General features: G+C 68.5%; 51 protein-coding genes (1 of these 51 running past the window's edge). 5 read left to right on the top strand and 46 right to left on the bottom strand.

The window, feature by feature from the left end:
• On the bottom strand, positions 1-459 hold the 5' end (the start) of the coding sequence (locus MicroSTF_RS02455; RefSeq protein ID WP_322953344.1) for an MBL fold metallo-hydrolase RNA specificity domain-containing protein. It extends 2,511 nt beyond the left edge of the window; the window shows 459 of its 2,970 coding nt (coding positions 1-459); its start codon is at positions 457-459; its stop codon lies beyond the left edge, outside the window.
• Between the two features lie 257 nt (positions 460-716).
• On the opposite strand from MicroSTF_RS02455, the gene mgtA reads away from it, so the two are divergent.
• The 3 genes from mgtA to MicroSTF_RS02440 all read left to right on the top strand — a co-directional run bounded on the left by mgtA (position 717) and on the right by MicroSTF_RS02440 (position 4,237).
• Positions 717-3,365 (top strand): magnesium-translocating P-type ATPase, encoded by a 2,649-nt coding sequence (gene mgtA, locus MicroSTF_RS02450; protein ID WP_322953342.1) that lies wholly within the window; start codon positions 717-719, stop codon positions 3,363-3,365.
• Between the two features lie 117 nt (positions 3,366-3,482).
• Positions 3,483-3,944, top strand: a complete 462-nt coding sequence (locus MicroSTF_RS02445) for a universal stress protein (protein ID WP_297553892.1) — start codon at positions 3,483-3,485, stop codon at positions 3,942-3,944.
• Between the two features lie 113 nt (positions 3,945-4,057).
• Entirely contained in the window at positions 4,058-4,237 is a 180-nt protein-coding gene (locus tag MicroSTF_RS02440) for a hypothetical protein (RefSeq protein WP_322953340.1), read from the top strand.
• Between the two features lie 3 nt (positions 4,238-4,240).
• Here the strand turns inward: MicroSTF_RS02440 and MicroSTF_RS02435 are convergent, their stop codons facing one another.
• The 43 genes from MicroSTF_RS02435 to MicroSTF_RS02225 all read right to left on the bottom strand — a co-directional run bounded on the left by MicroSTF_RS02435 (position 4,241) and on the right by MicroSTF_RS02225 (position 52,990).
• A complete protein-coding gene (locus MicroSTF_RS02435) occupies positions 4,241-4,927 on the bottom strand; it encodes an alpha/beta hydrolase (protein WP_322953338.1) in 687 nt (228 codons plus the stop codon).
• Between the two features lie 79 nt (positions 4,928-5,006).
• Positions 5,007-6,455, bottom strand: coding sequence for a pyruvate kinase (gene pyk, locus MicroSTF_RS02430; RefSeq protein ID WP_021200591.1), 1,449 nt, complete (start codon positions 6,453-6,455; stop codon positions 5,007-5,009).
• Between the two features lie 58 nt (positions 6,456-6,513).
• Positions 6,514-7,980 (bottom strand): glutamate synthase subunit beta, encoded by a 1,467-nt coding sequence (locus MicroSTF_RS02425; RefSeq protein WP_021200592.1) that lies wholly within the window; start codon positions 7,978-7,980, stop codon positions 6,514-6,516.
• The gene (gene gltB / locus MicroSTF_RS02420; protein ID WP_322956314.1) at positions 7,973-12,496 is read right to left on the bottom strand and encodes a glutamate synthase large subunit; all 4,524 of its coding nucleotides are present in this window, start codon (positions 12,494-12,496) and stop codon (positions 7,973-7,975) included. Before gltB ends, MicroSTF_RS02425 begins: the two co-directional genes overlap by 8 nt.
• A gap of 143 nt (positions 12,497-12,639) precedes the next feature.
• Entirely contained in the window at positions 12,640-13,665 is a 1,026-nt protein-coding gene (lgt, locus tag MicroSTF_RS02415) for a prolipoprotein diacylglyceryl transferase (protein WP_021200594.1), read from the bottom strand.
• 10 nt (positions 13,666-13,675) lie between these two features.
• Positions 13,676-14,479: a tryptophan synthase subunit alpha gene (gene trpA / locus MicroSTF_RS02410; RefSeq protein ID WP_029259243.1), complete on the bottom strand. Its 804-nt coding sequence runs from the start codon at positions 14,477-14,479 to the stop codon at positions 13,676-13,678.
• Positions 14,476-15,744 (bottom strand): tryptophan synthase subunit beta, encoded by a 1,269-nt coding sequence (trpB, locus tag MicroSTF_RS02405; protein ID WP_021200596.1) that lies wholly within the window; start codon positions 15,742-15,744, stop codon positions 14,476-14,478. Before trpB ends, trpA begins: the two co-directional genes overlap by 4 nt.
• A complete protein-coding gene (gene trpC / locus MicroSTF_RS02400) occupies positions 15,744-16,514 on the bottom strand; it encodes an indole-3-glycerol phosphate synthase TrpC (protein WP_029259244.1) in 771 nt (256 codons plus the stop codon). Before trpC ends, trpB begins: the two co-directional genes overlap by 1 nt.
• A gap of 2 nt (positions 16,515-16,516) precedes the next feature.
• Positions 16,517-16,747: an HGxxPAAW family protein gene (locus tag MicroSTF_RS02395; RefSeq protein ID WP_021200598.1), complete on the bottom strand. Its 231-nt coding sequence runs from the start codon at positions 16,745-16,747 to the stop codon at positions 16,517-16,519.
• A gap of 48 nt (positions 16,748-16,795) precedes the next feature.
• Positions 16,796-17,383 carry a Trp biosynthesis-associated membrane protein gene (locus tag MicroSTF_RS02390; RefSeq protein ID WP_322953333.1) on the bottom strand — a complete coding sequence of 196 codons (588 nt, stop codon included), beginning with the start codon at positions 17,381-17,383 and terminating at the stop codon, positions 16,796-16,798.
• Positions 17,380-17,760, bottom strand: a complete 381-nt coding sequence (gene hisI / locus MicroSTF_RS02385; protein WP_029259246.1) for a phosphoribosyl-AMP cyclohydrolase — start codon at positions 17,758-17,760, stop codon at positions 17,380-17,382. The genes MicroSTF_RS02390 and hisI overlap by 4 nt, the downstream gene beginning before the upstream one ends.
• Positions 17,757-18,518, bottom strand: a complete 762-nt coding sequence (gene hisF / locus MicroSTF_RS02380; RefSeq protein ID WP_021200601.1) for an imidazole glycerol phosphate synthase subunit HisF — start codon at positions 18,516-18,518, stop codon at positions 17,757-17,759. The genes hisI and hisF overlap by 4 nt, the downstream gene beginning before the upstream one ends.
• Positions 18,518-19,360 (bottom strand): ATP phosphoribosyltransferase, encoded by an 843-nt coding sequence (hisG, locus tag MicroSTF_RS02375; protein ID WP_021200602.1) that lies wholly within the window; start codon positions 19,358-19,360, stop codon positions 18,518-18,520. The genes hisF and hisG overlap by 1 nt, the downstream gene beginning before the upstream one ends.
• A 38-nt stretch (positions 19,361-19,398) precedes the next feature.
• Positions 19,399-19,662, bottom strand: coding sequence for a phosphoribosyl-ATP diphosphatase (locus MicroSTF_RS02370; RefSeq protein WP_017202142.1), 264 nt, complete (start codon positions 19,660-19,662; stop codon positions 19,399-19,401).
• Positions 19,659-20,339: a ribulose-phosphate 3-epimerase gene (gene rpe / locus MicroSTF_RS02365; protein WP_021200603.1), complete on the bottom strand. Its 681-nt coding sequence runs from the start codon at positions 20,337-20,339 to the stop codon at positions 19,659-19,661. The genes MicroSTF_RS02370 and rpe overlap by 4 nt, the downstream gene beginning before the upstream one ends.
• A 4-nt stretch (positions 20,340-20,343) precedes the next feature.
• Positions 20,344-21,843 (bottom strand): RsmB/NOP family class I SAM-dependent RNA methyltransferase, encoded by a 1,500-nt coding sequence (locus tag MicroSTF_RS02360; protein ID WP_322953322.1) that lies wholly within the window; start codon positions 21,841-21,843, stop codon positions 20,344-20,346.
• Positions 21,840-22,760, bottom strand: a complete 921-nt coding sequence (locus MicroSTF_RS02355; protein ID WP_315067794.1) for a methionyl-tRNA formyltransferase — start codon at positions 22,758-22,760, stop codon at positions 21,840-21,842. The genes MicroSTF_RS02360 and MicroSTF_RS02355 overlap by 4 nt, the downstream gene beginning before the upstream one ends.
• Before the next feature lie 18 nt (positions 22,761-22,778).
• The gene (locus MicroSTF_RS02350; protein WP_322953320.1) at positions 22,779-24,737 is read right to left on the bottom strand and encodes a primosomal protein N'; all 1,959 of its coding nucleotides are present in this window, start codon (positions 24,735-24,737) and stop codon (positions 22,779-22,781) included.
• A gap of 16 nt (positions 24,738-24,753) precedes the next feature.
• Entirely contained in the window at positions 24,754-25,947 is a 1,194-nt protein-coding gene (metK, locus tag MicroSTF_RS02345; protein WP_029265353.1) for a methionine adenosyltransferase, read from the bottom strand.
• A gap of 88 nt (positions 25,948-26,035) precedes the next feature.
• The gene (gene rpoZ, locus MicroSTF_RS02340) at positions 26,036-26,290 is read right to left on the bottom strand and encodes a DNA-directed RNA polymerase subunit omega (protein ID WP_017204385.1); all 255 of its coding nucleotides are present in this window, start codon (positions 26,288-26,290) and stop codon (positions 26,036-26,038) included.
• Positions 26,291-26,355: 65 nt separating this feature from the next.
• Complete coding sequence (gene gmk / locus MicroSTF_RS02335) at positions 26,356-27,267, bottom strand: guanylate kinase (protein WP_029265352.1); 912 nt, start codon at positions 27,265-27,267, stop codon at positions 26,356-26,358.
• Positions 27,260-28,105 carry an orotidine-5'-phosphate decarboxylase gene (pyrF, locus tag MicroSTF_RS02330; protein ID WP_021200609.1) on the bottom strand — a complete coding sequence of 282 codons (846 nt, stop codon included), beginning with the start codon at positions 28,103-28,105 and terminating at the stop codon, positions 27,260-27,262. Before pyrF ends, gmk begins: the two co-directional genes overlap by 8 nt.
• On the bottom strand, positions 28,102-31,389 hold the full coding sequence (carB, locus tag MicroSTF_RS02325) for a carbamoyl-phosphate synthase large subunit (RefSeq protein WP_021200610.1): 3,288 nt from the start codon (positions 31,387-31,389) through the stop codon (positions 28,102-28,104). Before carB ends, pyrF begins: the two co-directional genes overlap by 4 nt.
• Positions 31,389-32,567, bottom strand: a complete 1,179-nt coding sequence (gene carA / locus MicroSTF_RS02320) for a glutamine-hydrolyzing carbamoyl-phosphate synthase small subunit (RefSeq protein WP_029259253.1) — start codon at positions 32,565-32,567, stop codon at positions 31,389-31,391. The genes carB and carA overlap by 1 nt, the downstream gene beginning before the upstream one ends.
• Positions 32,564-33,076, bottom strand: a complete 513-nt coding sequence (locus tag MicroSTF_RS02315; protein ID WP_136024902.1) for a hypothetical protein — start codon at positions 33,074-33,076, stop codon at positions 32,564-32,566. The genes carA and MicroSTF_RS02315 overlap by 4 nt, the downstream gene beginning before the upstream one ends.
• Positions 33,073-34,377, bottom strand: coding sequence for a dihydroorotase (locus MicroSTF_RS02310; RefSeq protein ID WP_029259254.1), 1,305 nt, complete (start codon positions 34,375-34,377; stop codon positions 33,073-33,075). The genes MicroSTF_RS02315 and MicroSTF_RS02310 overlap by 4 nt, the downstream gene beginning before the upstream one ends.
• On the bottom strand, positions 34,374-35,339 hold the full coding sequence (locus MicroSTF_RS02305; RefSeq protein WP_021200614.1) for an aspartate carbamoyltransferase catalytic subunit: 966 nt from the start codon (positions 35,337-35,339) through the stop codon (positions 34,374-34,376). The genes MicroSTF_RS02310 and MicroSTF_RS02305 overlap by 4 nt, the downstream gene beginning before the upstream one ends.
• Complete coding sequence (gene pyrR, locus MicroSTF_RS02300) at positions 35,336-35,866, bottom strand: bifunctional pyr operon transcriptional regulator/uracil phosphoribosyltransferase PyrR (RefSeq protein ID WP_021200615.1); 531 nt, start codon at positions 35,864-35,866, stop codon at positions 35,336-35,338. The genes MicroSTF_RS02305 and pyrR overlap by 4 nt, the downstream gene beginning before the upstream one ends.
• An 84-nt stretch (positions 35,867-35,950) precedes the next feature.
• Positions 35,951-37,528 (bottom strand): Rieske 2Fe-2S domain-containing protein, encoded by a 1,578-nt coding sequence (locus tag MicroSTF_RS02295; protein ID WP_021200616.1) that lies wholly within the window; start codon positions 37,526-37,528, stop codon positions 35,951-35,953.
• An 81-nt stretch (positions 37,529-37,609) separates the two neighbouring features.
• Positions 37,610-40,570 (bottom strand): DEAD/DEAH box helicase, encoded by a 2,961-nt coding sequence (locus MicroSTF_RS02290; RefSeq protein WP_322953302.1) that lies wholly within the window; start codon positions 40,568-40,570, stop codon positions 37,610-37,612.
• A 48-nt stretch (positions 40,571-40,618) separates the two neighbouring features.
• Complete coding sequence (gene nusB / locus MicroSTF_RS02285; protein WP_021200618.1) at positions 40,619-41,029, bottom strand: transcription antitermination factor NusB; 411 nt, start codon at positions 41,027-41,029, stop codon at positions 40,619-40,621.
• Positions 41,030-41,032: 3 nt separating this feature from the next.
• A complete protein-coding gene (gene efp, locus MicroSTF_RS02280; RefSeq protein ID WP_021200619.1) occupies positions 41,033-41,593 on the bottom strand; it encodes an elongation factor P in 561 nt (186 codons plus the stop codon).
• A gap of 55 nt (positions 41,594-41,648) precedes the next feature.
• Entirely contained in the window at positions 41,649-42,086 is a 438-nt protein-coding gene (gene aroQ, locus MicroSTF_RS02275; protein ID WP_029259258.1) for a type II 3-dehydroquinate dehydratase, read from the bottom strand.
• Positions 42,083-43,171 carry a 3-dehydroquinate synthase gene (aroB, locus tag MicroSTF_RS02270; RefSeq protein ID WP_322953299.1) on the bottom strand — a complete coding sequence of 363 codons (1,089 nt, stop codon included), beginning with the start codon at positions 43,169-43,171 and terminating at the stop codon, positions 42,083-42,085. The genes aroQ and aroB overlap by 4 nt, the downstream gene beginning before the upstream one ends.
• Positions 43,168-43,686, bottom strand: a complete 519-nt coding sequence (locus MicroSTF_RS02265) for a shikimate kinase (protein ID WP_136024908.1) — start codon at positions 43,684-43,686, stop codon at positions 43,168-43,170. Before MicroSTF_RS02265 ends, aroB begins: the two co-directional genes overlap by 4 nt.
• Positions 43,670-44,899 (bottom strand): chorismate synthase, encoded by a 1,230-nt coding sequence (gene aroC, locus MicroSTF_RS02260; protein ID WP_021200623.1) that lies wholly within the window; start codon positions 44,897-44,899, stop codon positions 43,670-43,672. Before aroC ends, MicroSTF_RS02265 begins: the two co-directional genes overlap by 17 nt.
• Before the next feature lie 64 nt (positions 44,900-44,963).
• A complete protein-coding gene (locus tag MicroSTF_RS02255) occupies positions 44,964-45,806 on the bottom strand; it encodes a shikimate dehydrogenase (protein WP_322953297.1) in 843 nt (280 codons plus the stop codon).
• The gene (gene mltG, locus MicroSTF_RS02250) at positions 45,781-47,301 is read right to left on the bottom strand and encodes an endolytic transglycosylase MltG (protein ID WP_322953295.1); all 1,521 of its coding nucleotides are present in this window, start codon (positions 47,299-47,301) and stop codon (positions 45,781-45,783) included. The genes MicroSTF_RS02255 and mltG overlap by 26 nt, the downstream gene beginning before the upstream one ends.
• A 2-nt stretch (positions 47,302-47,303) precedes the next feature.
• A complete protein-coding gene (gene ruvX / locus MicroSTF_RS02245; RefSeq protein WP_021200626.1) occupies positions 47,304-47,777 on the bottom strand; it encodes a Holliday junction resolvase RuvX in 474 nt (157 codons plus the stop codon).
• Positions 47,774-50,434: an alanine--tRNA ligase gene (gene alaS, locus MicroSTF_RS02240; RefSeq protein ID WP_322953293.1), complete on the bottom strand. Its 2,661-nt coding sequence runs from the start codon at positions 50,432-50,434 to the stop codon at positions 47,774-47,776. Before alaS ends, ruvX begins: the two co-directional genes overlap by 4 nt.
• A gap of 55 nt (positions 50,435-50,489) precedes the next feature.
• The gene (locus tag MicroSTF_RS02235) at positions 50,490-50,678 is read right to left on the bottom strand and encodes a hypothetical protein (RefSeq protein ID WP_021200628.1); all 189 of its coding nucleotides are present in this window, start codon (positions 50,676-50,678) and stop codon (positions 50,490-50,492) included.
• A 111-nt stretch (positions 50,679-50,789) separates the two neighbouring features.
• A complete protein-coding gene (rpsD, locus tag MicroSTF_RS02230) occupies positions 50,790-51,419 on the bottom strand; it encodes a 30S ribosomal protein S4 (protein WP_017830546.1) in 630 nt (209 codons plus the stop codon).
• A 182-nt stretch (positions 51,420-51,601) separates the two neighbouring features.
• Positions 51,602-52,990 (bottom strand): replication-associated recombination protein A, encoded by a 1,389-nt coding sequence (locus tag MicroSTF_RS02225; RefSeq protein WP_322953288.1) that lies wholly within the window; start codon positions 52,988-52,990, stop codon positions 51,602-51,604.
• Positions 52,991-53,092: 102 nt separating this feature from the next.
• Between MicroSTF_RS02225 and MicroSTF_RS02220 the strand changes: the two genes are divergently transcribed.
• The gene (locus MicroSTF_RS02220) at positions 53,093-53,395 is read left to right on the top strand and encodes a hypothetical protein (protein ID WP_029259264.1); all 303 of its coding nucleotides are present in this window, start codon (positions 53,093-53,095) and stop codon (positions 53,393-53,395) included.
• A 42-nt stretch (positions 53,396-53,437) separates the two neighbouring features.
• Here MicroSTF_RS02220 and MicroSTF_RS02215 read toward each other — a convergent pair whose 3' ends face one another.
• Together MicroSTF_RS02215 and MicroSTF_RS02210 are read right to left on the bottom strand one after the other, a co-directional pair.
• On the bottom strand, positions 53,438-54,196 hold the full coding sequence (locus MicroSTF_RS02215) for a winged helix-turn-helix domain-containing protein (protein WP_297553832.1): 759 nt from the start codon (positions 54,194-54,196) through the stop codon (positions 53,438-53,440).
• Positions 54,196-56,088 (bottom strand): NAD(P)/FAD-dependent oxidoreductase, encoded by a 1,893-nt coding sequence (locus tag MicroSTF_RS02210; RefSeq protein WP_322953284.1) that lies wholly within the window; start codon positions 56,086-56,088, stop codon positions 54,196-54,198. The genes MicroSTF_RS02215 and MicroSTF_RS02210 overlap by 1 nt, the downstream gene beginning before the upstream one ends.
• 213 nt (positions 56,089-56,301) lie before the next feature.
• Between MicroSTF_RS02210 and MicroSTF_RS02205 the strand changes: the two genes are divergently transcribed.
• Positions 56,302-57,654, top strand: a complete 1,353-nt coding sequence (locus MicroSTF_RS02205; protein ID WP_021200632.1) for a DUF349 domain-containing protein — start codon at positions 56,302-56,304, stop codon at positions 57,652-57,654.
• Positions 57,655-57,671 lie beyond the last annotated feature (17 nt).

Raw genomic sequence — 57,671 nt, 5'->3', positions numbered from 1 at the left:
CTCGTGGATCGACCCCGGGGTCTCCGGCGCTACGTGGCTCGGAATCCCCCCGGGGAAGGAGAACTGGCGAAACAGCGCGCGGACGCCGTTCTCGCTGCGCGGGATCGCGTCGTACACCTCGCTGTATGTGCCGTCCAGGTACGCGTTGGCGACCATCCCGGGCCCGCCGTGACCCGGCCCCGCGACGAAGAGGACGCCGAGCGCACGCTCTCGGATGACGCGGTTCAGGTGGGCGTAGATGAAGTTGAGGCCGGGCGTGGTCCCCCAGTGGCCGAGCAGTCGCGGCTTGATGTGGTCGCGGGTGAGCGGTTCGCGCAGCAGAGGGTTGTCGAGCAGGTAGATCTGCCCCACCGACAGGTAGTTCGCTGCACGCCACCACGCGTTCAGAGCCTCCAGCGTCGGGGGTGACGGTTCTGTCAGCTCGATGCTCGGCCAGCTGAGGGCTTCGGACGCACTCATCGCTTTTCTTCTCGGAAGGGGGTTCGCGTCATGAGCACGAGTACATCTCCGTTCGCTCATGAGCTCCAGTGCCGAAGGTCCCGAGCCTGTTGGTCCGCCGAGCCGATACCTCACCGCGACGGGGGCCGAAAGTCCCGTCTCATCCACTCGGACTGCGTTGGAATGGAGAGGTCGACGCCAGGGCCGCGTCGACGGAATCTTCGACGACCGTATATGGCGGAGCGACAGCGGCGGATGGCGCCGTATGGGGAGCAAGCATGGACCGTGGCACTCGAGTCGAGAGATCGACGACACCGCCCCGACTCTCCCTGCGCGCAGCGGCGGCGCAGACGAGCGATGCTGTGCTCTCCGGTGTGAGGTCGAGCTCGGAAGGACTGTCCGTGGGAGACGCCGGCGAGCGACTGGCAGCTGACGGGCCGAACGCTCTGCGCGCACGGCGGGCGAAGCCCTGGATCGTCTTGGGACGTCAGCTGCGCAGCCCGATCCTGATTCTCCTGTGCGTCACAGCCAGCCTGTCGGTGTTTCTCGGAGAGGCCACGAATGCCGTCATCATCGCCGTGATCCTGGCTGCGAGCATCGGGCTCGGTTTCGTGAACGAGTTCCGTGCGGAACGCGCGGCGGACCAGCTCCACGATCAGCTGAGGCACACGGTTGTGGTGGTGCGCGGGAACGCAGGGAGCGAGGTGGACGTCACCGATCTCGTCGTCGGCGACCTCGTCGACCTCAGCATGGGCAGCGTCGTCCCCGCGGACATGCGACTGCTCACCACCAGCAACCTGTCCTGTGACGAGAGCATCGTGACCGGCGAGTCCCTCCCCGCTGAGAAGATCGTGGAGCCGGTGGCTGACGACGCCGCGATCGGAGACCTCGCCTGCTGCGTGTTGATGGGCACTGTCGTGCAGTCCGGCAGCGGGACAGGAGTCGTGATCGCGACCGGACCGCGGACGGAGTTCGGACAGATCGCTGCCGGCCTGTCGACCCCGCAGCCGCAGACCGACTTCCAGCGCGGACTCGGCAGATTCTCTGCGCTGCTGCTCAGCGTCGCGCTGATCCTGACGGCGGCGATCTTCATCGCGAACGTGCTGTTGAGGCGTCCTCCGCTGGATGCGTTGCTCTTCTCCCTCGCGATCGCCGTGGGCATCACTCCGCAGCTCCTCCCTGCCGTGATCAGCGCCAGTCTCGCCGCCGGATCGCGGGCGCTGGCCGCACGCCGGGTCCTGGTGAAGAGACTCGTCTGCATCGAAGACCTCGGAGACATGGACATACTCCTCACCGACAAGACCGGGACCCTCACGGAAGGAACGGTCCGCTTCGATGAGGCCCTGAGCGTGGATGGATCGATCCCACCGGACCAGGTCTTGCTGTGGGGGTTGCTGTCCACTGAGGCCGACGGCGCCCTCGGCGACCAGGGAAAACACCGCCTGAATGCGCTGGACGCCGCACTCTGGGCAGCTGCGCGTCCGGCCCGTACCCATCCGGAGACCTTTCAGCGGATCGACCTGCTTCCCTTCGACCACGAAAGGCGGATGACCTCGGCACTGGTCGATGCGCCGGATGGCGTGCGCACGCTCGTCACGAAAGGGTCGCCGGAGGATGTCATGGGCGCGTGCGCGCACATACCGTCCGCTGCCGAGAGCATCCTGGCCGCCCAGTACAGTGTCGGCGCGCGGGTGATCGCGGTGGCACGGCGTCCCGCCCCCGAGCTTCGGCAGCTCACACCCGGCGACGAGCAGGGGTTGACCCTGATCGGGTTCCTCACGTTCGTCGACCGACCCAAACCCGACGCTCGCGCCTCGCTGGAACGGCTGACGACGCTGGGGATCACCGTGAAGATCGCCACCGGTGACAGCGCCGAGGTGGCCGAAAAGGTCCTCGACGACCTCGGGTTCACCTCCGGCGGCACTCTCACAGGATCTGGGATCGATGCCGTGAGCGACGCCGACCTGCGGGCCGCCGCCGCGAGGGCGTCTGTCTTCGCCCGTGTCTCCCCCGAGCAGAAAGCCCGGATCGTGGGGCTGCTGCGCCACGAAGGGCGAGCGGTCGGATTCCTCGGCGACGGCGTCAACGATGCGCTCGCGCTTCACCAGGCCGACATCGGCGTGTCCGTCGAGACGGCCGCGGACGTCGCCAAGGATGCGGCAGACGTGCTGCTGCTGGACAAAGACCTGGGTGTGCTGGCCGACGGGGTCACCGAGGGGCGGCGGATCTTCGCGAACACGATCAAGTACGTGCTGATGGGCACGTCCAGCAACTTCGGGAACATGTTCAGCGCCTCCGTCGCCTCTGTGGTGCTCCCGTTTCTGCCGATGCTTCCGGGACAGATCCTGCTGAACAATCTGCTCTACGACACCGGGCAGCTCGCGATCCCCGGCGATCGCGTGGACCCCGAGCAGCTCAAGGCCCCCGCGCATTGGGACATCGGCTTCATCCGACGGTTCATGCTGGTCTTCGGGCCCATCAGCTCGCTGTTCGACTTCGCGACATTCGCGTTGATGATCTTCGCCTTGCACGCGCGCGAGGGCGAGTTCCAAGCGGGCTGGTTCATCGAGTCCATCGCGACCCAGTCACTGATCATCTTCGCGATCCGCACCCGCCGCATCCCCTTCTTCCGCAGCACGCCCTCCCTCGCTCTCATCCTTACCTCCGTCGGAGTCGTCGCCGTGGGCGTGTGGTTGCCGTATTCACCGCTCTCCGAGGTGCTCGGCTTCCTGCCACTGCCCGCTCCGTTCTTCCTCGCGCTCGTCGGCATGATCGTCAGCTATCTGGTGTGCGTCGAGGTCGCCAAGGGCTGGTTCTTCCACACTCTCGCCGATCACCATCGCGCATCGCCACCCGTTCGGACTCGCGGATATCCGCACCGCGTGCACCGTCGCTCCGCCCGGTTCACCCCGCGACAAGGCAGCTGACCGCATCCGCATCGGGAGCGCAAGGCGGCACCGTCCGGCTCCTCGGGCACCGCCGCTGTGATCATCGGTGTGACCTTCGTCCCGGGGATCGCGCACCGGATCCACGATCGTGGGGGCATGGAGATCACACGGACCGACCGCATCATCGTGGGCGTCGATGGCTCGGCGTCATCGGTCGAAGCGCTGCGCTACGCCGCTCCCCTGGCGGACGCCCTGAACAGAACTCTGCACGTCGTCACCACATGGACCGCACCACCTGTCGATCCCTATGCGGCCCTCGAGTGGTCGCCCGAACAGGACGCCGAGGAGATTCTCAGCGAGAGCATCCGGAAGGCCTTCGGTGGACGACCACCAGCCGGACTGACCCAGCGGGCGCTGCTCGGTACTCCCGCACGAACGCTCATCGGACTGAGCGAGAACTGCTACATGCTCGTGCTGGGCAGTCGCGGTCACGGAGGGTTCGCCGGATTGCTCCTGGGCTCGGTCAGCGCCGCTTGCGCAGAACACGCGCACTGTCCCGTCCTGATCGTCCACACGCCGAAGACCGCAGGCGCTGACGGCGACGACGCTCTTCTCTGATCCCGAGGAACTCTCTCGACGCGAGGACGACGAAGCCGTCCTCGCCCGTCGGTGCCGACGGACATCCCCTCAGGGTGCCGGTCTTCGTCGGGCCGGGAAGAGCAGACGAGCTGGTGCTCCCGAGCGCGACCGAGGGCTACGTGAAGCTGCTGTGCACGCAGAACGCCGAGGTGACGTTCCACCGCTACCCGGGCGTCACCCACGGCCTCGCCGATGACGTCGCGCTGCCGGACCTGCTCCGGTGGCTCCCGACGCTCGGCGGAAACCGCGCGGCTGCCGAGGGCTGGGGCTGAGCGCTAGTCCGCCAGAATCGCGAGCTCTGCCAGAACGCGCGGGTGGGCGAGGATCCGGAAGTGCCCGCCCGTGTCGAGGCGGACGTTCTTGGCTCCGGCGAGTTCGCTCCCCTCCGGGATATGGGGGTCGAACGCCGCATAGACCGACACGATCCGCTCGTTCACCGTGAGCTGCTGCGCGAGGCTCACGATCGACGGGTCTTCCGGTGAGAACTCCCGCAGAGTCCGCGACAGCATGAGCCGGGCATAGCGCGAACCCCCGAACGGGGTCGCGATCGCGAGCATCGAACGCACTCGCTCGCCCGCGGGACCCGTCATCACGACCTTTCCCGCGAGACCCCCTTTGCTGTGGGCGACGAGGATCACATCGTCGAGCCCGTTCTCCGTCAGGAACGCCTCCACAGCCCGCGCCATGTCCGCCACCGGTCGCTGATTCCGGTGAAGCGTATCGACGATATGAACCGGATGCCCGCGGTCGTGCATGGCGGCGACGAGCGGCTGCAGGAACCGCCACGTCTCATAGACGCCCGGGAGGACGACGATGTGCGCCGCACTCCCGGATGCGAAGGATGCCGGATCGGTGCGGTCGAACATCGCGCGCACCTGCCAGTACCCGGCGTACACGTAGTCGGCGATCCACCACCCCGCGTTCTTCAGCACGCCGATGACGCGCTCCTCCGACGACACCACGGCTCCATGAGTGAAAACTACCCGATGCGCATGACAGAGGGGGCGGGACCGAAGTCCCGCCCCCTCTGGATGCTGTGCGTCAGACGCCGGCCTTATAGATCGGAGCTGCACCGCGGATCGCATCGCCGACCTTGTGCACACGAAGGTCGTTCGTCGATCCGACGATTCCGGGAGGGGAGCCGGAGATCACGACGACCTTGTCCCCTTCCTCGGCGAGACCGTTGCCGAGCAGATACTCGTCGACCTGGTGATACATCAGGTCGGTGTGCTGCACCATGTCGACCAAGGTCGAACGGATGCCCCAGGTCAGCGCCATTCGGCGACGGATGCCCGGCTCGGGCGTGAACGCGATCATCGGGATGCGCGAGCGCAGGCGCGACAGACGACGCGCGGAGTCGCCCGACTGGGTGAACACGCAGAGGAACTTCGCGTCGACGAACTCGGCGACCTCGAGAGCAGCAAGCGTGATGGCACCACCCTGGGTGCGGGGCTTGGTCGTGAGGGGCGCGATGCGCTCCAAGCCGTGCTCTTCCGTGGACGCGATGATCCGCGCCATGGTCTCGACGACGACCACCGGGTAGTCGCCGACGCTGGTCTCACCCGACAGCATGACCGCGTCCGCGCCGTCGAGCACGGCGTTCGCGACATCCGAGGTCTCGGCGCGGGTCGGCACCGGGCTGCTGATCATCGACTCGAGCATCTGCGTCGCGACGATGACCGGCTTGGCCATGCGACGCGCGATCTCGACGGCGCGCTTCTGCACGATCGGCACGGCCTCGAGCGGAAGTTCCACACCGAGGTCGCCACGAGCGACCATGATCGCGTCGAACGCGTCGACGATCTCTTCGAGCGCGTCGACGGCCTGCGGCTTCTCGACCTTGGCGATGACAGGGACGCGGACGCCCTCTTCCGCCATGATCTCGTGCACACGCTCGACGTCGGCGGCGTTGCGCACGAACGACAGGGCGATCAGGTCGGCACCGATGCGCAGACCCCAGCGAAGGTCGTCTTCGTCCTTCTCGCTCAGCGCGGGGACGTTGACGGCGACGCCGGGCAGGTTGATGCCCTTGTTGTTGGACACGGCACCGGCGACGATGACCTTGGTCGTGACGGTGACGCCGTCTGTCTCGACGACCTCGACCCGGACCTTGCCGTCGTCGATCAGGAGGAAGTCTCCCGGCTTGACGTCATGCGGCAGACCCTTGAAGGTCGTCCCGCTGATGTCCTTGTTGCCGATGATGTCTTCGGTGGTGATCTTGAAGATGTCGCCCTTGGCGAGTTCGTAAGGGCCGTTCTCGAACTTGCCGAGACGGATCTTCGGGCCCTGCAGGTCGACGAGGATGGCGACGGCACGGCCGGCGTCTTCTGCGGCACGACGCACGTTGGCGTAGTTGTTCTCGTGCACGGAGTAGTCGCCGTGGCTGAGGTTCAGTCGAGCGACATCCACCCCCGCATCGATCAGTGCGCGCACCGTCTCATAGGTGGAGGTGGCGGGGCCCAGGGTGGCGACGATTTTCGCGCGTCTCAAAGATTTCTCCAGGGTAGAAGTGGGGGAAGGTAAATCAGGCGACGGTGCCGGCCTCAGCCTACGCGGGCTGGAGACCGATCGCGACATCACTCGGGCGCACCGGCTCGGGCAGCACGGTGGTGCCCATCAGGAACCGGTCGACGTTCGCCGCCGCCGCACGCCCTTCGGCGATGGCCCAGACGATGAGCGACTGACCGCGTCCGGCGTCGCCGGCCACGAACACGCCGGGAACCGTCGACTCGTACGAGGAGTCGCGACGGAACGCACCCCGGTCGGTCACCTGCGGAAGCGTGTCCTCGGTGTATCCGCCCTGCTCGGGACCGGTGAATCCCATCGCGATCAGGATGAGGTCGGCCGGGATCTCGCGCTCCGTGCCGCTCTTGGGCACGCGACGACCGTCGACGTACTCCGTCTCCGCCACACGCAGCGCTCGGACCTCGCCGACCTCGTTGCCGAGGAACTCGACGGTGGATGCGAGGAAGACCCGCTCGCCGCCCTCCTCATGCGCAGACGAGACCTCGAACACGGTCGGCATCATCGGCCACGGCTGGTGGTCGGGACGCGTGTCACCCGGCTGCTTGCCGATCGCGAGGTTGGTGACGCTGAGTGCGCCCTGACGGTGAGCGGTGCCGATGCAGTCCGCTCCGGTGTCACCGCCGCCGATCACGATGACGTGCTTGCCCTCGGCGCTGATCTGATCGGCGACCTTGTCTCCCGCGACCGCGTGGTTCGACTCCACGAGGTACTCCATGGCGAAATGCACCCCGTCGAGGTCACGGCCGGGGATGGCGAGGTCACGCGGCACGGTCGAGCCGGTGGCGATGACGACCGCGTCGTACCGCGCGCGCAGATCGGGCCAGGAGATGTCCTTGCCGATCTCGACACCGGCACGGAAGCGGGTGCCCTCCTCCTGCATCTGACGAAGTCGCGACTCGAGCTGGGTCTTCTCCATCTTGAAGTCGGGGATGCCGTAGCGGAGCAGACCTCCGATGCGGTCGTCACGCTCGAAGACCGCGACGGTGTGCCCGGCGCGGGTGAGCTGCTGCGCGGCGGCGAGACCCGCCGGTCCCGATCCGACGACAGCGACGGTCTTGCCCGTCAGGCGCTCCGGCGGCTCGGGTTCGACCCAGCCCTTCGCGAACGCCTCGTCGATGATCGAGACCTCGATCTGCTTGATGGTCACGGCCGGCTGGTTGATGCCGAGCACGCACGAGCTCTCGCACGGCGCAGGGCACAGCCGTCCCGTGAACTCAGGGAAGTTGTTCGTGGCGTGCAGACGCTCGATCGCCGCGCGACCCTCACCGCGCCACGTCAGGTCGTTCCACTCCGGGATCAGGTTGCCGAGCGGGCACCCCTGGTGGCAGAACGGCACACCGCAGTCCATGCAACGGCCGGCCTGACGACGGAGCACCTGCTTGTCACCGGGCTCGTAGACCTCTTTCCAGTCCATGATGCGCACCGGCACCGGACGTCGTGCGGGGAGTTCCCGCTCGGTCACCTTCAGAAAGCCTTTGGGATCAGCCACCGGTCACCTCCAGGATGCGGTTCCACACGATGTCGCCGTCGGGGTCGATCCCCTCGGCCAGCGCCTCCTCGCGCATGCTCCGCACGGCGGCGAAGTCACGAGGCAGCACCTTCACGAACTCTGCAGCGGTCGCCTCGAAGCTCTCGAGGAAGGACGAGGCCAACGGCGACGCCGTGCGCTCGACATGCGCGACCAGCAGGCTGCGCAGTACCTCGAGGTCCGCTCGATCGAGCGGTTCGAGCAGCAGCTCTCCACTCCCGAGGGATTGCGCGTTCACCTTGCTCGTGTCGAGCGCGTGCACATACGCCACTCCCCCGGACATGCCGGCGCCGAAGTTGCGCCCGGTCGACCCGAGGATCACGGCCAGACCACCCGTCATGTACTCCAGAGCGTGGTCACCCACGCCCTCGACGACAGCGGTCGCACCGGAGTTGCGCACGAGGAAGCGCTCGCCGACGACGCCCGAGATGAACATCGTCCCCGAGGTCGCGCCGTAGCCGATCACGTTGCCGGCGATCACGTTCTCGTGCGGAGCGATCGCGGAGCCGCGCGGCGGGCGGATCGTGATGTCGCCGCCGGAGAGCCCCTTGCCGACGTAGTCGTTCGCATCGCCCTCGAGGCGGAGCACGATCCCCGGCGGCAGGAACGCGCCGAGCGACTGTCCGGCGGTGCCGTGCAGCGTAACGTCGATCGTGCCCTGCGGCAGACCCGCCGCCCCGTGCCGCGAGGTCACCTGGTGACCCAGCATCGTGCCCACGGCGCGCTCGGTGTTGGCGATGGGCAGCTCCACCACGACGGGTTCGCCGTTGAGGAGCGCCCCCTTCGCGATGTCGATGAGCTGCACGTCGAAGTGCTTCTCGAGCTCGTGATCCTGTGTGCGCCCGCTGCGACGCGGCTCACCCGCAGGGAACACCGGTCCTTCGAGCACCGGAGTGAGGTCGAGCCCCTCGGCCTTCCAGTGCTCGACAGCGGCGTTCACCTCGATGAGGTCGGCACGGCCGACGATCTCGTCGATCGAGCGGTATCCGAGTTCGGCGAGGAGCTCGCGCACCTCCTCCGCGATGAACTCCATGAAGTTCACGACGAACTCGGGCTTGCCCGTGAACCGCTCGCGCAGCACCGGGTTCTGGGTCGCGACGCCCACCGGGCAGGTGTCGAGGTGGCATACGCGCATCATGATGCAGCCGCTGACCACGAGCGGAGCCGTGGCGAAGCCGAACTCCTCGGCTCCCAGCAGGGCTCCGATGATCACATCGCGACCGGTCTTGAGCTGCCCGTCGACCTGCACGACCACACGGTCGCGCATGCCGTTGAGCATGAGCGTCTGCTGCGTCTCGGCGAGACCGAGCTCCCACGGCGTACCGGCGTGCTTGAGCGAGTTCAGCGGGCTGGCACCCGTTCCCCCGTCGTGACCGGAGACCAGGATGACGTCGCTCAGTGCCTTCGCGACACCCGCCGACACCGCACCGATGCCCGACTGGCTCACCAGCTTGGTGTGGATGCGTGCCTCGGGATTCGCTCTCTTCAGGTCGAAGATCAACTGCTTGAGGTCTTCGATCGAGTAGATGTCGTGATGCGGCGGCGGCGAGATCAGGCCCACCCCGGCGGTCGCGTGACGTGTACGTGCCACCCAGGGGTACACCTTGGTCGGGGGCAGCTGACCTCCCTCGCCGGGCTTGGCACCCTGCGCGAGCTTGATCTGGATGTCGTCCGCCTCGGTGAGGTAGAGGCTCGTGACGCCGAAGCGTCCGGAGGCGACCTGCTTGATCGAGCTGCGGCGCTCGGGGTCGACCAGCCGATCGGGGTCCTCGCCGCCCTCGCCCGTGTTCGACTTGGCCCCGATGCTGTTCATCGCGATCGCGAGGGTCTCGTGCGCTTCCCGGGAGATCGAGCCGTAGCTCATCGCCCCCGTGGAGAACCGCTTGACGATCGCGGAGACCGGTTCGACCTCGTCGAGCGGCACGGGCTTGCGTGTGCCGGTGCGCAGGGTGAAGAGTCCGCGCAGGGTCTTCAGCTCTGCGGCCTGCTCGTCGACGAGCTTCGTGTACTCGCGGAAGATGTCGTACCGCCGTGTGCGCGTCGAGTGCTGCAGCTTGAACACCGTCTCCGGATTGAACAGGTGCGGAGAACCGTCCCGACGCCACTGGTACTCGCCGCCGGTCCACAGACGCTCGTGCGCACGTGCGGCCGCATCCTCGGGATACGCGTAGTCGTGGCGCGCCTGGTTCTCGGCGAAGATCTCCTCGATGCCGATACCGCCGAGCTTGGACTCGGTGCGCGTGAAGTACGCGTCGATGAACTCCTGGCTGAGGCCGACCGCCTCGAACACCTGAGCGCCCGCGTACGACGACACCGTGGAGATGCCCATCTTCGACATGATCTTGAGCACGCCCTTGCCGAGCGCGTAGATCAGGTTCTTGACCGCCTTCTCGGGCGTGATGCCGTTGATGTAGCCGGTGCGCACGAGGTGCTCGACCGTCTCCATAGCGAGGTACGGGTTGACGGCGGAGGCGCCGTAGCCGATCAGCGTCGCGACGTGGTGCACCTCGCGGACGTCACCCGCTTCGACGATGAGACCGACCTTCATGCGGTTCTCGCGCCGGATGAGATGGTGATGGATCGCCGACACCATGAGGAGAGACGGGATCGGGGTGAGGTCCTTGTTGGAGTCGCGGTCCGACAGGATGATGAACTCGGCGCCGTTCTCGATCGCCTCGTCCACCTCTGCGCACATCTCGGAGAGCCGGTCCTGCAGCGTCTGGGGCCCGGCATCGAAGTGGTACAGACCCCGGATGGTCGCGCTCGACCGGCCGGGCATGGCCTTGTCGATGTGGCGGATCTTCGCGAGCTCGTCGTTGTCGATCACCGGGAAGTCGAGCGAGACCGTGCGGGTGTGCTCCGGCCCCCACGACAGCAGGTTGCTCTCCGGGCCGAGGCCCAGCTTGAGGCTCGTCACGACCTCTTCGCGGATCGAGTCGAGAGGCGGGTTGGTCACCTGCGCGAACTGCTGCGTGAAGTAGTCGAACAACAGCCGGGGACGCTTGCTCAGCACAGCGATCGGCGTGTCCGATCCCATGGCGCCGAGCGGCTCGACGCCGGTCTGCCCCATGGGGGTGAGGAGGATGCGGACCTCTTCCTCGGTGTAGCCGAAGGTGCGCTGACGGCGAGTGATCGATGCCGGCGGGTGCACGATGTGCTCGCGCTCCGGCAACTCGGCAAGACGCACGGCACCGGCGTCCAGCCACTCCTGCCACGGATGCATCGTGGCGAGGTCGTGCTTGATCTCGCTGTCCTCGACGATGCGGCGCTGCGCGGTGTCGACGAGGAACATCTTCCCGGGCTGCAGGCGACCACGGCGCTTGATGCGCTCCGGCTCGAAGTGCAGCACGCCGGTCTCGGAACCGATGACCACGAGCCCGTCGGTCGTCTCGGTCCAGCGTCCAGGACGCAGGCCGTTGCGGTCGAGCGTGGCACCGACGAGCGTGCCGTCGGTGAAGATCAGAGCGGCAGGGCCGTCCCACGGTTCCATCTGGTTGGAGTGGTACTCGTAGAACGAGCGCAGTTCCGGCGTGATGTCGGCCTGCTTCTCGTAGGCCTCAGGAACCATCATCATGATGGCGTGCGGCAGGCTGCGGCCGGTGAGGGTCAGCAGCTCGAGCACCTCGTCGAACGAGGCCGAGTCGCTGGCACCGTCGGTGCAGATGGGCAGGAGCGGGGTGATGTCGCCCAGCAGTTCGGATTCGAGCTGAGACTGGCGGGCGCGCATCCAGTTGCGGTTGCCTCCGACCGTGTTGATCTCACCGTTGTGGGCGAGCATGCGCAGCGGCTGCGCGAGCGGCCACGAGGGGAACGTGTTCGTGGAGTACCGGGAGTGCACCACGGCGAGTTCTGACGCGAAGCGCTCATCCTGCAGGTCGGGGTAGAACGGCTCGAGCTGCAGCGTCGTGACCATGCCCTTGTAGCCGAGCGTGCGCGCCGAGAGCGAGACGAAGTAGGCGCCGAGTTCGTGACCGGCGCGCTTGCGCAGACGGTAGGCGACGCGGTCGAGGGCGATGCCCGTGAGCGGCGCATCGGTGTGGGTCGCCCCGCCGGCGCTCACGAAGAGCTGCTCGAAGGCAGGACGGGCCTCATCGGCGAGCTTGCCGAGGTTCTCGTTGGCGGTGGGGACGTCGCGCCAGCCGAGGACCCGGAGGCCCTCGGAGCGGGCGATCTTCTCGATCCCGGCCTTCTGCTGGCGGCGCTCGCTCGAATCGCGGGGCAGGAACGCCAGTCCGGCCGCGTACTCCCCCACGGGTGGCAGTTCGAAGCCGACGACGGCGCGGAGGAACGCATCGGGCATCTGCGTCAGGATGCCGGCGCCGTCCCCGGTGCCCGCATCCGAGCCGATGGCTCCGCGGTGCTCGAGGTTGCGCAGGGCCTCGAGGGCCAACGCGATGATGTCGTGCCCGGCTTCGCCGCGCAGGGTCGCGACCATGGCGAGGCCGCAGGCGTCCTTCTCGAACGCCGGGTTGTACATGCCCTGCTTCGGGGGGTATGCGCCGGAGGCGCCGTAAGGGGGCTGGAAGTACACCAGTTACCGTCCTCAGATCTTCGAGTGAAACCCGGGGACGACGTCGGCCCGCTCGTTCAGTGCAATGGTTCTCCCGCCACGAGGCGGCGTTATCGAGAGCCGTCCTCGCTCGTGGGAGCAGTGCTTGTGGCGGTGGCTCCTGCGGTGACTTCTTCGGTCGGAGGCTCGCTCACGTCCACGAAGTCAGAGGGATTGTTCTGCGATTGTACATCAGCGTCCACGTCCGTCCGTTCGCGGCCCGGCTGGTACGGCGAAGGCTCGAGTCCGGGGTGTCGACGTGTCTGGACGATGAGGATCGCGAGACCGACGAGGACGCCGATGATCGCGGCAAGGACGTTGCTGCGCAGGCCGAGGATGATCTCGCTCGGATCGATGCGGATCGACTCCCAGACGATGCGGCCTGCGCTGTACCAGATCAGGTAGATGGCGAACAGACGGCCCCACTGGAAGAAGAGCTTGCGGCCGAGCCAGAGCAGGACGATGACTCCCAGTCCGTTCCAGAGAACCTCGTAGAGGAAGGTCGGGTGGAACAGCGTGCCCTCGGGCAGCCCCGGGGGGAAGGCCGAGTTCGTGGACGGGATCTCCAGCCCCCAGGGCAGGTCCGTGGGAAGACCGAAGAGCTCGTTGTTGAACCAGTTGCCGAAGCGGCCCATGGCCTGCGCCAACAGCAGGCCCGGGGCCAGGGCGTCGGCGAACGTCCAGAAGCGGATACCGGTCCAACGGCACCCGAGGTACGCACCGATCGCACCGCCGATGAGGGCGCCGAAGATCGCGATTCCGCCCTCCCAGATCGCCCACACCGAGCCGGGCTGGAAGGGGTTCCAGGTGTTGATCCCCTCCCCGAAGTAGTCGTTCGGGTGGGTCAGGACGTGGAAGATGCGCGCACCGATGATCGCCAGGGGCACGGCCAGGATCGAGATGTCGATGACGACCCACGGCTCCGCTCCGCGCTTGGTGAGACGGTGATTCGTCAGGAAGGTCGCCACGATGATGCCGGCGATGATGCACAGCGCGTAGAAGTGGATCCGAATGGGCCCGAGGTCGAAGTACGAGACCGTGGGGCTCGGGATGCTGGCGAGCACGTTCGTGAAGGTGCTGTGGAGCGCGAGTGACATGAGTGCGATTCTAGTTCTCGTGATCGGGGCGTGCCGACGAGGTGCCGGAGGCCAGGTTTCGGGTGACTTCCGCAAGGGCGGGCACGCCGCCGTCACGCAGGGCGCGGACGAGCGCGGTGCCGACGATCGCGCCGTCGGCATACTCCGACACTCCGGCGATCTGCTCGGCGGTGGAGATTCCGATGCCGACGCATGCACGGTGAGCGCCGTGCGCGCGAAGACGCCCGACCAGGGTGCGGGCGGCGCGATCGAGCTCAGCGCGCTCCCCGGTGATGCCCATGGTCGAGACCGTGTAGACGAACCCGGTGGACGACTTCACCACAAGGTCGAGACGCTCGTCGGAAGAGGTCGGAGCGGCGAGGAATACCCGGTCCAGGCCCGTCCGCTCGCTCGCGGCGATCCACTCCCCTGCCGCGTCGGGTGTGATGTCGGGCGTGATCAATCCGGCGCCGCCCGCAGCGAGCAGGTCGTCCGCGTAGCGGTCGATGCCGTACTGCATGACCGGGTTCCAGTACGTCATCACGAGGACGGGCACATCGGTCGCCGCCGTGATCGCGCGGATCGCCGTGAAGAGGTCGGCCATCCGGAAACCTGCCGCCAGGGCCTTGGTGGTCGCCTCCTGGATGATCGCGCCGTCCATCACCGGGTCGCTATACGGCGGGCCCAGCTCGATGATGTCGACACCGTTCTCGGCGAGGGCGATGGCCGCCTGGATGCTCGTCTCGAGGTCGGGGAAGCCCACGGGCAGATAGCCGACGAAGGCACTGCGCCCGGCGTCCTGTGCGCGCTGGATCGCCTGTTCGACGCGGCTCATAGCTGCGGCTCCCCCTTCGCGGCCAGTTCTTCCTCTTCGCTCTCCGCGGCGACATCGTGGGCCAGAGCGGCCTCGTCGTAGAGCTGGAAGTAGCGCGCCGCGGTGTCCATGTCCTTGTCGCCGCGGCCGGACAGACACACGGCGATCAGTCCGTCGGGGCCGAGCTCGCGGCCGATGCGCAGGGCACCGGCGAGAGCGTGCGCCGACTCGATGGCGGGGATGATCCCCTCTGTCCGGCTGAGCAGACGCAGCGCCTGCATCGCCTCGTCGTCGGTGGCCGGGATGTACTCGGCACGACCGATGTCGGCGAGCCACGAGTGCTCCGGACCGACGCCCGGGTAGTCGAGTCCGGCGGAGATCGAGTGCGACTCGACGGTCTGGCCGTCGGCGTCCTGGAGGACGTAGGTCTTCGCACCGTGCAGCACACCGGGGCGGCCCCGCTCGATCGACGCCGCGTGCTTCTCGGTGTCGACGCCGTCGCCCGCCGCCTCGACGCCGTAGAGCTTGACGCCCTCGTCATCGAGGAACGCGTCGAACATGCCGATCGCGTTGGATCCGCCGCCGACGCACGCCATGACGGCGTCCGGCAGACGACCGACCTCGTCGAGCAGCTGGGCACGCGCCTCTTCGCCGATGATCTTCTGGAAATCACGGACCATCGCGGGGAACGGGTGCGGTCCCGCCGCGGTACCGAAGATGTAGTTGGTGGTCTCGACCGACGCCACCCAGTCGCGGTAGGCGTCGTTGATCGCGTCCTTGAGCGTTCGCGAACCCGAGGTGACCGGAACGACCTCCGCGCCCAGAAGGCGCATGCGGGCGACGTTGAGCGCCTGACGCTCGGTATCGACCTCGCCCATGTAGATGGTGCACTCCAGACCGAACAGCGCCGCTGCGGTCGCCGTCGCGACGCCGTGCTGACCGGCACCGGTCTCGGCGATCACGCGGGTCTTGCCCAGACGCTTGGTCAGCAGCGCCTGACCGAGCACGTTGTTGATCTTGTGCGAGCCGGTGTGGTTGAGGTCTTCGCGCTTGAGGAAGATGCGCGCACCCCCGGCGTGCTCGGCGAACCGCGGTACCTCGGTGATGGCGGAAGGGCGGCCGGCGTACGAGCTGAGCAGGTGCGCGAGCTCGGCTCGGAACTCCGGATCGACGATCGCCGCCTCATAGGCCACCGTCAGCTCATCGATCGCGGCGATGAGCGACTCAGGCATGTAGCGCCCGCCGAACTCGCCGAAGAAGGGGCCGTGCTGGTCGCGCAGGCTCATCATGCCTCCAGGAAACTCTTGAGGGTGGCGACCGGGTCGCCGGTCACGAGCGCCTCGCCGATCAAGACGACATCGGCGCCGGCGGAGCGGTAGTGCACGACATCGGCGGGCGTCAGCACCGCGGACTCCGCGATCTTCACCGCCGTGTCGGGGATTCGATCGACCAGGCGCCCGAAGAGGTCGCGGTCGAGTTCGAGGGTCTTGAGGTCTCGCGCGTTCACGCCGATCAGCGGCGCGCCGAGATCGATCGCGGCCTCGAGCTCATCCGCGGAATGCGTCTCCACGAGAGGGGTCATGCCCAGCTCGCCGATGAAGCCGAAGAGATCACGGAGCACCGCGGGCTCGAGGCCCGCGACGATCAGCAGAACGAGGTCGGCACCCGCCGCACGTGCTTCGAGCACCTGGTAGCGGGTGGCGATGAAGTCCTTGCGCAGCACCGGCAGCGAGACCCGGGCCGTGACGGCCTCGAGGTCGGCGAGGCTTCCGCCGAAACGACGCTCCTCCGTGAGGACGCTGATCGCGGAGGCGCCGCCCGCCTCGTACAGGGAAGCCTGCAGCGCGGGATCGGGGATGTCGGCGAGAGCTCCTCGCGAGGGGCTCGCGCGTTTGACCTCCGCGATGATCTTCACCCGATCCGACGGTGCGAGGAACGACAGGGCGTCCTTGGCCGCGGGGCGTGCGAGAGCGTCTCGCTCGACAGTGGCCAGCGGGCGCGACAGGGAGCGACGCTCAGCGTCTGCGACAGCGCCGGCCGTCAGGTCGGCGAGCACCATTAGTGCGCCTTCGGAGCGTACTTCGGACCCTTCACGCCGTAACCGGCCTTCGCGAGCGCCCAGCCGACGATCGCACCGATCGGGATGAGCGCGACCGAGGCCACGACGAGGGCGGGCTGCTCGAAGCAGAAGGCGACGGTGCCGGCGGCGACGCCGACCAGCATGATCACGACGGCGGTCCAGGCGGCAGGCGAGTGTCCGTGGCCGGGGTCGGCGATCGGGTTGGTCATGTTCTCCTCCGGGGGGACGACGTGCGGTTCGGAATCAGTCTATCGGGGTCAGCGCGTCGGATCGGTGCCCCGGGACAGCTCGTCCCAGGAATCCACGGCGTCGACGGGACCGTCATGCGCGACCTCGACGTGTTCGGTCCGGTAGCGCCGCCCTCCGGCCTTCCATCCCCGCCACGTGATCAGGACGACCAGGGACGCGACGAGCAGGATCGCCCAGCCCACGAGGGCGATGTACGGCCAGGCGGACGGCACGATGCTCGCCACGACCTCGTGGACGGCGAGTCCCCCGGCGAGACCGGTGACCTCGGTCACCGTCGCCGCGACCGCGTCGAAGGGTTCGGTGATCAGCAGCTGGAGAGTCGACCAGCCGAGGAACAGCGCCGTCGCCGCCGCGAGGACACCGAAGATCAGGCGCACGACCTTGCCGGAGATCGAGAGCGCCGCGCCGAGGGCCAGAACCGCGAGACTGAGCGGAGCGAGCAGCACCATGGCGGAGGCACCGGGGACCAGGATCGCCTCGCCCGCATCCGCGCGCTCGACCGTCAGCCAGGTCTGGGTCGACGAGATGATGCCGATCGCACCGGCGAGAAGGAATCCGGAGACGGAGAGGGCGCGACCGCGCTGCGCGAAGCTCACGACTGGTCCGTCCCGACGATCGCCTCGAGATCGTTCGTGTCGAAGCACGTGCGTGTGCCGGTGTGACAGGCCGGTCCCGTCTGCGCGACGAGGAGAAGGATCGCGTCCCCGTCGCAGTCCAGACGCGCCTCGTGCACGACCTGGATGTTCCCTGACGTGTCCCCCTTGCGCCAGTACTCCTGGCGGGAGCGCGACCAGTACGTCGCCCGCCCTGATGTCAGGGTGCGTCGAAGCGCCTCCGCATCGGCCCAGGCGAGCATGAGCACCTCGCGCGTGTCCCACTGCTGCACGATCACGGGGGCCAGGCCGTCGGCGTTGAAGACGACCTGTGCGATGCGCTCCTCCACCGAAGCCGCCTGCCCGTCTGCATCGCTCATCGTACGAGCACTCCTTCCGCGCGAAGCGCGTCCTTGACATCTCCGACCGTGAGCGCGCCGGTGTGGAACACGCTCGCCGCCAGGACGGCATCCGCGCCCGCTTTGATCGCGGGAGCGAAGTCGGAAGCCCGCCCCGCCCCGCCCGAAGCGATGACCGGCACGGAGGCCGCCTCGCGCATCAGGCGGACGAGCTCCAGGTCGAAGCCGTCACGCGTGCCGTCGGCGTCGATCGAGTTCACCAGCAGCTCACCCGCGCCACGTTCCGCAGCCTCCCGCGCCCAGTCGAGCGCATCGAGGGTGGTCTGGGTCCGGCCGCCGTGTGTCGTCACGACGAAGCCCGAGCGCGTTGTCGGAGCACGCTTCACGTCCAGCGACAGCACGAGCACCTGGGCACCGAACCGGTCAGCGATCTCGCCGATGAGCTCAGGGCGCGCGATCGCAGCGGAGTTGACCCCCACCTTGTCCGCGCCCACCGCGAGGAGACGTGCGACATCGTCGACGCTGCGCACGCCCCCGCCCACGGTCAGCGGGACGAACACCTGCTCGGCGGTGCGCTGCACGACATCGTAGGTCGTCGCACGGGCGTCGACCGTGGCGGTGACGTCGAGGAAGGTGATCTCGTCCGCGCCCTGGGCGGCGTAATGCCGGGCGAGCTCGACCGGGTCGCCCATGTCGCGCAGGTTCTCGAAGTTGACTCCCTTGACGACGCGGCCATCAGCCACGTCGAGGCACGGGATCACCCGACTGGCGAGCGTCATCAGAGCCTCGCGTTGTGGATCGCGGTGACCAGGATGGCCCGCGCACCCAGCGCGTACAGCGCATCCATCACGGGGTTCACGCGGGAGCGCGCCACCATGACCCGCACCGCGACCCACTCGGGGTCGCGCAGCGGCGAGACGGTCGGCGATTCGACGCCGCCGGCGATCTTCACGGCGTCATCGAGGAGGGCGACCGGCAGGTCGTAGTCGATCATCACGAAGCGACGTGCGACCATCACGCCGCGGAGGCGACGAAGAAGCGTGTCCGCTCCCTCGGCATCCACCGGTCCCGCGATGAGTACCGCCTCGGATTCCAGGATGACCGGACCGAAGACCTCGAGCCCGGCCTGACGCAGGGTCGTCCCGGTCTCGACGACATCGGCGACCGCGTCGGCGACGCCGAGGCGGACCGCGGACTCCACGGCTCCGTCGAGCGGCACCAGATCGACGGCGATGTCGCGTTCGTCGAGGAACGCGTCCACCAGGCCGGGATACGACGTGGCGATGCGCAGACCGTCGAGCTCGCTCACGTCGGTGTAGCGTCCGGTCGGAGCGGCGAAGCGGAACGTCGAGCCGGCGAAACCGAGCGCCTCGATCTCCCGCGCACCCGGCATACGGGCGTCGAGCAGCAGATCACGTCCGGTGATGCCCACATCGATCGCGCCGGAGCCGACATAGGTGGCGATGTCCTTGGGGCGGAGGAAGAAGAACTCGACGTCGTTCTCGGCGTCGATGACGTGCAGGGTCTTGGGGTCGCGGCGACCGGCGTAGCCCGCCTCGGCGAGCATGTCGGCGGCGGTCTCGGAGAGCGAGCCCTTGTTGGGAACAGCGATGCGCAGCATGGATGGCTTTCAGTTCGAGGAGATCGGAACGGAGCGCATCACAGATGTCGGTAGACGTCCTGCAGGCTGAGGCCCTTCGCGAGCATCATCACCTGGACGTGGTACAGCAGCTGGGAGATCTCCTCGGCGGCGGCTTCGTCGGACTCGTACTCCGACGCCATCCACACCTCGGCGGCCTCTTCCACGATCTTCTTGCCGATCGTGTGCACGCCGCCGTCGAGCTCGGCGACCGTCCCCGATCCCTCAGGACGGGTCTCGGCCTTGACGCTGAGCTCGGCGAACAGCTCGTCGAAAGTCTTCACGGTTCCAGGCTAGCGGCTCTGGCGAGGTCTCTCAGCCGGGTGACGGCCGCCTCGATGTCATCGGCGCCGTATACGGCCGAGCCGGCGACGAACGTGTCGGCGCCCGCATCGGCGGCGATCTCGATCGTACGGTCGGAGATACCGCCGTCGACCTGGAGCCAGACGCGGGATCCTCGCCGACGCGCCTCGTCGGCGAGGGCACGGAGCTTCGGCATCGTCTCGGGCATGAAGCCCTGTCCCCCGAAGCCGGGCTCGACCGTCATCACGAGGATCTGATCGAACTCGTCGAGCACGTCGTACAGCGATTCCACGGGAGTCGCCGGCTTGACCGCCACCCCCGCCCGCGAGCCGATGTCACGCAACCGGCGTGCGAGGGCCACGGGATCGCTCGACGCTTCGAGATGGAAGGTCACGCTCGCCGCGCCGATCTCGGCGTATCCGGGAGCCCAGCGCTCCGGGTCGGTGATCATCAGATGCACATCGAGCGGAATCGGACTGGTCGCCTGGATGCGTTCCACCATCTGCGGGCCGAACGTCAGGTTGGGGACGAAATGGTTGTCCATGACATCCACGTGCGCGAAGTCGGCGGTCGCGATCCGGGCGAGGTCCGCCTGCATGTTCACGAAATCGGCAGCGAGGATACTCGGGTTGATGCGCGGGGCGCGGGGCAGTTCCACGGTCCTAGTCTTCCTTCCCAGATGAGTGGTTCCCGGTCGATGAGCGTTGCAGGAGCGCGAGGAACATCGCGTCCGTCCCGTGTCGGTGCGGCCACAGCTGGGCGCTGCCCGATCCCTCCCGCCCCTCTTCGGCCAGATCGATCGGTGAGCGAGCGACATCGGCGATCGCCGCGCGCGCATCGAGTTCGACGACGTCGGTGCGGTCGCGCAGGACCTCCTTGACGACGCCCGTCGTCTCGGCGAGGTGAGGAGAGCACGTGACGTACGCGACGATCCCGCCCGGGGCCAGAGCATCGACCGCGGCGGAGAGCAGCTCCACCTGGAGCGGAACGAGCTCGGCGACGTCGGCCGGAGACTTGCGCCACCGCGCTTCCGGACGGCGGCGCAGCGCACCGAGGCCCGTGCAGGGGGCGTCCACGAGGATGCGGTCGAACTCGCCCGGCCGCGATGCGGCGAGGGTGCGCCCGTCCTGCTCGTGCACCACGACGTCGCCGGGAACCGCCCTGAGCGCCTTGCGGACGAGTCGCGCGCGGACCGGGACGATCTCGTTCGCCTCCAGCGTCGCCGCGTGCTGACGTGCGATCGCGGCGAGCAGTGCCGTCTTGCCGCCGGGGCCGGCGCACAGGTCGAGCCAGCGCTCCCCCGTCTTGATGGGCGCGGCGCCCGCGAGCGCGAGCGCGACGAGCTGGGACCCCTCGTCCTGCACGCGCACGGTACCGCCCGAGGCTTCCACCGGCCGACGCGGATCGCCTCCGGGAGACGCGAAGGCGGTCGGCGCGTAGGGAAGTCGGGGCTCATCGGGCTCCGCCAGACCGGGGAGGGCGACGAGGGTGACCTCGGGCGAGGCGTTGTCGGCATCGAGAAGAGCGTCCAGTTCCTCTCCGCGCCCCTCGGCCGCCAGAGCGCGACGCAAGGCGCGGATCACCCAGACCGGGTGTGCGGAACGCAGAGCGAGGCGCTCGTCGTCGGAGCGTGCCCCGCTCTCGATGCGTTCCTGCCAGTCCTCGCTCGATTCGCGCGTGATACGTCGGAGCACCGCGTTCGCGAAGCTCGATGCGCCACGGCCGGACTCTGTGGCCACGAGATTCACCGACTCGTTGACAGCCGCGTGCGAGGCGACGCGGGTGGCGAGCAGCTGGTGCACCGCGAGGCGCAGCGCATCGAGCACGGCCGGGTCGATGCTGTCGGTCGAACGATCCGCCGCAGCGGCGATGATCGCGTCATAGGTGCCGAGTCGTCGCAGCGTGCCGTAGGTCAGCTCGGTCGCGAGGGCCGCGTCCTGCGGAGAGAGCCGCGCGTCGGCGATCGCCGGAGGAAGGACGAGGTTCGCATAGGCGTCCGTCTCGGACACCGCGCGCAGCACGTCGTAAGCCACCCGTCGCGCGGGTTGCACGGTACGGACGGCGCCACGCTGACCGTCGCGACGAGCCTCTGACGCTCCCCGCCCGCCACGCGGCCGTCCGTTCGACGGCTGCGGCCGCCGGGGTCGTCCGTCTTCGCTCATGATCCCGCCACCAATTCATCGCCCCCGCGCAGACCGCGCCACCAGTCGACGGCGTTCATCGCGCCCTTGCCCGCGGGCTGAACCCTGGTGACGGCCAGCGGCCCGGTGGACGTGCCGATGTGGAGCGCCGTCTTGGCGCCACGAAGACGTCCTGGGGCCAGCGCTTCGGCCTCCGGCGCAGGGACCGCTTCCAGCACCTTCAGCGGCTGCCCGGCGACGGTGGTGTGCGCGCCCGGTTCCGGGGTCACCCCGCGGAACCGGGCGAACACGACATCGAGCGGCTGGTTCCAGTCGAGCAATCCGTCGGCGAGCGTGAGCTTGGCGGCGAAGGTCGGCTCCCCCTGCTGAGGCACCGCTACCGCGGTACCGTCCGCGATCCCCGAGACCACGTCGGCGGTGAGTTCGGCGCCGTCCAGCGCGAGCGCCTCGAGCGCCTCTCCCGCGGTCGCCGTCGCGGGAAGGTCGATCGTGCGGCTCGCGAAGACGTCGCCGGCATCCAGCTCCGCGACGAGCTGGAAGACGCTGGCACCGAGAACCTCGTCGCCGGCGATCAGTGCGCGCTGCACCGGAGCCGCGCCCCGCCAGGCGGGCAGCACGGAGAAGTGCAGGTTGATCCAGCCCGCGGTCGGCGCCGAGAGCAGCGGCTCGCGCACGAGCCCGCCGTAGGCCACGATCACACCGAGGTCCGCCCGCAGGGCCGAGATCGCGTCGGTCGCGGCGTCATCGAGCCGAGCAGCCTTGATGACGGGGAGGCCCAGTTCGACAGCCGCTTGAGCCACGGGCGACGGAGTCAGCACCCGACGACGCCCGAGAGGTGCGTCCGGTCGGGTGACGACCGCGGCGATGTCGTGGGACACCGCGAGGCGACGAAGGGTGGGCACGGCGGCAGCGGGGGTGCCGGCGAAGACGAGGCGCATGAAGGTTCTCCGGAAGGGTCAGAGCTCTGGTTCGAGGATATCGAGGCGGACGGAGAGCGTGCTCTTGGTCGCACGTCCCTTTCGGCGACGCCCGCTCACTGCTTCGGCCACGACCGCGGCGCGCAGTGCGGTCGCCACCCGCGCTCCGGCGCCGTAGTCGAACCGGACGAGCGCCCGCACCCGTGGAGGGACGTCGTCGGATTCGACCGGGACGGGCCCCAGCACCGCGTCGGGAGGCAGCGCGAGATCGGTCAGCGCGGCGAGAGCGCCGGAGACCGCGGGAGCCGACCCCTGGACCAGGGCCACCCGGGTCGTCGGCGGCATGTGCAGCGGAGCCCTGCTGTCGAGCTCCATACGGGCGTGGCCTGCCTGATTCCAGGTCGCGAGCGCCTTCGCGGCCGCGCCGTTCACTCCGACCAGATGGATCGGCGCGCCGGGTGCGGCGAGGGCCGCCGCGTTCGACCACCAGCGCAGGCAGGACTCGGCGACGCGCAGATCGGGTGCCTGGAGCATCCGTGGGCCGTCGAGCAGGACGACGGCACGATATCCGCCGTCGGCGATCGGCTCGGCACCACGGGTCGCCACCACGAGCGCGGGCTTGGAGGGAACCCGCTCCACCGGGTGCGCACTGTCGGCGACGATCACACGCACGCCCGGGAACGCCCGACCCAGTTCGTCGGCGGTGCGCTCGCTCCCGGATGAGGCCAACCGCAGCTTGGTGGAGGAGCACGTCGGGCACGACCATGCGCTGGCCGATCGACCGCACCAGGCGCACACCGGCACGGCACCGCGATGCTTCGCCCCGAGCGGACCGCCGCAGTGCGCGCATCGAGCCGGAGCCCGGCATTCCGCACACACCAGCGACGGCGAGAAACCCGGTCGCGAGACCTGCACGAGCACCGGTCCCTCTGCTGCGGCGGAACGGGCGGCGAGAAACGCGGAAGACGGCATCCGCTGGGCGGTGGGCTGTTCCATCTCCTGGGGCGTGCTGAGCACGACGCGGGGCAACACGCGGCGCGTTGCTCTGACGTCCTGCAACCAGCCGAGGGCGACCAGACGTTCCACATCGGTCGTCCGGGTGTGCCCGGCGAAGAGCAGCGCCGATCCCTCGAGCTCCTGACGCAGCAGCGCAGCATCACGCGCATTGACGTACGGGGCCAGCGGCTCCCCCAGGAGAGGATCGCCGTCGTCCCAGATCGCCACCATGCCGGCGACGACCGGCGAGTAGACCGCCGAACGGTTTCCCACCACGACGCACGGCGCGTCCTCGAGCGTGCGCAGGAAGCCGCGATAGCGATCGGGGTTGGTCTGACGGGAGTCATGCCGCACGATCGCTGCGACGGGCACGAGGACCTCGAGCGCGGTGAGAAGTCGATCGAGGTCACGGCTGTCGGGGACCACGATGATCGACGACTTCCCCGCGGCGAGCATCCGCGCCGCCGAGGCCGCCAGCAACCGGGACCATCCCTGAACCCCGTCGACGAGTTGCGGAATCGCCTCGACGGCCGCCCGTCCACCCGCATCGAGCACGACATCGAGGCCCTCGTAGAGACCGACGGTCTCTTCTGCCGCGATGAGCGCATCCGCCGTCGGCGCCTCGGCCGGCGTGTCGGCGGTCCAGGCCTTCTCGACGCGCACCTGGCGCTTGGGGATGACGAGCCGAAGCACATCGGAGGCCGAACCCGCGGCGCGATCCGCCACGCGGCGTGCGAGCGTGTGCAGGCGCTCCGGAAGCACCGGCACCAGCGACACCACGCTCTCGACTTCCGAGAGCGCCCGGTCGGCGTCGTCCTCGGTGTCGACGTCGACGACATAGCCGTCGATCACACGCCCGGCGGAGCGCAGCGGGACCTGCACGCGAACACCACGAGGCACCTCGCCCCACTCGGGAGGCAACGCGTAGTCGAAGAGCCGATCGAGCTGCGGCAGGGGCGAATCGAGGAGCACGCGCGCGATGCGCCGGCTCTCCGGAGGCATCAGGACCGCGGTCCCATCAGAGCCCGGCAGCGCGACGCAGCTCTTCGGCGCGGTCGGTGCGCTCCCAGGTGAAGTCGGGGAGCTCGCGGCCGAAGTGCCCGTAGGCGGCCGTCTGGGCGTAGATCGGACGCAGCAGGTCGAGCTGCTCGATGATCGCCTGCGGGCGCAGGTCGAACACCTCGTTGATCGCCCGCGTGATGACTTCATCCGACACCGTGCCGGTCCCGAAGGACTCGACGTAGAGACCGACGGGACGGGCGACGCCGATGGCATAGGCGACCTGTACCTCGAGACGCTCCGCCAACCCTGCGGCGACGGCGTTCTTCGCCACCCAGCGCGTGGCGTATGCACCGGAACGGTCGACCTTGGACGGGTCTTTGCCGCTGAACGCCCCACCGCCGTGACGCGATGCTCCGCCGTAGGTGTCGATGATGATCTTGCGACCGGTCAGACCCGCGTCGCCCTTGGGGCCACCGGTGACGAAGGGACCCGCGGGGTTGATGTAGAGGGTGACGTCGTCGAGATCGAGACCTGTCGTCGCGAGCACCGGGTCGATCACGTGCGCACGGACCTGAGCCTGAAGCTCTTCCTGCGAGATGTCGGGGTGGTGCTGCGTGGAGACCACGACGGCATCGACGGTCTTCGGAGTGAAGCCGTCGTACCCGAGGGTGACCTGGGTCTTGCCGTCGGGGCGCAGGAAGGGCAGCTCCCCGCTGCGACGCACTTCGGCGAGACGCTCCGACAGACGGTGAGCGGTCCACGCGGCCATCGGCATGAGCTGAGGCGTCTCGGTGGTCGCGAAGCCGAACATGATGCCCTGATCGCCGGCGCCGAGGCCGTCGAGGGGGTCCACCGAGGACCCGTCGCGGTGCTCCTGCGCGCTGTCGACGCCATGGGCGATGTCGGTCGACTGCTCGCCGACCGAGATGCTGACGCCGCACGAGGAGCCGTCGAAGCCGGTGTCGCTCGAGGTGTATCCGATGCCGTTCACGACCTGACGGACGATCGTGGGGATGTCGACGTATGCCTCGGTCCGGATCTCACCTGCCACATGGACGAGGCCCGTCGTGACGAGCGTCTCGACTGCGACGCGCGAGCCCGTGTCCTTCGCGATGAGGCCGTCGAGGATGCTGTCCGAGATCTGGTCGCAGATCTTGTCCGGGTGCCCTTCGGTGACGGACTCGGACGTGAACAGACGCAGGGCGCTCATCGGTACTCCAGAACGGGACGGACGGAAGGAGGGTGTTGCACCCATTCTGGACCGCGCCTCCGACAGGCGGGAGGCGCGGTCCCGAATATCACTCTGCGTGACGCAGACGGAGCTTGTCCTCGTTGATCTCGTGCAGGGCGATCGTGAGCGGCTTGTCCTCGACGGACGAGTCCACGAGCGGGCCGACGTTGTCGAAGAGGTTTCCCTCGTGCAGGTCGGAGTAGTAGTCGTTGATCTGACGCGCACGCTTGGCGGCGTAGATGACGAGCTCGTACTTCGAGTCGACGCGGTCGAGCAGGTTGTCGATGGGGGGATCGATGATTCCGTTGTTGTGTCCGGCCATGGTGAGACCTCCTGATCAGGCGACGGGATCGTCGCGAAGACGGTGCGAAAGGCGCGCGAAGACGCTCAGCGCGCAGAGCTTGTGGACAATTCTACGACCTCGCGAGCCGCGGTGGCGACGTCCTCGTTCACGACGAGGTGGTCGAACTCGTTCTGGGCGGCGAGTTCGACCTTCGCGGTGCGCAGTCTTCTGGCCCGTTCCTCGGCGTCTTCCGTGCCTCGCCCGACCAGTCGATGCACCAGTTCATCCCAACTCGGGGGCAGCAGGAATATCAGCGTCGCCGACGGCTCTGCACGACGCACCTGACGGGCGCCCTGGAGGTCGATCTCGAGGAGCACGGTCTTGCCCTCGGCCAGTGCGGCGTCGATCGGCGCGCGTGGCGTGCCGTAACGGGAGCGGTTGTGCACCACGGCGTACTCGAGCAGCTCGTCGTCGGCGATCAGCCGGTCGAACTCGGCGTCGTCCACGAAGTAGTAGTGCACGCCGTCGATCTCACCGGGGCGGGGCGGCCGGGTCGTGGCCGATACCGACAGGTGGATCTCCGGGTTGTGCTCGCGGATATGCGCGGCGACGGTCCCCTTTCCCACAGCGGTGGGGCCGGCGAGCACCAGCAGGCGGCTCCGTGCGTCGCGCGGGGTCGGCACCGGGAAGCGCGAATCGAGCCAGACCTCCAGCACCCGGCGCTGGCGCGCGCCGAGACCGCCGAGACGCTTGACTGGGGAGATGTGCAGCTCATCGAGCACGCGGTCACGCTTGCCCGCACCGATCGCGGGGAGCGCCAGCAGGAAGTCGGTGATGCGCATCGACCCCTCCACCGAGTTGGCATCGGCCGTCGCGCGGTGCAGGACGGTCTGCGGGGTCACCACGCGCATCGTCAGGTCGCGTTTGACCGATGCCCTGGCGCGGCGCCGTTCCACGGCACGGCGGGCGGCCGCGGCCCTGTCGACCTCGGGAACCGTACGCTGCGCGTCAGGCACGCGCCACCTCCAAGTACTCGGCCGCACGCGCGGTGATGGCGGTCGCCAGGTCGGCGGGACCGGCGGAGAGGATGCTGCGGCTCTCGCTCGCGATCACGGCATCCGCCATCGAGCCGAAGCGAAGGCGGAGATCAGCGGGAGTCGCGCCCTGCGCGCCGAACCCCGGAGCGAGGATGGGGGCGACCGGGCCGAACGGCGAAAGGCCTGCGGCCGCCCAGTCCACGGTCGCGCCGACGACGAAACCGAAGCTCCCCCACTCGCCTGCGCCCGAGGCTGCGGCATTGCGTGCGGAGACCTCCCCGATGATCGCGGCAGACACCGTCTCATCGCTCGCAGTGATCGAACGCTGGATGCCCGCTGCCTCGGGGTTGCTGGTGGCGGCGAGCACGAACACGCCCTTGCCGTGCTCTTCGGCGAGGGCGAAGGACCCGTCGAGGGCACCGACGCCGAGGAAGGGATTCACCGTGAGCGCGTCGGCTTCGAGCGAGGATCCCGGCGTCAACCACGCCTTCGCGTAGTCGTCCATGGTCGATCCGATGTCGCCACGCTTCGCATCGGCGATCACGAGCAGATCTGCGGCACGTGCCGCCGCGAGCACCTCTTCGAGAGCTGCGAAGCCTGCGGAACCGAAGCGCTCGAAGAACGAGACCTGAGGCTTCACGAAGCCCACCCGACCGGCCGCCGCCTCGACGGTGCGGAGGCCGAACTCACGGACACCGTGCGCGTCGTCGGTCAGCCCCCACGCGGCGAGCAGCGCCGCGTGGGGGTCGACGCCGACGCAGAGCGGCCCCCGCGCACTCAGCGCGGACCGTGTGCGTTCGCCGAAGCGTTCGCTCACAGTGCCGCCTTCCGGTCCAGCGCGTACTCCTGCAGGCTCTTGACCTGGAAGCCCTCGTGGGCCGCGTCCATCCCGCTCACGGCCGCGCCGAGCACAGCCATCGTGGTGAACAGCGCCTTGTCGGCGGCGACGGCGGCAGCGCGGATCTCGTAGCCGTCCGCTCGCGCGGCACCACCGGACGGAGTGTTCACGACGATGTCGATCGAGCCCTCGTTGATGAGATCCACGATGTTCTTCGCGCCCGACTCTTGCGTCTCGCTGTACTTCTCGACGACCGTGACGGCGATGCCGTTGCGCGAGAGGATCTCGGCGGTGCCCTCCGTCGCGACGATCGTGAAGCCGAGCTGCTGCAGACGGTGGGCGGGGAGGATGACGGCGCGCTTGTCCGAGTCGGCCACCGAGATGAACACGGTTCCCGAGGTGGGCATGCCGCCATAGGCCGCGGCCTGGCTCTTGGCGAACGCGGTCGGGAAGTCGCGGTCGATGCCCATGACCTCACCCGTGGAACGCATCTCCGGGCCGAGCACGGAATCGACGGTCTTGCCGTCGGCGGTGCGGAAGCGCTTGAACGGGAGCACGGCCTCCTTGACCGACACGGGTGCGTCGAGCGGAACGCGCGAACCGTCCTGCTCGGGAAGCATCCCTTCGGCGCGCAGCTCGGCGACCGTCGAGCCCGTCATGATGCGGCTCGCAGCCTTGGCCATCGGGATGCCGAGTGCCTTCGACACGAACGGCACGGTGCGGCTGGCGCGCGGATTGGCCTCGATCACGTAGAGCACGCCGGCGCTGATGGCGAACTGCACGTTCAGGAGTCCGCGCACGCCCACGCCCTCGGCGATGGCCAGCGTGGCCTCGCGCACGCGGTCGACATCGGTGCGGCCGAGCGACACCGGCGGCAGCGTGCAGCTGGAGTCGCCGGAGTGGATGCCGGCCTCTTCGAGGTGCTCCATGACGCCACCGATGTACAGGTCGGTGCCGTCGTAGAGCGCATCGACGTCGAGCTCGATCGCGTCGTCGAGGAAGCGGTCGACCAGGAGGGGCTTGCCCTCCTCGATGACGACCTCGCCCGCGGTGCGCACGAAGTAGTCGCGCAGCGACGCGGTGTCGTACACGATCTCCATGCCGCGTCCGCCGAGCACGAAGCTCGGACGCACCAGCACCGGGTACCCGATCTCCTCGGCGATGCGCACGGCACCCTCGACGTCGATCGCGGTGCCGTTGCGCGGTGCGACGAGACCGGCCTCGTCGAGCAGCCGCGAGAAGAGCTCGCGCTCCTCCGCGAGGTCGATCGCCTCGGGGCTCGTGCCGAGCACCGTGTAGCCGGCGGCCTCGATGCCCTTCGCGAGTCCCAGGGGGGTCTGACCGCCGAGCTGGCAGACGACACCGAGGATGGTGCCGCTCGCGGCCTCCGCATCGAGCACCTCCAGCACGTCTTCGAGCGTGAGCGGCTCGAAGTACAGGCGGTCGGAGGTGTCGTAGTCGGTCGAGACCGTCTCCGGGTTGCAGTTGACCATGACGGTCTCGAAGCCGGCATCGGACAGCGCGAACGATGCGTGCACGCATGAGTAGTCGAACTCGACGCCCTGCCCGATGCGGTTCGGGCCCGATCCGATGATGACGACCTTGGTGCGTTCGGACGGCTCGACCTCGGTCTCGAAGTCGTAGCTCGAGTAGTGGTACGGCGTGAGAGCCGGGAACTCGCCGGCGCAGGTGTCGACCGTCTTGTACACCGGGCGGATGCCGAGACCGTGGCGCACGCCGCGGACCTCGGCCTCAGAGGTTCCGCGGAGCTCGGCGAGCTGTGCGTCGGAGAAGCCGTGTTCCTTGGCGTAGCGGAGCGTCGCCGCATCCAGTTCGGATGCCTGGCGCACGACCTCGGCGACCTCGTTGATCAGCACGATCTGGTCGAGGAACCACGGGTCGATCGCTGTCGCATCGAAGGCCTGCTCCACGGTCGCACCCTTGCGCAGCGCCTGCTGCAGGGTGACGATCCGACCGTCGGTGGGGATCTTCGAGATCTCGAGCAGCTCCTCGACGGAGCGGTCCTCCACGCCCCAGTGGAAGCTCGATCCGCGCTTCTCGAGCGAGCGGAGCGCCTTCTGCAGCGCGGTCGCGTAGTTGCGACCGATGGCCATGGCCTCGCCTACCGACTTCATGGTCGTGGTCAGCGTCGCGTCGGCGGCCGGGAACTTCTCGAAGGCGAACCGCGGCACCTTGACGACCACATAGTCGAGCGTGGGCTCGAAGCTCGCCGGCGTCACGCCCGTGATGTCGTTCGGGATCTCGTCGAGGCGGTAGCCGAGCGCGAGCTTGGCCGCGAGCTTCGCGATCGGGAATCCGGTGGCCTTCGAGGCGAGGGCGCTGGACCGCGAGACGCGCGGGTTCATCTCGATCACGATGATGCGGCCGTTGGTCGGGTCGACCGCGAACTGGATGTTGCAGCCTCCGGTGTCGACGCCGACGGCGCGGATGATGTCGATCCCGATGTCGCGCATCTTCTGGTACTCGCGGTCGGTGAGGGTGAGCGCCGGGGCGACCGTGATCGAGTCGCCCGTGTGCACGCCGACCGGGTCGACGTTCTCGATGGAGCAGACGACGACCGTGTTGTCGGCTGTGTCGCGCATGAGCTCGAGCTCGTACTCCTTCCAGCCGAGGATGGACTCCTCCAGGAGCACCTCGGTGGTCGGCGAGTCTCGCAGGCCGGCGCCGGCGATGCGGCGCAGGTCTTCCTCGTCGTAGGCGAAGCCCGAGCCCAGACCCCCCATCGTGAAGCTCGGGCGGACCACCATCGGGTAGCCCAGCTCGTCGGCAGCCGCCAGCACTTCGTCCATGGTGTGCGCGATGCGGGAGTCCGCCACGTCGGCACCGGCGTCGAGCACCAGCTGCTTGAAGATCTGGCGGTCCTCGCCCTTGTTGATCGCCTCGAAGTTGGCGCCGATCAGCTCGACGTCGTACTTCTCGAGGATGCCGTGGTTGTGCAGCTCGATCGCGGCGTTCAGCGCGGTCTGACCACCCAGGGTGGGCAGGATCGCGTCAGGACGCTCCTTCGCGATGATCGTCTCGATGACCTGCCAGGTGATCGGCTCGATGTACGTCGCGTCGGCGAAGTCGGGATCGGTCATGATGGTCGCCGGGTTGGAGTTGACCAGGATGACCCGGACGCCCTCCTCGCGCAGCACGCGGCACGCCTGGGTGCCGGAATAGTCGAACTCGCAGGCCTGACCGATGACGATCGGGCCGGAGCCGATGACGAGGACGGAGTTGATGTCGTCGCGCTTGGGCATTACTTGGAGTCCTTCTGGCTTGCGATGACCAGGTCGCGGAACCTGTCGAAGAGGTAGTTGGCGTCGTGGGGGCCGGCCGCCGCCTCGGGGTGGTACTGCACCGAGAATGCCGGGATGTCGAGGGCGCGAAGTCCCTCGACGACGTTGTCGTTGAGGCCGACGTGGCTGACCTCGACCTTGCCGTAGCCGTTCGGGCTGTCGAAAGTGCCCTCGATCGGAGCCTCGACCGCGAAACCGTGGTTGTGCGCGGTGATCTCGACCTTGCCGGTCTGCTTGTCCAGCACCGGCTGGTTGATGCCGCGGTGACCGAACGGCAGCTTGTAGGTGCCGAGGCCCAGTGCACGACCGAGGAGCTGGTTGCCGAAGCAGATCCCGAAGAACGGCAGCCCGTCATCGAGCACCGCACGCAGCAGCTCGACATGGTCGCCGGAGGCCGCGGGGTCGCCGGGGCCGTTCGAGTAGAAGACCGCGACGGGGTCGACCGCACGGATCTCGTCGATCGTCACGTTCTGCGGAAGGACGTGCACCTCGAAACCGCGGGCGGCGAGGTTGTCGATCGTCGCCTGCTTCACACCGAGGTCGAGCACGGCGAGGTTCCCGATCCGCTCCCCCATCGCCGTCGTCACGGTGGCCACGTCGACCGAGACCTCGGCGGACAGGTTGCGCCCGGCCATCTCCGGTGCTTCGCGGACGATGCGCACCTGCTCCTCGGCATCGAGCGCCGCATCGGCACCGGAGAAGATCCCGCCGCGCATGGAGCCCGCCGACCGGATGTGGCGGGTGATCGATCGGGTGTCGATACCGCTGATCCCCACGACGCCGTCTTCGACGAGCACGTCGTCGAGCGAGGCGTTCGCGCGCCAGTTCGACACGACGCGGGAGGGGTCGCGCACGATGTAGCCGGCGACCCAGATGCGACGTGATTCGGCATCTTCGTCATTCATGCCCGTGTTGCCGATGTGCGGCGCCGTCTGCAGGACGATCTGGCCCGCGTAGGACGGATCGGTGATCGTCTCCTGGTATCCGGACATGCCGGTCGCGAAGACGACCTCGCCGAGGGTGCGGCCGCGGGCGCCGTAGGCGCGTCCGATGTGACGTGTGCCGTCTTCCAGGACGAGGACGGCGGGATCGGGAAGCGAGGCCGCGGGGGCCTGCCCGGAGGTTGTCGAGAGTGTCATGACTGTGCTCCTGTGTCGGGGGCGGCGGGGACGAGCCGCTGCAGGTCGGAGATGAGGTTCTGGGGATCGCCGGTGGCGAGGCGCAGGTAGCTGTCGACGATGGTGTCGTCGTCGATGTTCCAGGCGATGCGCACGAGGCCGCCGGGCTCCACGACGCGGTCGATCGTGACCGTGGCGCGGTCGATGGCGACGAGCCGGTCGTTCGCGAGGAAGACCGTCGGGGTACCGTCGAGGCAGAGGGCGATGCCGCGATCCGTGAGCGCGAGCTCGCCGCGGGCCCGGTACGCGAGAGGTGACACCGCGAGACGCTCGAGCGGCTGCTCGTGCCGTGTCGTCGACACGTACAGCACCTCGTCGCGGCGGGCGACCTCCGCGTGCTCAGGCACACCCAGCGGGGCCGTGAACACGGAATCGCGGCGGATTCGTCGTCGCCAGGCGAGAAGCATCACCAGCAGCACCAGGAGCGCGACGGCGATCGTGATCGCGACGGCGAGGTCCCGAGCGCTCATGCGCGGAGCTCCTCGACGACGCTGCCGCCGTCGACCGTGAGCACGCCGCCGTGGATCGTGTACTCCACTCGTCCGGGAAGCGCGCGGCCGAGGTACGGCGAGTTCACGCTCCGGCCGTGGAGGTCGGCCTCCGTGAAGACACCGTCGACCGCGGCGTCGTACAGCGTGAGCTGTGCCGGCTGACCGACTTCGAGCGGCGTGCCGTGTCCGGAGAGACGTCCGATGCGAGCGGGTGCCGCGCTCATCACACGCGCGATGTCGGCCCAGTCGAGCAGGCCGGTCTGCACCATCGACTGGTGCACGACGCGCAGCGCGCTCTCGAGACCCACCATGCCGTTCGCCGCTGCCTGCCACTCGCAGGCCTTGTGCTCGCTGGGATGCGGGGCATGATCGGTCGCGACGATGTCGATGGTTCCGTCGGCGAGACCCTCGCGCACCGCGAGCACATCCTCTTCGCGACGCAGCGGAGGATTGACCTTGTAGCGCGCGTCGTACCCGCGCACGAGTTCGTCGGTCAGCAGGAGGTGGTGAGGGGTGACCTCGGCCGTGACGTCGATGCCGCGCTTCTTGGCCCAGCGGATGATGTCCACCGAGCCCGCGGTCGAGAGATGGCACACGTGCAGTCGCGAGCCGACGTGCTCGGCCAGCAGCACGTCGCGGGCGATGATCGACTCCTCGGCGACCGCGGGCCAGCCGGCGAGGCCCAGCTCGGCCGACACCGTGCCCTCGTTCATCTGCGCGCCCTCCGTGAGGCGGGGGTCCTGCGCATGCTGGGCGATCACGCCGCCGAACGACTTCACGTATTCCAGCGCGCGACGCATGATGAGCGGGTCGAACACGCAGAAGCCGTCGTCGCTGAAGACACGGACCTGCGCGCGGGAGGTGGCCATCGCGCCCAGCTCGGCGAGCCGCTCGCCCTTCTGCCCGACGGTGACAGCGCCGATGGGCTGCACCGTGGCGTAGCCCGCCGCTTCACCGAGCGCGAGCTCCTGCTCCACGACACCAGCGGTGTCGGCGACCGGCGAGGTGTTGGGCATCGCGAAGACAGCGGTGAAACCGCCGGCCGCGGCGGCGCGCGTTCCGGTGAGGATCGTCTCGGACGCTTCGTAGCCGGGCTCGCGCAGATGCGTGTGCAGGTCGACCAGTCCGGGCAGGGCGACGAGACCCGCTGCGTCGATGACCCGAGCACCCGAGCGCTGCAGTCCGCTCCCGATCTCGGCGATCCGGCCGTCCTCGATGATGATGTCGGCGCTCTCGGCACCGAGCAGTCGTGCACCGGTGATGACGAGGGTCTCGCTCACAGGTCTCCCCCTCGTTCGTCGTCTCGTTCTCCTGCCAACAGCAGGTACAGCACCGCCATGCGGACGGATACCCCGTTCGTGACCTGTTCCAGCACCGTCGAGCGGGGGGAATCGGCAGCTTCCGAGGAGATCTCCAGTCCCCGGTTCATGGGTCCGGGGTGCATGACAATGCTACCTGCCGGAAGACCGGCCACACGCCGTGCGTCCAGGCCCCAGCGTCGGGAATACTCCCGCTCAGTCGGGAAATACGCGGCATTCATCCGTTCCAGCTGGATGCGCAGCATCATCACCGCGTCCGGCTCTTCCGCCAACGCCTCATCGAGGTCGTAGACGACCCGCACCGGCCAGAGCGACACGTTCTGCGGAACCAGCGTGGGCGGCGAGACGAGCGTGACATCGGCGCCGAGCGTGGTGAGCAGCCAGACGTTGGAGCGCGCGACCCGAGAGTGCAGCACGTCACCGACGATCACCACGCGCAGACCGCTCAGGTCACGACCGCGACTGTCGGCGCCGAACCGGCGCTTGCGGATCGTGAAGGCGTCGAGCAGCGCCTGCGTCGGGTGCTCGTGGGTGCCGTCGCCGGCGTTCACGACACCGGCCGAGATCCAACCGCTGGTGGCGAGCGTCTGCGGCGCGCCGGAACCCGGGTGCCGGACCACGACCGCGTCAGCACCGATCGCCTCCAGGGTCTGCGCCGTGTCCTTCAGGCTCTCGCCCTTGGAGACGCTGGATCCCTTCGCCGCGAAGTTGATCACATCGGCGGAGAGGCGTTTGGCGGCCGCCTCGAACGAGATGCGCGTGCGCGTCGAATCCTCGAAGAAGAGGTTCACGACGGTCTTGCCACGCAGCGTCGGAAGCTTCTTGACCTCACGCGACTGCGTGTCGGACATGTCTTCGGCGACGTCGAGGATGCGCAGGGCGGTGGCCCTGTCGAGGGTGCGGGTGTCGAGGAGGTGTCTCATTCGCCGATCGTCACCTCCTCCGCGCCGTCGTTCTCGAAGAGGCGCACGTTGACCCGCTCGGTGCGGGCGGAGGGGATGTTCTTGCCGACGAAATCGGGACGGATCGGGAGCTCACGGTGCCCGCGGTCGACGAGGATCGCGAGGCGCACGACCGAGGGGCGCCCGATCGACTGGATCGCGTCCAACGCTGCCCGGATGCTGCGACCGGAGAAGAGCACATCGTCGATGAGCACGACGGTCTTGCCGTCGATGCCGCCGACCGGGATCTCGGTGGGTTGCGGGGAGCGTGTCGGGTGCTGGGCGAGGTCGTCGCGGAAGAGCGTGACGTCGAGAGCGCCGACCGGGACGGACTGCTGCGCGATCTCGCTGATCAGCAGCCCGAGGCGATGGGCGAGGGTCACACCGCGGGTCGGGATGCCCAGCAGCACCAGATTCTCGGCTCCTCGATTGGACTCGAGGATCTCGTGCGCGATACGGGTCAGCGCTCGTGAGATGTCGGCTTCGTGCAGCACGGTGCGCATGCTCATCGGCCGCTCCCTTCTCCGCCTCACAGGACGGTGTTAAAGGTTGCTTGTGATGTCAGTCTATCGGAGCGCGGGGACTCCGGCGGATCAGCTGGCCTCCTGCAGCACGGGGTCGGTGACCTCATCGATCTTGGAGGAACGGATCGGGTGACCGGCGGTCGACAGACAGCGCCCCGTCTTCAGGTCCCACTTCCAGTCGTGCATGCTGCACGTGAGGATGCCGTCCTCGTCGACCGTGCCCGTGCGGGTGAGGTCGGCACGCAGGTGCGGGCACCGGCGCTGCACGACCCAGTCGCCGATCTCGGCATCCTCGGTCTGGTCGGTCTGCTCCTGGTACCAGTTCTCGACGTACTCGATCCGATCCACGGAGAGGCACTTGAGGAACGTGGTGAGGAACTCGTTGAACTTGCCGCTGCGCCCCACGGAGAACTGCATCGAGAGGAAGATCGAGTTCGACCAGTCGATCTCGTGATCGACGATGTTCGTCGAGACCAGGTCTGCGGGGATGGTGTACCAGTAGATGCACTCCTCCCCGGCATACTCCCGGACCTTCGCGCGGGGGAAATCGACCACCATGTCGAGCTCGCCGATGCGGAAGCGCACGCACCCGCCGACGCCGAGTCGGATCGTGCGGGACTTCTTCAGCAGCGGCTCCCACCAGTTCTTGATCGCCTCGAGCATCTCGGCGGGCGGGATGATCGCGGCACGAGAAGCCTCCTCGTCGCGGATCTCCTGCTGTCGGCTCGCCCGCTGCTCCTCGAGGTAGTCCCACTTCTCATCGAAGATGTGGGAGATCTCGGCCTCGGTGTAGAGCGTCTGCTCGCTCGTGACGGATCCGTCCTCGACCGTGACGACCGTGCCGGGGATGAAGAGCTGCCCGTCGTACTGCGGCGCCAGCTCCTTCATGTGCGCGAGGAACTGCTTCTGGTCGGTGAAGATCGACTCGCCGTTCTTCCCGAGACCGTTGAAGTCGAACAGGTCGTCACGCAGGAACATGGGCGGGCCCGCCATCGGGAAGACGTGCGGAGCGTCGACCTTCTCGATGTAGTACATGGCGCGCTTGTTCTGCGCTTCGCGCTTGAGACGGGCGAAGTTCTGCTTGGCATCGAGAGGCAGGTCGTAGACCATGGGCCACCAGATCGCGCCGGACACCTGAGTGAAGTAGGCGTCGGGCTTGCCGAAATCGAGCAGCTTCTCGAGATCGAGCGGGTGGGAGTCGTTCTGGTTCAGCATCGAGCCGGTGCCGTCGTCGACGCTCAGCGAGGAGTCACCGATCGGACCGTCACTGGGGGCTCGCAGCGGCGTGATCATCATCTTGAGCTCGCCGCGCTGGATCACCTGCCCGGCCGGGGCGTACGTGATGTTCGTGTAGCCGAGTGCCCGGATGTCCTTCTCGAGGTCATCGGTCGGGTACTCCGGGAGCAGCACCTCGATGTCCTTGCGGATGTAGCGTTCGAGGAGCCGCGGGTCGAAGTGGTCACGGTGCCGGTGCGAGATCCAGAGGAAATCTGCTTCACGCCCGAAACGCTCCCAGTCCAGGCCTCGGTTGTCGGGGAACGGGAACCAGGATCCGTAGAACGACGGTCCGAGGACCGGGTCGCAGATGATGTTCCCGCCGACCGTCTCGATGAACATCCCGGCGTGGCCGAGTCCCGTGATCCGCATTGCATTCCTCCCGAAAGTGAACCGTACGATTCTACCGACGGCTCCCTGAACGCCCGGTCGACCCGGCCGTGAGTATTCCGCTCAGCCCTCGAACAGCCCGCGGATGTCGTCGGCGGAGAGTGATTGCGCGAACAGCGCCTCGTCGTCGAGCACGGCAGTGAACAACCGGGCCTTGCGGCGTTGCAGGTCGAGCACCTTCTCCTCGATCGTGCCGGTGGAGATCATGCGGTACACGAACACCTGGCTGTCCTGACCGATGCGGTGTGTGCGATCGACGGCCTGCGCCTCGGCTGCGGGGTTCCACCACGGATCGAGCAGGAAGACGTAATCGGCCTCGGTCAACGTGAGGCCGAAGCCGCCGGCCTTCAGGCTGATGAGGAACACCGGCTGCTCCCCCGAGGTGAAGCTCTCGACGACCTTCTGCCGGTGACGTGTCGACCCGTCGAGATGCGCATAAGGAATGCCGGCGGCATCGAGGCGCGCCGCAGCCAGGTCGAGGAACGAGGTGAACTGGCTGAACACGAGCGCCCGATGGCCCTCCGCCTGGAGCTCGATCACCCGCTCGATCAGCACGTCGAGCTTGCGCGAACCGATCTTCGCATCTTCGGGGTCGATGAGCCCGGGGGCCAGGCTGAGCATGCGCATCAGTGTGAGCGAGCGGAAGACGATGAAGCGGTTGCGATCGAGGTCTTCCAGCAGTCCGAGAACCTTCTGCCGTTCGCGCTGCAGAACCACGTCGTAGAGCGCGCGATGAGACGAGCTGAGCCCGACCTCGAGGATCTGCTCCTGCTTCGCCGGGAGGTCGGGGGCCACGAGCTCCTTCGTCCGTCGCAGCAGCAGGGGCCGGATGCGCCGCCGCAGCTGCTCGAGGCGTCGCTGCCGATAGGCGCCGCCCTCCTCGTTCTCCGGGACCTTTCCCTGCTCGATCGGCTGGATGTAGTGTTCGCGGAACTTCCGCGCAGAGGCGAACAGGCCGGGAGCGGTGAGCTTCAGCAGCGCCCACAGCTCGCTGAGGCTGTTCTCCATCGGGGTGCCGGTGACCGCGAACGTCACGTCCGCACGGAACGAGGCCACAGCACGATGCAGCTTGGTCGCCGGGTTCTTCACGAACTGCGCCTCGTCGAGGATGAGTCCCGCCCACTCGACACGGGCGTACTCGGCCTCGTCGAGACGGGCGACCGCGTAGGTCGTGATGACGAGATCGGCGTCACCGATGCTGTCATCGAGCGAGCGACCCTGTGTGCTCCCCCGGAGCAGCACCCGGAGCGCAGGCGCGAAGCGCTCGGCCTCGCTCCGCCAGGTGGCGAGCACCGACGTCGGGACGACCACGAGGAACGGCCGCTGCTCCCCCGTCTCTCGGGCATGCGCGATGAGAGCCAGGAGCTGGAGCGTCTTTCCGAGCCCCATGTCGTCGGCGAGGATACCGCCCAGACGATGACTCCACAGGAAGGCGAGCCAGTCCAGGCCCTCCTTCTGGTACGGCCGGAGCGTGGCGGTGATGCCCGACGGCATCGACACCGCAGGCACGGAGGTGGCTGTGCGCAGGCCGTCGGCGGTCGCGCGCCACGTGACCGCGGGAACCGCCTCATCAGCGAGATCCTCGAACTCCTCCCAGAGATCGGTCTGATAGCGGCTGATCCGCGGGCCGGTCTCCCATTCTTCGAGCTCGCCGGACTCGTCGATCAGCTCCCGGAGACGATCGAGCGCTCGATGGTTCAGGGAGAAGTAGCTGCCATCCACGAGGAGGAGCTTCTTGCGGCCCTTGCTGAGCGCCGTGAACAGCGGTTCGAACGGGATGGTGCGCCCGTCGATCTTTACCAGGACTCCCAGGTCGAACCAGTCGGGGTCGCTGCTCTCGACGGTGGATACGGTGATCTGCGGCTCGCCCGTGAGCTCGTGATAGCTCTTGCGACGACCGGATACGGAGACCATGACGCCCTCGGCCTCGAGCGCCGGCACCATGCGAGTGACGAACTCGGCGGCGGCGACGTCGTGGAAGGAACCCGCCGAAGTGAGTTCTTCGCCCAGCTGCTCCATCCAGACGGCTTGGAGCGCGTCTCGGAGCATCTCCTCCGCGACCGCGTCGCGCACGGCGTCTCCTCCGGGAGCGAACGGGACGCGCCCGAACCCGCGATAGTCCCATTCGAACGTGTACTTCACCGTGTCGCCGCGCAGGAACGACAGTTCGAGCACCGGTCGGGGTGCGGGCAGCACCGGCAGCTCGACGCGACCGACCGGACGCACCTCGACCCGCCGGGCAAGCAGCGGGTAGGCGTCACGGAAGAACGCGGCTTCGTCACGCGCGGGCACCTCGAGCCCCGTCCTTGCGGCGAGCAGTGCGTGCACCGGCTCGGCGATCGGTGCCTCGGCGAGCGTCACGCGCAGCTTCGTGCCGTGTTGAGCGACCTCGTAGAGCCCTCTGTGCCCGATCGTCTGCACGTCGGCGGGGTCTGCATCGCGGCCGTCGATCGTGATGTCAGGGCGCACGAGGAGTCCGCCCGCGTCGTCACGGCCGACCGTCGCGCCGATCGTGGCGCGATCAGCGAGAACGACGGTCGTGCTCTTCTGCGTGGCGATCAGCGGGACGTCGACGTCGGCCGCCGCGCGCAGATGCCCCCACAGCAGGCCGGACTCGATCAGATCGGCGACCAGCCAGTCGCCCGCCGTGCCGGACAGCAGCGTGTCGCGCGCGATGCTGAGCAGATCGGCGAACCATCGGGAGCGGTCGCGTCCGTACTGCGTCGGGGAACGTCTCACCGCGTCCCAGGTTGCCGCACCCTGCACCCAGGCACCGGTCGCCGCGCTCTTCTCGAGCGGACGGATGCCGAGCAGGATCTCCCCCGTGCGCTTGGCGACGTCGCGCGCAGTAGCGGTCCGCTGCGGGCGGGAGGCCCAGGGGTTCGCTCCGCGACCGTCGCGCACGCGGAGCTCGACCCCGAGCGCGAGCTGCGTCACCGCATCTTCGCGCGGCGCTCCGAGGATCGAACGCCAGTCTGCGGATGACGCGCCATCGGGACGGGACGGGTCGTTCGGCAGGGGCATGCCCCCATCCTCTCCGACACCGCCGACAGTGCCTCCCCGTCGGACGGATCAGGCGGCGCGGGCGACTCGCGCGAGGACGCCGTGCACGAAGGCGCCGGAGTCATCGGTCGAGAACTCCTTGGCGAGTTCCACGGCCTCATCGATCGCGACAGCCGTCGGAACGTCGTCGTTGTAGAGGATCTCCCACACGCCGATCCGGAGCAGCGCGCGGTCGACCGCGGGCATCCGCTCCAGCTTCCAGTCGCGGCTGTGCGTCGTGATCTGCTCGTCGATCTCATCGCGCGAGTCGATGATGCCGTCGACGATCTCGCGGGCGTAGAGCCAGGACGCCTCGCGGGCGGGCTCGCTCGCGGCGCGCTTCGCCTCGGCGGCCAGCGTGACCGCGAGGTCGTCCCCGCGCACATCGGCGGAGAACAGGATGTCGAGAGCGCGCTTGCGCGCCTTCGTCCGGGCGCTCACGCCTTACTTCTCGCGGCCGAGGTAGTCACCCGTGCGGGTGTCGACCTTGACCTTGGTGCCGGCCTCGACGAAGAGCGGCACCTGGATCTCGTAGCCGGTCTCGAGCGTGGCGGGCTTGGTGCCGGCCGACGAGCGGTCGCCCTGCAGGCCGGGCTCCGTGTAGGTGATCTCGAGGACCACGGACGCCGGGAGGTCGATGTAGAGCGGGTTGCCGTTGTTCAGGGCGATCGTGACGGCCTGGTTCTCGAGCAGGAAATTCTTCGCGTCGCCGACCGTCGCGGCGCCGACCGTGATCTGGTCGAAGTCGGTCTGGTCCATGAAGACGTAACCGTCGCCATCGGTGTACAGGTACGTGTAGTCGCGGCGATCGACGTTCTCGATCTCGATCTTGGCGCCGGCGTTGTACGTACGGTCGACGACCTTGCCCGAGACGACGTTCTTCAGCTTGGTGCGCACGAAGGCGCCACCCTTGCCGGGCTTGACGTGCTGGAACTCGATGACGCTCCAGAGCTGCCCGTCGATGCTGAGGACGACGCCGTTCTTGATGTCTGCGGTAGATGCCATGCGCTGCGAGTTCCGTTCGTGAGTCTGCGGGGTCGGACGAGACCGACAGTCGATTCTAAGGGATGAGTGCTGCGAGCTGCCGCACGGCATCCGCGTAGCCGTCGACACCGCGTCCGACGACGCGCACGGCCGCGACGTCGTCGAGGTAGGAGTGGTGCCGGAATTCCTCCCGGGCGTACACATCGGAGATGTGCACCTCGGCGAACGGCAGCGAGACTCCGGTGAGAGCGTCGCGCAGCACCACCGACGTGTGCGTGAGTCCGCCGGGATTGATCACGATCGCGGCGCAGTCCTCACGGGCGGCGTGGATCGCGTCGATCAGCACCCCCTCGTGGTTGCTCTGCACCGCACGCACCTCGAAGCCGTGTTCTGCGGCGGCGGCGATGGTGATGCGCTCCACGTCGGCGAGCGTGGCCGTGCCGTACACCTCTGGTTCGCGCGAACCGAGCAGGTTCAGGTTGGGTCCGTTGACCAGGAGGATGCGTCGGCTCACGCGCCGACCTCCTGGTAGGCGGCGAACATCAGCGATTCGTCCGGGGCCTGCAGCACCGTCGGCTTCGCGATGTCGTCGAGAAGGATGAAGCGCAGCATTCCGCCGCGGCTCTTCTTGTCGCGCTGCATCGTGGCGAGCAGCTGCGGCCATGCTCCTGCGCGGTACGAGGTCGGAAGCCCCAGCGACTCGAGGATGGTGCGGTGACGCTCCGCCGCGGCGTCGGAGAGGCGTCCGGCGAGACGCGAGAGCTCGGCCGCATACAGCATGCCGACCGAGATCGCGGCGCCGTGACGCCAGCGGTATCGCTCTGCGTGCTCGATGGCGTGCCCGAGGGTGTGGCCGTAGTTGAGGATCTCCCGCAGGCCCGCCTCCCGGAAGTCGTCCGAGACGACCTCGGCTTTCATCGCGATCGCAAGTTCGATGGCACGCCGGAACTCGTCCGTCGTGGGGTCAACGGCACGAGCGGGATCCGCCTCGACGATGTCGAGGATCTCCGGCGCCCAGATGAATCCGGCCTTCACCACCTCGGCGAAACCGGCGGTCGCCTCGTTCGGGGTGAGGCTCGCGAGCTCGTCGAGGTCGCCCACGACGGCGCGCGGCGCCCAGAACGCACCGACGAGGTTCTTGCCCTCCGCGGTGTTCACCCCGGTCTTGCCGCCGACCGCCGCGTCGACGAGGCCGAGGACCGTGGTCGGCACCTGGATCAGCTGCACACCGCGCAGCCACGTCGCCGCCACGAAGCCGGCGAGATCGGTGACCGAGCCGCCGCCGTAGCCGATGACGGCGTCACTGCGCGTGAAGTCGGCCTGCCCCATCACCTGCCAGCAGAAGGCCGCGACCTCGATGCGCTTGCCCTGCTCCGCATCCGGGATCTCGGCGAGCAGCACCTCACGCGGCCCGTCCGAGGTGTCGGCGAGCAGGCGATCGCGCAGCTCGGCGGCCCGGGCGGCCAGCGTCGGGGGGTGCACGACCAGGATCTTGCGCACCCCCGGAGCCAGCGCAGCCGAGACCCGTTCGAGGATCCCCCGCCCGATCGTGATGTCGTAGGCGTCGCTACCGGTGACGCTGATGGTCGTCGTGCTCATCGCTGCTCTCTCCTCCATGCCACGATCTCGTCCGCGATCTTCTGCATCGGACGACGTGAGGTGTCGAAGGTCGCCGATGACACCTCGGCGTACCACCCCCGACGTTCCTCGAAGATCTTCTTCCAGCGCTCCAGGGGGTCCTCCCCCGCCAGCAGCGGACGATTGCTCCCACGGAGCCGATCGGCCACCGCGTCGGGGCTCACGGTCAGGAACACGACCGGGTGCTCTGCCAGCAGCTCCCGGGTCGCCGCTTCCGTCACCGCCCCGCCACCGAGGGAGATCACCCCGCCCTCGGCGAGGGCCTCTGCCACCGCGGCCCGCTCGAGGGCACGGAAGTGCGCCTCGCCGTGGGCCTCGAAGATGCCGGCGATGGGTCCGTGAGCGGCCACGATGCGCTTGTCGGTGTCGATGAACGCGACGCCGAGCCGACGGGCGACGCGTCTGCCGACGCTGGTCTTGCCGGCGGCCATCGGGCCGACCAGCACCAGCGTCAGCGGATCAGCCCCGCTCGTCATGCGCGATGAGCGCCGCCTCGGACGCGGGGGTCGTGCGCAGCTCGGCAGGGATGCCCGCCAGGTACCCGTCGAGGTTCCGTCGCGTCTCCCGGATGCTGTCGCCGCCGAACTTCTCCAGCACGGCGTTCGCGAGCTCGACCGCGACCATCGCCTCGGCGACCACACCGGCGGCTGGTACCGCGCACACGTCGGAGCGCTGGTGGTGGGCGGTGGCGTCGTCTCCTGTCGCGATGTCGATCGTCCGCAGCGCGTGCGGCACCGTCGCGATCGGCTTCATACCGGCACGTACGCGCAGGACGGTGCCCGTCGACATGCCGCCCTCGGTGCCGCCGGCACGGTCGGATCCGCGCGTGATGCCGTCGGCGGTCGCGAAGAGCTCGTCGTGCGCGGCCGAGCCGCGACGACGGGTGGTCTCGAAGCCGTCGCCGACCTCGACACCCTTGATCGCCTGGATGCTCATCAGGGCCTGGGCCAGACGCGCGTCGAGGCGTCGGTCCCAGTGCACGTGGGAGCCGAGTCCCGGAGGCAGCCCGTACGCGAGGACCTCGACGATCCCGCCGAGCGTGTCGCCGTCCTTCTTGGCGTCGTCGACCTCGGCCACCATCAGCGCGGAGGTCGCCGCGTCGAAGCACCGGAGCGGATCGGCGTCCAGCGCCTCGACGTCATCCGGCGTGGGCAGCGCAGAACCCTCGGGTACGCGCACCGGGCCGATCGACAACGTGTGGCTGACGAGACGGATCCCGAGCTCACCGAGGAAGGAGCGGGCGATCGCTCCCAACGCGACACGAGCGGCCGTCTCGCGGGCGCTCGCACGCTCGAGGATCGGACGCGCCTCGTCGAAGTCGTATTTCTGCATGCCCACCAGATCGGCGTGCCCTGGACGCGGACGCGTGAGAGGCGCGCTGCGTCCGCGAGACTTGTCCGTGAGCTCGACGGGCTCGGGGTTCATGACCTCGATCCACTTGGGCCATTCGGTGTTGCCGATGCGCAGCGCGATCGGACTGCCGAGGCTCCGGCCGTGGCGCACACCGCCGGAGATCGTGAGTTCATCCTGCTCGAACTTCATCCGCGAGCCGCGGCCGTAGCCCAACTTGCGACGGGCGAGATCGGCCTGGATGGCCTCGGAGGACACAGGGACGCCGGAGGGCAGACCCTCCATGACGGCGATGAGTTCTGGGCCGTGCGATTCGCCGGCTGTGAGCACGCGGAGCATTGCTCCAGTCTCCCACGGGTTCACACCCCCGCAGCGCCGCGTTTCGTCGAGCGAGCGGTTCGGTTCAGAGCGCGGCGCGCATCGCGGTGATCACCGCAGCCTCGTCGCGGAGCTCCATCGTCGGATCGCCGTGCCGGAAGATGCGGATCTGGCGCACGGCCTGATGCAGCAGCATGCCGAGTCCGGAGATGGCCGGGCCCTCGCTCCAGGTCATCGCGAGAGCTGACGGCCACGGGGCGTAAGCGGCGTCGAAGAGCGAGCCGCCACTCGACGACAGCACCGAGGCGATCTCCGCGGGGAGAGCCGTGCCGCTGGGCAGGGTGGCCACGGTCAGCTCGACGGCCGGAGCAGGCGCATCGAACGCGCGTACTTCCACGATGAGGCCGAGCCGCTCCCCGAGATCCACCAGCGCCGCCGCGGGAGCAGCGCGCCGAGCACGCACGTCGACGCGCGCGGCCCCGATCTCGGCTGCGGCGACGAGAGCCGATGCCGCGGTGGCCCCGGCCCCGAGTATCCGGACCCGTTCGACCTCGGCGATGTGCGCCTCGGCGAGGGCATCGACGATCCCTCCGACATCGGTGTTGAACCCGGCCGGCTCGTCTCCCAGGAGGAGCGTGTTGACGGCGCCCGTGAGCTGCGCGTGACGATCCCGTGTCGCCGCCGCGCGGAACGCCTCTTCCTTCAACGGCATCGTGAGGGAGAGACCACGCCAGGTGTCGTCCAGTTCGGCGATCGCCGAGGCGAATCCCTCCGCCGAGACCCGACGCCGTCCGTACTCCCAGTCCAGGCCGAGCACACGGTAGGCGGCCGCATGCAGCTCCGGGGACTTGGAGTGCGCGATCGGATCGCCCCAGACCGCCAACCGTGAGCGCGTCACCGTCTCAGCAGCCGCCGTCGGGGTTCGCACGGCACCACTCACGCCACTTCTCGATTCCCTGCTCGTGCTCCGCCATGGTCTCGGAGAACTGCGTCTCCCCCGTGGCGAGGTTGATCGTGACGAAGTACAACCACGGGCCGTCAGCAGGCTGCATCGCCGCCTTGATGGCCGCGTCGCTCGGGCTGGCGATCGGTGTCGCCGGCAGGCCGGTGCGCACGTAGGTGTTCCACTCGTTGTCGTCCTCGAGCGCTTCCTTCGAGCTCGACACGACGCCTTCGTGCAGCGACCCGTAGCCGTACTGGGCGGTCGAATCCATCTGCAGCTTCATGTCGATGTCGAGGCGGTTCTGAATGACGCGGGACACCTTCGCGAAGTCGTCGAGACGGCCCTCGCGCTGGATGATCGAGGCGATCGTCAGGATCCGTTCGGCATCGGCCGCCGGCACACCTGCCGCGTCGAGCGACTCTCTGGTGCGGTCGACCATCCGCTGGATCACCTGAGGTGCGGTGACCCCGGGATCGAATTCGTACACTGCGGGGAACAGCCAGCCCTCCAGGCTCGGCGCGTCCACGCCGTAGGCCGAGGGGTCCTGGACCGCAGCCTCGAAGTCGGCGAGCGGAAGCCCGAGAGTCTCGGCCATGCCGGGCAACGAGGAGACGATCGTGCCTCCCTCGGAGACCGAGACGGCATTCGCCATCTTGTTCGCGTCGTCCTTGAGCGCGGCGAGGGCGGCCTCTGCCGTCATCTTCTTCTGCAGGCGGTAGACGCCCGGATAGAACGTGACCGCGAGGTTCTCTTCGACGATGTAGTCGTAGAACACGTCCTCGGTCTTCGTGACGCCGGCCGTATAGAGCGCCGTCGACACCGGCCCCCCGGTGTCGCCCTGCTTGATCGTGACGAGGGCTTCGCCGTTCGCGAGACCGGGCTCCCAGTCCTTCGACTCGCCCCAGCCCATGGCATCGCTGATCTTGTCACCGTAGGTGTTCCAGGCCCAGGCGCCACCCGCCGCGATGCCGCCGAGCACGGCGAGCACGATGATCAGCGCGATCAGGCAGCCCTTGCGGCGCTTCTTCTTCGGCGCCGCGGGAACATGGTCGTCGTGCGGGGCGAACAGATCGTCGAGCCCGCCGCCGATCACCGGTTCGGGCGTTTCGGCCGCTGCCGAGGTGCGACCGGTACCCGCCGCGGGCACCGCCTGCGGGAGAGCACGCGTGGGAGTCTCTGCGGCGTCGGCCGAAGCGCGAACGGGCGTCGGCGACGGCGCCGCATCCGCGGTGACGGCATCGTCCGCGGACCCACGTACCGGCACAGGGGACGGCTCGGCCGGCGTGCGGGCCGTGCCTCCCACCGGAGTCGCGGTTCCCTCTCCGGCGGCTGCCTCTCGGGCGGCGCGGCGCGAACCGGGCGCCGGAGCACTGTTGTCGACGGTCGGGATCTGCTGCGTCGGGTCCGGCAGATTCTCGAACAGATCCCCCAGGCGGGAATCAGGATCGTGCCGGGGGGTGGCGCTGTCACGTTCAGACATCGTCAGGCGTGCTCCTCGTCAGGCGAGATGGTGGCGCCGGCCGGGTTTCCGGTGCTCTTCTCCATGTCGATCGCCTGCTGCAGAAGCACCACGGCGGCGACCTGATCCACAATGCTACGAGAGTTCTTCTGAGATCTCCCGGAACTGCGCAAAGCGGCGTGCGCGCTCACGGTGCTGAGGCGCTCGTCCACGAGGCGCACGGGGATCCCGCTGCGCACCTGAAGCGCAGCGGCGAACTCTCGCGCATCCGTGGTCGACGGCGTGTCGGCACCCTGCATGTTCACCGGGAGGCCGACCACGAACTCCAACGGGTCGTACTCCCCTGCGATCTGCACGAGGCGGTCGATCGATGCGTCGTCCCGAGGGACCGTCTCGACCGGGACGGCGAGCATGCCATCGGGATCGCAGCGCGCGACACCGACCCTCGCCCTGCCGACGTCGATGCCGAGCCGCACGCCGCGGCGGAACCCGCTCACGCGGCGTGCAGCTCCTGTGAGATGGCCTCGAGCGCCGCGGGAAGAGCCGCGGCATCCGCGCCACCGCCCTGCGCGACGTCGTCACGACCGCCGCCGCCGCCGCCGAGCACACCGGCAGCGCGTTTCGCCAACGCGCCGGCCTTCGCGCCCGCAGACCGAGCGGCATCGTTGGTGGCGACGACCACGACCGGACGACCGTTGACCACAGCTCCCAATGCCACGACCGCGGCATCGGAACCGAGCCGATCGCGCACGCCGTTCACGAGATCGCGCACATCGTCCGCGGACGCCACCTCGCCCAGGTTCTGGGCAGCCAGGCGGAACGCTCCAGCGCGGGTCGCGGCCTCGACGATGGCGGGAACCTGACCCGCCCTCTCCTTGGCCTCGAACTGCGCGATGCGCTTCTCCGCCGCCTTCAGACTCGCGGCGAGGTCGGCGATCCGTTCCGGAAGCTGTTCGCGCGGCGTCTTCAGGGAACTGGTCAGCTGCGAGACGATCGCCCGCTCCGCAGCGAGCTCCCGGAAGGCATCGGCACCGACGAGAGCCTCGATGCGACGATTGGATGCTCCGACGGAGGACTCTCCGACCAGGCTCACCAGACCGATCTCGGCACTCGTGCTGACGTGCGTGCCGGCACAGAGTTCGCGCGACCAGGGGCCGCCGATGTCGACCATTCGCACGACGTCGCCGTACTTCTCGCCGAACAGAGCCATGGCTCCGGCTTCCTTCGCCTCGTCGAGGGAGACGATGCGCGTCGTCACCTCCAGGGCGTCCTGCACTGCACGGTTCGTGATCTCCTCGATCTCGCTCCGCGTATCCGTCGAGAGCGCCTGCGACCAGGCGAAGTCGAAGCGCATGTAGCCGGCACGGTTCAACGAGCCCGCCTGCGTCGCGGTCGGACCGAGCGTGTCGCGGAGCGCGGCATGCACGAGGTGGGTGGCCGAGTGCGCCTGGCGGGCGGCACGACGGTTCGCCGCGTCCACCACCGTGGTCGCGATGTCGTCGACGGCGACGCTGCCGCGCGTGACCTCGACGGTGTGACTGATCAGACCGGGGACCGGCTTCTGCACATCGAGCACCTCGAGCGTGTATCCCGGGCCCACGATCGTGCCCTTGTCGGCCACCTGTCCACCCGACTCCGCGTAGAGCGTCGTCTCGGCGAGCACGACCTCGGCGATCTGGCCCTCGGCGGCGCTGCGCACGGGGACACCGTCGACGAGCAGACCGAGCACACGGGATTCGACCTCGAGCGCGGTGTAGCCGTCGAATCCGGTCTCTCCCAGCGCGCGCAGATCGCGATAGACGGACACGTCGGCGAGCTGACGCTTGCGGTTGCGGGCGTCGTCCTTCGCGCGCTGGCGCTGCTCCTGCATGAGGCTGTCGAAAGCGGCACGATCGACGTCGAGTCCTGCTTCCTCGGCGACCTCGAGCGTGAGGTCGATCGGGAAGCCGTAGGTGTCGTGCAGCAGGAAGGCCTCGGGACCGCTCAGGGTCTTCCCGCCGCCCTTCCTGGTCTCGTCCAGAGCCAGGTCGAGGATCGTCGACCCGGCGACGAGGGTGCGACGGAAGGTCTCCTCCTCGGCGAACGCCGATGCCGAGAGCACAGACCAGTCCCTCTCGAGTTCCGGATAGGTGGTCTTCATCACATCGCGGGATGCGGCAAACAGCTCGGGGAACACCGGCTCGTCGACACCGAGCAGGCGCATCGAGCGGACCGTGCGACGCATCAGACGGCGCAGGATGTACCCGCGTCCCTCGTTGGACGGACGCACGCCGTCGGAGAGGAGCATGAGCGAGGAGCGCACGTGGTCCGCGACGACACGGAACCGCACGTCGTCCTCGTGCTGCGCGCCGTAGGGCCGTCCGGAGAGCTCGACCGCACGGTCCAGCACCGGCCGCACCTGATCGGACTCGTACATGTTGTCGACACCCTGCTTGAGGAAGGCGACGCGTTCGAGGCCCATGCCGGTGTCGATGTTCTTCATCGGCAGCTCGCCGACGATGTCGAACTCCGTCTTGCTGCGGATGTTCTCGATGAAGTCCTGCATGAACACGAGGTTCCAGATCTCCAGGAACCGCGAGTCGTCGACAGCCGGGCCGCCGTCCTTGCCGTAGGCGGGACCGCGATCGAAGAAGATCTCCGAGTCGGGACCACCCGGTCCGGGCTGGCCGGTGTTCCAGTAGTTGTCCGCCCGGCCCAGGCGCTGGATGCGCTCCGGCTTGAGCCCGATGATGTCGCGCCAGATCGCCTCGGCCTCGTCGTCGGTCTCGTAGACGGTGACCCACAGGTCCTTCTCGTCGAAGCCGAGACCGCCGTCGGACTCGGAGCTCGTCAACAGCTCCCAGGCATAGCGGATCGCGCCTTCCTTGAAGTAGTCGCCGAACGACCAGTTGCCGAGCATCTGGAAGAACGTGCCATGACGGGCAGTGCGGCCGACCTCTTCGATGTCGTTCGTGCGGATGCACTTCTGCACGTCGGCGATACGCGAGTGCGGAGCAGGGACGACACCTGTGAGGTACGGGATCATCGGCACCATTCCGGCGACCGTGAACAGCAGGGACGGGTCGTCACTGACCAGGGAGGCCGAGGGGACGATGAGGTGGTCGTTCTTCTCGAAGAAGTCGAGATAGCGCTGCGCGATTTCCGCAGTTTTCATAAGGTTCCGGGTGTCCTTGCGTGAAGATGCCGCGCCGAGGCGCCGCTGCGGTGGTTCAGTTGTCGCCCGGCTCCGTGAGCCGTGCCTCCTGCTCGCGGTAGGCGTCGCTGAGGATCGCGGTGAACCCGTTGATCCGGGCGTCGACCTCGGCGAGGATGTCATGACCGCGCGGGTCCTTGTTCATGAAGTGAGCCGCGACGAAGCCGCCGATCACACCGATCAGGAACCACAGCACGTTCTTCATGTCGTCATCCTTGCCCTTGACCCGCGAAGGCGCGGTGTCACCATCGTATGCGGAAACGACAGGAGGCGTCGGGAATCCCGACGCCTCCTGCCTGATTGCTCGATCGCTGGATCAGCGAGCCGCGTAGTACTCGACGACGAGCTGCACTTCACAGGTCACGGGGACCTCGGCGCGCTTCGGACGACGAACCAGACGCGACTGGAGCTTGTCGAGCTCGACCTCGAGGTAGCCCGGAACGGGGGGCAGGACCTCGGCGTGACCGCCGGCTGCCGCCACCTGGAAGGGCTCGGTGCCCTCGCTCTTGGCCTTGACGTGGATGAGCTGCCCCGGCTTCACGCGGAACGACGGGCGGTCGACGAGCTGGCCGTCGACCAGGATGTGGCGGTGCACGACGAGCTGGCGAGCCTGTGCGGTGGTGCGGGCGAAGCCCGAACGCACGACGAGAGCGTCGAGACGCATCTCGAGGAGCTCGACCAGGTTCTCACCGGTCAGGCCGTCCTGACGACGAGCCTCGTTGAAGGTGTTGCGCATCTGCTTCTCGCGGATGCCGTACTGCTCGCGAAGACGCTGCTTCTCACGCAGACGGACGGCGTAGTCGCTGTCTGCCTTGCGCTTGGTGCGGCCGTGCTCACCCGGAGCGTACGGACGCTTCTCGAGGTAGCGGGCGGCCTTCGGGGTGAGAGCGACGCCGAGGGCGCGGCTGAGACGCACCTTGCGGCGGTCCTGGGACTTCGTGGTCACGAAGTTTTCCTTCCGATGACGTGGTCGCGTCTTTCACGACTCACGGACGTATCGTCCGCGTTCTGCCTTGGAGCGCACGCCGGGGCGCCAGCAAGGTGTGGTGTGAACGAGGAGATGCCCGAAAACTCGGTTTCGAGCCGCTCAAGTCTAACAGATCGCTTTTCCCCGCCGGATCCGCAGGGTCAGCGGTCCCCGAGGATGCGGCGGATCCGCTCGAGGCGCGCACCGATGTCGCGCTCCGCACCGAGGTTCTTGGGCTCGTAGTAGTGCCGACCGTCGAGTTCGTCCGGCAGATACTGCTGGGGCACGACGCCGAACTCGCTATCGTGCGAATAGACGTAGCCGCGGCCGTGGCCCAGACGTTTGGCGCCCGGGTAGTGCGCATCGCGGAGATGCAGCGGAACCCGACCGAAACCGCCGGCGCGGATGTCGGCGATCGCCGCGTCGATCCCGAGGTACGCGGCGTTCGATTTGGCGGTGGTGGCCAGGTAGACGGTCGCTTCCGCAAGGGGGATGCGACCTTCCGGCATGCCGATGAACGCCACGGCATCTGCGGCCGCCACGGCGATGGCCAGGGCCTGCGGGTCGGCGAGACCGACGTCTTCCGATGCCGAGATCACCAGGCGCCGGGCGATGAAGCGCGGGTCCTCCCCTGCCTCGATCATGCGGGCGAGGTAGTGCAACGCGGCATCGGGGTCGGACCCTCTGATCGACTTGATGAAGGCGCTGATGACGTCGTAATGCTCGTCGCCTTGCCGGTCGTAACGCAGCAGGGCCTTGTCGACCGCCTGGGAGATGTCATCGGCCGAGACCTCGGGCACCGACGCACCGGGCACCGACGCACCGGGCGCCGACGCATCGTTCCCCTCGTCGTCCGCGTCCGCGGCCGTCGCGTGGGACAGTGCGACCGCGGCGCCGGCCTCCAGCCCGGTCAGGGCGCGCCGCGCGTCACCCGAGGCCAGCCGCACCAGAGCCGACCTCGCTTCGTCGCTGAGAGCGACGGATGCGTTCAGACCGCGGGAGTCGGTGACCGCACGATCGACGAGGAGGCCGATGTCGTCGTCGGTGAGCGGCTGCAGCGTCAACAGCAGCGAACGCGAGAGCAGCGGTGAGATGACGGAGAACGACGGGTTCTCTGTCGTCGCGGCGATCAGGATCACCCAGCCGTTCTCGACTCCGGGGAGAAGGGCATCCTGCTGCGCCTTGGTGAAGCGGTGGATCTCGTCGAGGAAGAGGATGGTCGTCTGCCCGTAGAGGTCGCGCTGCGTGACGGCTTCCTGCATGACCTCGCGCACGTCTTTCACCCCCGCCGTGATGGCGGAGAGTTCGACGAATCGCCGACCGGACGATCGTGCGATGGCCTGAGCGAGAGTCGTCTTCCCGGTTCCCGGCGGTCCCCACAGGATGATCGACACGGCCCCGGGGGCTGTCGCTTCGGGGTCGGCGAGTGCGACGATCGGCGATCCCGCACGCAGCAGATGACGCTGGCCCGCGACCTCCGCGAGGGACACCGGACGCATGCGCACGGCGAGGGGCGTCTGCCCGGAGAGCAGCGCAGCAGGGGACGTCATCCCTCCAGGCTAACGTCGGCCCCCGACACTTCGGTGAACCTCCGCATCCGGGTAGGCTCTCAGGCGACGTCGTGGAGCGGCGTTCGGATGGGAGAGCAGGGCATGGCCGCACGCGGTTCCAAGAACGCACAGGCGCGCACATCGGCGGAGCGCGCGCGACTGCACACCGCCCGCACCCAGTGGCACGAAGGGCAGATCCGCCGCCGTGTCCGTGACAACACGATCGCCGCCGTCGTCGGCAGCCTCATCGTCGTCGCAGCGATCGGCAGCCAGGTCGTGCACGCCCAGGTCACCGCGCCCGAACCCGAGCCCACCCCCACTCCCTCCGTCGAGCCGACCACCGCTCCGACCGAGACACCCGCGGAGACGCCGGCCCCCGTCCCCTCGGACGCACCGGCGGAGTGACCGCCGACGCGGTTGATCGCCCCTACCACCGATGCCCTCGGCTCACGGCTCCGATACGGCGAGGCGATAGCCCCGCTTGACGACGGTCTGGACCAGGTCGACGCCACCCAACGACTCCCGCAACCGGGCGACGGCCACCTCCACCGCCCGTCCGCTGCGCTCGCCGCCGGGAAGCTCACGACCGAGCTCCCTTCGCGAGAGCACGCGTCCGCGGGCGAGGAACAGGGCCTCGATCAGGTCCGCTGCGCCACGGGACAGCGGAAGGAAGCGCCCGTCCAGCACGACGCCCCCGCTGCGCACCTCGAGGCTTCCGGCATCGGTGCGCACCGATCCTGCACCGCTTCCGTAGTGTGCGACGACGCATCCGACGAGACCCGTCGGTCTCTCCCGCTCGACGTATCGTGCGTTCAGGCCGGCGTCCTGAAGGCGGCGAGCCTCGCGCTCGTCATCCGAGACCAGGAGCAACCGGCCCGCTTCGGCACGACGGCGATGCGCTTCGAGCGCGCCGCTCCTCGTCGCCGCGTCGATCCATGACGCGGACGACGCGGTGAAGATCACGGCGTCGGCGCCCCCGGACCCCACGCGATGCACCGCACGGTGCAGCACGCCCGTCGGGGTGGTCACCGGACGGGATGTCACGACGCGCATCACGTCCGCGCCCGCGGCGCCGAGTGCGCGGTCGAGTTCATCCGCTCCGGCGGAACGATTCCCGGCCGCAGATGCTCCTGCCGCCCTCGCCTGGGCCGAGATGATGATCCTGCATCCTGCGAGCACCGGGCGTGCCCCCGAACGCCCGGTCATCACGCGGGATTCTCGGCGCGAAGGGAGACGCCCCGCCGCGGATCGGCGCTCCGACCCCGATCCCTCCAGCCGATCGCGACCGTCGTGCCGTCACCGCGATGCGGGGACTCGGATGAACTCGGATCCGCCGATACCGCGCCGTGTGCGCGCCGCGTCGGTGACGCGGAGTTCGGGTCGGCTCCGTCCGGCAGAGGGGGCGAGGACGCGAGGCCCGCGGCGGTGAGGCCATGCCGCAACCGCGCCTGCTGGTCGTGGGAGACGCCCTGCAGTTCGATCCGGGAGTCGACGATCCGCAACGTCAGGCCCAGGTCCTGCGCAAGACGCCCGATGTCGACGAGATGCCCCGGCGTGAGCTCCGTCCCCGTCACCGCCGACAGCCGCACTCGGCTCCCCTCCGATCGGACCGGGCCCGTGTGCGAATCGAGCCCCTCCTGTGCGCCGCGCGTGCTGAGCGGAGAGCGCTCCGCCGCCAGTTCCGCGAGCGCGCGTGCCACAGCCAGGGTGCAGCGCTCGCACTCCGGGTCCCGCCCGAAGCGGGCTCCGACCGCGCTGAACGTGAACGCCTCGTCCGCGCGGAGCACTGCCAGGAGCTCCTGCGACGACATGCCGATGTGCACGCAGACCGCACGGGAGTCGTCGGGATGCGCTGCCCGGCGCAGTTCGGCAGCGAGCTCGCCACGCGCCGGTCCACCGACGAGCCGACGAAGAACGCCAAGACCGCTCGTATCGCCCATGAGAATTCCGCCGAGGAGCGTCTGCGCATCGTCGGTGAGCACGAGCTTTCGGTAGACACCGGTGCCTCGCGAGCGATGCGTGACGACCTCGACGGCGTCGGGATCGGCGTCGCGCGTCGCCGGCTCGCCGAAGCACGCGAGATCGACGCCCGCGATGGTGCGGTGCACGTCTCGTCGGTGCCCGCCGAAGCGTTCCCCTCCCCCGAGCAGACGCGCGGCCGCCACCTCCGCCATGGCATATGCGGAAGCGGCGGCGTCGACGCAGCGTCCGTCGACGCAGGCCGCCTCACCGATCGCGAGGATGCGCGGATCCGATGTCGTGCAGCGATCGTCGACGATCACTCCTCCCTGCGGGTGCACGTCGAGTCCGGCATTGCGCGCGAGTTCGTCCCGAGGTCGCACGCCGACGGTGAAGACGACGAGGTCGGCGCGTTGGAAGGTACCGTCCTGGAACTCGAGCGCCGTGACGGCTCCCGAGTCGTCCGGATCGAGCCGCGTCGTCCTGGTTCGAGTGCGGACAGCGATGCCCCGTTCTTCGAGGGCGCCGCGCAGGACGTCTGCTGCAGCTTCGTCCAGCAGGGAGGGAAGGAGACGATCCGTGTACTGCACGATCGTCGCGCCGATTCCGGCGTCGTCGAGCGCTGCAGCGGTCTCGATTCCGTGCTGCCCGCCACCGATGACGACGCCTCGCAGCGGACGGCCGAGGGCACGCGATCGCGAATCGACGAAATCCCGCACCGACTCCGCGTCCTCGATGGTGCGCAGGACGAAGCAGCCGGGGAGGCGAGCCCCTGACACCGCCACCCGGCCCGCGAACGACCCGGTGGCCAGCACGAGCACGTCGTAGGAATAGGAGCGTCGGGATCGTGTGCGCACCACCCGCGCCGACCGGTCGATGCGGAGCACGCGGTCGTCACGGATCAACCGCACACGGTCGTCGCGGAACACCGTTCGGTCGAGCTGGAGATCCTCGACCTCCCGGCCGGTGAGGACACCCACGAGAGCGGATCGGTCGTACGGGCCATGTCCCTCATCGCCGATGACCGTGACCCGCACCGCCGCACCCGGGTCGCGAAGCAGGCGCTCCACGAAACGGTGCGCCGCCATCCCCGCGCCGACGACCAGGATCTCGTGCGGCGGGGAAGTCGTGTCCTTCATACTGCTCCTGTCGACCGGAAGACTGTCGTGCTCGCGACGATAGGAGCATCGTGTTTCCCGGAGATGACGGAGAATGTGTCCTGCGTCGAAAGTTCTCCTCACAGAACGGTAACGATCATCGAAGTCCTGGGACCTCACCCGCGACGCTCCGGCGTACTAGGCTGAGCCTCGTCCTTTCCGCCTCCCGCGGCCCGACCGCGCAAGGAGAATCACGTGTCTGCCAACGAGCCCACGAAGCCGACTCCCCCCGTCCCCGGCCCCCCTGCCGTACCGATGCCGCGCAAGGCGCCGACGCCGGCCGCCGTCGCGCCCGTCGCCCCGGTGCCTGCGGCATCCTCGACATCAGCGGAATGGGGTCGCGTATCCGAAGACGGGACCGTCGAGGTCAAGGAGGGCGAGGCCTGGCGCGTCGTCGGCCAGTACCCCGATGGGACTCCCGACGAGGCCCTCGCCTACTTCGTCCGCAAGTTCGATGACATCGCCTTCAAGGTGCACGCTCTCGAACAGCGTCATCAGGCCGGCGGAGCGTCGGCGAGCGATCTCGCCAAGCAGGCCTCGCACCTGATCGACGAAGCGACCGATGCCGCTGCCGTCGGCGACCTCGCCGGCCTGCGCGATCGACTCAACGCCTTGACCTCGTCCCTCTCCGAGGCGACCGAGCAGGAGGCACAGCACGCCAAGGAGCTCGTCGACAAGGCGATCGCCGAGCGCACGGTCCTCGTCGAACGTGCCGAGGCCATCGCCGCCCGCGACCTTAGCAAGGTGCAGTGGAAGCAGGTCACGGCCGAGCTCGGCGAACTGTTCGATGCCTGGCAGGCACAGCAGCAGAACGGGCCGCGCCTGTCGAAGGGCATCTCCCAGCAGCTCTGGAAGCGATTCCGCGACGCTCGCGCCGTCGTCGACAAGCAGCGCCGCGCGTTCTACTCCGAGCTCGACGACGCGCACAAGGTCGCCCGCGACGCGAAGACCCGTCTGGTCGAGCGTGCCGAGGCACTCGCCCCGCGTGGCACGGACGGCATTCCCGCGTACCGGAACCTGCTCGACGAGTGGAAGGCATCGGGCCGCGCCGGCCGCAAGGCCGACGACGCTCTCTGGGCGCGCTTCAAGGCTGCCGGCGACGCGCTCTACGCCGCCCGCGCCGAGCAGGCCGCCGCAGAGGAAGCGGATTCCGCCCCGAAGATCGAAGCCCGCGAGGCGCTCCTCGAAGAGGCGAAGGCCGTGGCCGACGAGTCGAACATCAAGCGTGCCCGCGCTCTCCTCACCCGCATCCAGCGGCAGTGGGACGAGATCGGTCGCATCTTCCCTCGGGAGAAGGAACGTGCGCTCGACGACAAGCTCCGCGCCATCGAACAGGGGCTCAAGGGCCGCGAAGACGTGGACTGGAAGAAGAACAACCCCGAGACCAAGGCTCGCGCGAACGACATGAGCTCGCAGCTGCTCGAGGCCATCGAGAAGCTCGAGGCCGAAGTCGCCGCGGCAGAGAAGTCGGGCGACAAGAAGGCGGCCAAGGCGGCAACGGATGCCCTCGAGGCACGCCGCGCGTGGCTCAGCGCCCTCGGGAGCTGACCCGTTCTCCACAGGTG

It is taken from the genome of Microbacterium sp. STF-2 (genome assembly GCF_034650155.1).
GTDB lineage: Bacteria > Actinomycetota > Actinomycetes > Actinomycetales > Microbacteriaceae > Microbacterium > Microbacterium maritypicum_A.
This window is presented reverse-complemented; position numbering and strand designations above follow the sequence as displayed.

Coding starts and splice junctions, on each gene's coding strand:
- MicroSTF_RS02265 (WP_136024908.1), bottom strand. CDS start 43,686: ATGACGAGCGGGGCTGATCCGCTGACGCTGGTGCTGGTCGGCCCGATG.
- trpA (WP_029259243.1), bottom strand. CDS start 14,479: ATGAGCCGCGTCGAACAGGCGATCCAGCGCGCACAGGACGCCGGGCGC.
- mgtA (WP_322953342.1), top strand. CDS start 717: ATGGACCGTGGCACTCGAGTCGAGAGATCGACGACACCGCCCCGACTC.
- metK (WP_029265353.1), bottom strand. CDS start 25,947: ATGAGCGCCCTGCGTCTGTTCACGTCCGAGTCCGTCACCGAAGGGCAC.
- MicroSTF_RS02235 (WP_021200628.1), bottom strand. CDS start 50,678: ATGAAGAACGTGCTGTGGTTCCTGATCGGTGTGATCGGCGGCTTCGTC.
- hisF (WP_021200601.1), bottom strand. CDS start 18,518: ATGACGCTCGCCAGTCGGGTGATCCCGTGCCTCGACGTGGCTGATGGC.
- MicroSTF_RS02360 (WP_322953322.1), bottom strand. CDS start 21,843: ATGAGCGAAGACGGACGACCCCGGCGGCCGCAGCCGTCGAACGGACGG.
- MicroSTF_RS02295 (WP_021200616.1), bottom strand. CDS start 37,528: ATGCGGATCACGGGACTCGGCCACGCCGGGATGTTCATCGAGACGGTC.
- MicroSTF_RS02350 (WP_322953320.1), bottom strand. CDS start 24,737: ATGCCTCCGGAGAGCCGGCGCATCGCGCGCGTGCTCCTCGATTCGCCC.
- carB (WP_021200610.1), bottom strand. CDS start 31,389: ATGCCCAAGCGCGACGACATCAACTCCGTCCTCGTCATCGGCTCCGGC.
- hisG (WP_021200602.1), bottom strand. CDS start 19,360: ATGCTGCGCATCGCTGTTCCCAACAAGGGCTCGCTCTCCGAGACCGCC.
- MicroSTF_RS02220 (WP_029259264.1), top strand. CDS start 53,093: ATGGCCGCACGCGGTTCCAAGAACGCACAGGCGCGCACATCGGCGGAG.
- mltG (WP_322953295.1), bottom strand. CDS start 47,301: ATGTCTGAACGTGACAGCGCCACCCCCCGGCACGATCCTGATTCCCGC.
- carA (WP_029259253.1), bottom strand. CDS start 32,567: ATGACACTCTCGACAACCTCCGGGCAGGCCCCCGCGGCCTCGCTTCCC.
- pyrR (WP_021200615.1), bottom strand. CDS start 35,866: ATGAGCATGCGCACCGTGCTGCACGAAGCCGACATCTCACGAGCGCTG.
- MicroSTF_RS02395 (WP_021200598.1), bottom strand. CDS start 16,747: ATGACCAACCCGATCGCCGACCCCGGCCACGGACACTCGCCTGCCGCC.
- hisI (WP_029259246.1), bottom strand. CDS start 17,760: ATGAGCGATGCAGACGGGCAGGCGGCTTCGGTGGAGGAGCGCATCGCA.
- aroC (WP_021200623.1), bottom strand. CDS start 44,899: ATGCTCCGCGTGCTCACAGCCGGCGAATCGCACGGCCCAGAACTCATC.
- lgt (WP_021200594.1), bottom strand. CDS start 13,665: ATGTCACTCGCGCTCCACAGCACCTTCACGAACGTGCTCGCCAGCATC.
- MicroSTF_RS02215 (WP_297553832.1), bottom strand. CDS start 54,196: ATGACCGGGCGTTCGGGGGCACGCCCGGTGCTCGCAGGATGCAGGATC.
- MicroSTF_RS02305 (WP_021200614.1), bottom strand. CDS start 35,339: ATGAGACACCTCCTCGACACCCGCACCCTCGACAGGGCCACCGCCCTG.
- MicroSTF_RS02315 (WP_136024902.1), bottom strand. CDS start 33,076: ATGAGCGCTCGGGACCTCGCCGTCGCGATCACGATCGCCGTCGCGCTC.
- MicroSTF_RS02445 (WP_297553892.1), top strand. CDS start 3,483: ATGGAGATCACACGGACCGACCGCATCATCGTGGGCGTCGATGGCTCG.
- rpoZ (WP_017204385.1), bottom strand. CDS start 26,290: ATGGCCGGACACAACAACGGAATCATCGATCCCCCCATCGACAACCTG.
- MicroSTF_RS02210 (WP_322953284.1), bottom strand. CDS start 56,088: ATGAAGGACACGACTTCCCCGCCGCACGAGATCCTGGTCGTCGGCGCG.
- efp (WP_021200619.1), bottom strand. CDS start 41,593: ATGGCATCTACCGCAGACATCAAGAACGGCGTCGTCCTCAGCATCGAC.
- aroB (WP_322953299.1), bottom strand. CDS start 43,171: ATGAGCACGACGACCATCAGCGTCACCGGTAGCGACGCCTACGACATC.
- MicroSTF_RS02225 (WP_322953288.1), bottom strand. CDS start 52,990: ATGACGTCCCCTGCTGCGCTGCTCTCCGGGCAGACGCCCCTCGCCGTG.
- MicroSTF_RS02355 (WP_315067794.1), bottom strand. CDS start 22,760: ATGCGCCTCGTCTTCGCCGGCACCCCCGCTGCCGCCGTGCCCACCCTT.
- gltB (WP_322956314.1), bottom strand. CDS start 12,496: ATGTACAACCCGGCGTTCGAGAAGGACGCCTGCGGCCTCGCCATGGTC.
- trpB (WP_021200596.1), bottom strand. CDS start 15,744: ATGAGCCTGCGCGACCAGCACGGCCCCTTCTTCGGCGAGTTCGGCGGG.
- alaS (WP_322953293.1), bottom strand. CDS start 50,434: ATGAAAACTGCGGAAATCGCGCAGCGCTATCTCGACTTCTTCGAGAAG.
- MicroSTF_RS02290 (WP_322953302.1), bottom strand. CDS start 40,570: ATGCCCCTGCCGAACGACCCGTCCCGTCCCGATGGCGCGTCATCCGCA.